Source organism: Furfurilactobacillus siliginis (assembly GCF_001437435.1).
GTDB lineage: Bacteria > Bacillota > Bacilli > Lactobacillales > Lactobacillaceae > Furfurilactobacillus > Furfurilactobacillus siliginis.
In genome coordinates this window covers 113,247-170,917 of record NZ_JQCB01000002.1, presented here as the reverse complement: position 1 = coordinate 170,917, position 57,671 = coordinate 113,247, and the positions used below count along the sequence as shown (strand labels likewise).

Sequence of the window (57,671 nt, the reverse complement as noted above, 5' to 3'; positions counted from 1 at the left end):
GGCGAAATCGCCGCGTTGGCTGGTCAAAGTGGTACCAGTAAGGGTATTGACGCCGGCACCGTCACAGATACCGCCAGCATTGCGGCCGCAGTAGCTAAACGGTTCCATACGATTGTTGTGATGACAGGTCCAACTGATTACGTCAGTGATGGTACGCAGACAATTGCGGTTACCGGTGGCACGTCATTGTTTGCTGCCCATGTTGGTTCTGGTGACATGTTAAGCAGCGTTTTGGCAGCGTATTTGGCTGTTACCGATGATTTCTTTACGGCAGCAGTCACTGGTACCGCTCAATTTGGTGCGATCGGTCAATGGGTAGCCGACGATCAACAGCTAACCAATCAGCAACCAGGAACATTTGCTGTTAAGCTCATGGATGGCTTTGCAACGGCAACCAATAATGATTTAAATTCTTTAGTAAAAGTTGAGGCAATTACAAAATGACAACAGTTGAACAATTTCCCCAAGCACTATCCATTGCCGGTTCTGATTCAGGTGGTGGGGCAGGTATGCAGGCAGATTTAAAAACAATTCAGGAACGTCATGTATTCGCAACCACGGTATTAGTGGCTGTGACCGCGCAAAATACGCTTGGTGTACAAGACTTCATGGCACTGCCGCCCAAATTAATTGATGAGCAGTTTGCTTCCTTAGCTGCTGACTTAAGTATCAAAGCCTGTAAGACGGGCATGTTAGCAGATGTCGAACGCGTTAAAGCAGTGGTTAAGAATCTTAAACAATATGATTTTGGGCCATTAACAGTTGATCCCGTCATGATTGCAAAAGGTGGTGCACCACTGTTAAGCGACGATGCAATTAGTACCGTTCGTGAGGAATTACTACCGTTGGCCACAATTGTGACGCCCAACCTACCAGAAGCGGAAGCCCTAACTGGTATGCACATTACTACCGATGCGCAGATGCAGGAAGCGGCGCAAAAATTACAGGCATTGGGTGCTAAAAATGTCATTGTAAAGGGCGGACATGAAACCAATACTGCTTCCGCCAGCGACTTCGTTTTACTAGAAAACGGTCGGTCGTTTTGGATGACGACTAGTCGTTTCAACACGCAGAACACGCATGGTACCGGCGATACTTTATCAGCTTGCATTACTGCAGAACTTGCTAAAGGTGCCACGATTGAGAACGCCATTCGTACTGGTAAAGCATACGTAGACGCAACCATTAAGCAAGGCATTAAAGTAGGCCACGGTCATGGGCCGCTAAATCACTGGGCTCACGTGGAGGCACAAAATGAAGTTTAATCCACAACAATTAGCCGTTTATTTTGTTGCTGGAACAAAAGATGTTCCGACTGGCGAAACACTACCGACTATTTTGGCAAAGGCAATCACGGCAGGCATCACTGCTTTTCAGTATCGTGAAAAAGGACCCTTGGCTTTAACGGGTGCTAAACGTGAACTGCTTGGCAAACAGCTGCGACAACAGTGTTTGGCCGCCAACATTCCTTTTTTTGTTGATGACGATTTGGCACTGGCGCTAGCACTTGATGCTGATGGAATTCATGTTGGCCAATCTGACCAAGCAATTGAGACTGTTGTTTCATTAGCACCTGATCTCATTATTGGTTATTCTTGCCATACACCAGCACAAATCGACCATGCCAATCAACTAGCAGCAATCGACTATGTTGGCAGTGGGCCAATTTATCCGACTGTTTCCAAGGCGGATGCAGATCCCGCTATTGGTGTTACTGGGTTAGCTTCGCTAGTATCAAGCAGTCGGGTACCGGTGGTCGCTATTGGTGGCATCAGCGTACAAAATGTCGCGGACGTTGCAATGAGTGGTTGTGCAGGTACAGCCGTTATCAGTGCCATTGCGCAGGCAAGTAACATTAACGATGTGGTCAATAAGTTAAATGCACCTTTTAAGTAAAAATAATCGTATGATAAGTGCTGGTCGTTTGCAAAATGGCCGGCGTTTCGTATACTAGACTTATCAAAGAAAGGCGGCAAAATCCATGAAAAACAAACCCAACCGTATCAATCCAGCAATGCCGACAAACATTGCTTGGTGGATGGTCGCCTGTGGCGTTATCTTAGGCATTTTAGTTGGCTGGCTCCTACCAATTGGTTTTGATGGCTCCTTCATCTGGGGTGTCATTGTCATGATTGCAACGGATATAATTTTCTTAGTTATTTTTCGTCGAATTACGATTGCTAAGCAAACGGCCGCTAATGCAAAGCTAGCCGCTGAGCCAGCACCTAAAGATTAATTGTTATTACTAGGGATTCTCCTAGTAGTTACGGGCCCGTAGCTCAGTTGGGAGAGCGCCTGCTTCGCATGTAGGAGGTCGACGGTTCGAATCCGTTCGGGTCCATTTTTAAATATGATCTTCACCTATTGAAAGTCGCTTAGATAATCTGAGGGAGGTTCACAAGATGAAACAGGATGGAAAGTCAGCTAAAGTTGCGTTATTTGGGTTAGGTAGTGGCTTACTGTTAACTGGATTAGCAGTTGTTCCAGCCAATACGCCAGCATTTTGGGTGTTATTCTTTGCCTGCGCAGTCGTTATTGGTGCTTTTCTAGCGGGTCTGTTACAGGATCAGCGACCGTTCGTCCCACCCAAGATGACACCTTGGCAATTTGGCTTATCTTTAAGTGCCAGTTCAATCGTCGCGGTGTGGTTTATCGTGATTGGTAGTCATGCGATGATTACGATGCGGGTTGCAACGTTAAACTTTTGGCTTGCAGCCTTGGGTATCATCGGTTTTATTGTGTTACTGCTGTATGACTTGCGGCAGCTCGTTAGTTTAATCCGCCACCGTCGCGTCTAATAATCCGTTTTGAGAGGTATCGTTATGACTAAACAATGGTTTGCTCGTGAAAAAATCGGCTTGCTTTTGTTCACTGGAATATTTGGTATCCTTTTGATTATTTCCATAATTCTGAGTACAAATACATTGCAGACGGTTGTCCAAGCAACTGGCCTGATTGTCATGCTAGCATTGTTTATCATCAGTGAGCGGATCCCGATTTCACCTAATCAGCTGCCAGCTGGCAAAACAGCTTTAAGGGAACGTGATCGGACGCCTAGCCAGCGAAAAGCCTCACTACTCGGCACATGTGTCTTTACGGTTTATATACTGACAACCAACATTTCCCAGCTGCTAGGCAGATTTGACAGTACACTCAGTTTTTGGCTAGTGTTAATCACAACTCCATTGCTTGGGATTGTCTTAGGCGTCCAATTGGCCTCCTTTATCCGATTAAATCGCCACTAACAAAGTTTTCTAAGTTAATAACTAACTGCTGATTCGGCTTACGCGTGTGTAAAATGGATCAGCAGTTTTTTGCGTTCTTTTGCTGAAGAAAGCCTTCTTTTATGCACATAGACCGATATTCAACGCTGTTATGTGGTAAATTTAATTTAATAAATCTAACGAATGAAGGCCTTGCCATGTTTACACACCAACTTGATGAACATTTAGCATTAAAATTAATCAGTGAAGAAGATGCCGAACCAATTTTAGCCTGTGTGGAACGGGATCGTGCTCAGCTAGCACAATGGTTGCCTTGGGCTACTGATATGCAGACCATCGCTGATGAGGAATCATTCATTACCTATGCACGGCACCAATTTGCAGATGGCACAATGTTGCCACTGACGATCGTTTTAGATGGGATTCCTGTTGGTGCTATCGACCTGCATAACATTGATACAAAGCAACAACGTGCGGAAATCGGCTACTGGTTGAGTTCAGCGGTGCAAGGGCAGGGAATTATGACGCGTGCGGTTGACCGCTTGATGACCATCGGCTTTGACGAATTGAATTTGCACAAATTGATTTTAGAAGTGGATGTCGATAATTCGGCTAGCCAAGCTGTGGCGAAACGACTCCACATGCACCAAGAGGGAACGCTCAGAGATCAGCTGCTCATTAACGGTGAATTTCATAACGCCCATCTCTTTAGTACGTTAGAAACTGAATGGGAAGCGACAAATTAATAAAAAAATTTGTGAATGCTGTTCAAGACACGCTAAATTGGGTACAATAAATTTAAAGAATCTTAATTAATTACACTCGAAAAAAGTATGATGAATGTGAGTGAGGGACGGCCAATGATTGATCCACAACGCAACACAACTGAACATCCAATTGAACAGCCCCAAAATCAGCTGCGTGTGATTGCTAACCGAGCAACAGTTATTGCTCAGGATCAAACGACTTATGTTGGTGGACCTCGCTTAACGAAGACTAGCTTTGTTAAGGCGGTTTATGATGCAACCGGACAGGCAGTCGATCCTGAGCTTGTTAGCGTTGATCTGAGTAATGTTGACTGGAACACACCAGCCGATTACCGGGTCTATTTGCAATACACAAACCCTGGTAAAACAGCAACTGCCACTGCTCATTTACATGTATTTGAGTTGGCTGGTCATGACGTAACGATTCATGCAGGTGAAGAATTACCAACCGCTACAGACTTTGTAACGCGTTTGATTGATCCTGGTCAAACAAACGCGTTACAACAGGTCAACATGACTTTTGATGAAGCGCTTGGCGATCTAGTTGCTGGACAAAGCTATGGCGTGATGTTGACGTACGCCACTAATGGCGTGACTGCAGGGGCACACCAGGTACTTCATGTGCTTGAAAACTTGGTTAGTTTAACAACTGCCAATCAAACGACTTATGTAAACGGTCCACGGACAAATCCCGACCGCTTTATTAAGACGCTTAAAAACGCTGATGGTCAGTCTATTGACGTCGCCAAAGCAGTTGTTGATATGAGCGCCATTGACTGGACACGTGCGGGCAGATACCCGGTTCCCGTTCGTTACACTGACCATGGCAAGAATGTTTCTGAAATTGCCTATGAAAATGTCTTCATGTTGACGGCACATAATCAAATTATCGTTGCCGGTGACGGTGAACCAATTCCAGCGCGTTATGTCGCCTTAGCGCGCGATCAATTTGGTCGCGACCGCACGCGTTGGACCGCAATGAGTTATGACGACCCAACGGCTAATCATACGATTCCCGGTACTTATGATGTCACGTTGACATTTGAAGTAAATGGTTCAGTCGCAACGCTTCACCCAACACTTCAGGTATTACCTGAAATGCTGCGGCCAAGCGGCAGTGCAAGTGACATGACCATTAATGTGCACAGTCAAAGCGGTTGGCAAAGTGATTCAGAGTCCGGTCGCGGTAGTATGCGTCATGGCTTACGTCATTCAACTGGTTCTCGGGTTGCAAACAATGCCGCTAGAACAGAACGTAAACGGACCTGGTGGCAACGGTTATTTGGGTTACACTAGTATCTGCATTCATACTCAAAAAGGAAGCCTTTTAATATGCCATTAATGCGAATTGATTTATTGACTGGTCGCTCTGAAGACGAGTTAACCAAGATTTTGGACATCTCTTATCGCGTCATGTTAGGTGCGTTTAATGCGCCTGAAGGCGATCGTTACCAGTTAGTGACCCAGCATACACCCGCTGAAATGCGTATCCTAGATACTGGCTTAGGCTTTAAGCGCAGCGAAAAAGTGATTGTCTTTAGCTTAACGACCCGTCCACGAACGACTGAACAAAAGCAGGATTTTTATCATGAATTAGTGCATCAGTTGCAAGATCAATTAGGTATTGCGCCGACAGATGTTGTTATTAACTTAACGGTTAATAGTGATGAAGACTGGAGTTTTGGTGAAGGTCGCGCACAGTTTTTAACTGGCGAACTATAAATCTATCAAGAATGAGTGTCGGGCAGAAAAATTTATGTCCCACTTCAAACGTAAAGAAGACCGAGACAAAATCATTTTGTCTCGGTCTTCTTTACGTTCAACTTTGAATGGGAAAACGGGTACTCAAAATCCACTAGCTGCTCACAGTGATCGTTATTTGGCGTCATCAACGACTTTAGATTGCAAGGTGCTTAGTAAGTCTGCATCGGTCTTGGCTTGGTATTTTTGTCCTAATCCATGAATCAACTGATCCATCAACTCACCAAATTGTGTTTGCTGGTCTGCCTTCAAATAATCCCAGCCGCCCAATTCGGTTTGCTGCATTGCCCGTAAACTCTCTCGGCCTGCTGATGTGAGGAAGACGAGCGACACACGTTTATCGGCAGGTGATTTTTCGCGTCGTACATAGCCCTTCAAAACGAGTTTCGTAACAAACTCAGTTATAGATGGGGCACTAATGTTTAGCGCCTGACTCAGTGCACGCTGTGATTGACCATCCGTTTGTCCCAAAGCCAGCAAGATGTTGCCTTGGCCCTGCTGATAGACAAGGGGAGAATCCACTTGTCGGCGTGCCTCTAATTCAAATAAAAGTTGTAACGCGTAGAATTTTTCTGTTAGTTCATGATTGGTAAATTGCTTAGTCATCCAGCGCCTCCGTAAGTGATTCAATAGGTCTAGTGTAGCACATTTTACAATTCATTAGGTACCCTAAATAAAATGGTTGACTTTGTTTAGCAATGGCTTTATGATCGTTTCGTTAGGTACCCTAATTATTATAAATATAGGAGCTAGAGAACGATGAAATTACTATTTGATGATGCAACATTTTCTTTCGAACTGGTCCGTGTTTTAAGCTACGCGCCATTTGGCGGTGCTGATGTAAACGAAGTGCTATCCGCGGCACAACGCATTAAAAGCGGAGATTTCGAAAGTTGGTATAACGAATGGCATCGCTTAGCTGATCACGTGGCGGCACGGGCAGATGCGTTTTCTAAAGCTGGGCAGCCATTGAGTGCCAGCAATACTTACTTTAAGGCTTCAAATTACTACCGCGCGGCTGAATTCTTTTTGCATGGAGACCCAAGCGATGTACGGATTAATGACGCTTCACGTTTGAGCCGGATGACCTTTCAGCAGGCGCTGAAATTGTCAGCAATAACATATGAAAAGTTAGCGATTCCGTATGAAGATACAACTATGCCAGCGTACTTTTACAGTATTGACGAGCAGCCGCGACCAACATTAATCGTGCATGGTGGTTATGATTCTACCGGTGAAGAATTGTTCTTTCAGGTAGCACAATCTGCACTTGCTCATGGGTATAACTGTTTGACCTTCGAAGGTCCTGGTCAAGGTGCGATGATTCGTGAAGAACATCTTGCTTTCCGACCAGATTGGGAAAAGGTCGTTAGTCCCGCTATTGATGTTCTCATCGATAGACCTAATGTTGAGGCTGACAAAATCAGTCTTATGGGGATCAGCTTCGGCGGTTTATTAGCGCCAAGAGCGGCCGCTTTTGATCATCGCTTAGCTGCAGTAATCTGTGATGATGGTGTCTTTTCGTTTCAGTTTGGGCAGGCGTTTGCAGCGCATGGCGGCACCTCAGCAGATTTCAGCCAGGTAGAAGCAAAGCTGACTGAACTCATGCAACAAAGTACCAACGTTCGCTGGGTAGTTGAAAATGGGTTGTTTACGTTTGGCGCTAAAAGCATTAAAGAGTTGTTTGAGAAGACTGATGCTTATACGTTAGCTGGTGTCGCAGACAAGATTACATGCCCTGTGCTGGTCTGTGAAGCAAGTAATGACCAATTCTTCAAGGGACAGCCAGAAATGCTGTATAACGCGCTAACAACGCCACACAAGACACTGATGAAGTTTGACGCCGCAGACGGGACTGAAGAGCACTGTCACTTAGGCGGATTAACATACTTCAACGAACGCGTGTTTAACTGGCTAGATGAAACGTTGATTAAATAGGATCCTAAATGCTAGTAGCCCAAATCGGAAGATATTTTTAAAATACAAAAATGGTTTGAAACAAACATTGCATACGTTTGTTTCAAACCATTTTCTGTCATCAGCTTTTCGGTTTATGAAGGCGACTATTTTAAATCCTGTACAGTTAATTTACCTGCAGCGAAACTGGTAGCTATACACAACAATACGAAAAGACACTTGATCATACAACGTTGGCCCAAAAGCTACTTTTCACTACTTTGTATAATATATATTATGTAAACTAGAATACAAAAATAACAAGTTGATGGTTCAGCGATACACCTCTTCTAACACATGCCTAACGGAATAATTCTAACCGCACGTGTCCTTCATCATCGAGTGCGCGTTGACCATCCTTAAATGTAAAGCCAAACTTTTGATAAAATGGCACCGCAGTTTTAGATGCTGGAATTTCGATTCGTTTCGAACGCTGATAAATCGGATCTATCATTAGTTGCTGCATAATCTGTTGGCCCAGATGTTGATGTTGCAACGCTGGTTGGACAAATACGCATAGTAAAATCGCTTCATGTGACACATTCCAATAGTTTGCAATCGAACCAGTCGCAAGTAGCTGTCCAGTTGCATCAACGGCAACGTATGTATGCGCGTAGCTAGCCATTTGCTGCACGGTTGCTGGTGTATACTGCGCTGCCATTGATTGCATCGTTGCTAAGTCGTAGTCACGTACATTGATATGTAATAGATTATCTGTGATCAATGCCGCAATTGCCGTGGCATCTTGTGGTTTAAATGGACGAATTTCTATGCGCATGACTAACAGCCTCACAATCATTTTGAAGTAGCTTTATTGTAGCCACTGATTCGCTCAATGACAATTATAATTCAACTTTCATTAAAACTAAATTTTTAATGAAAGTTGCGACGATCTTCTTCCTCCAGTACAATTAGAATCATCTAAGACATATGTTGATTGGAGGCCCGTTATGGACAAAGCACATTACGTTTCGCTCAGTGAGGCTGAACTACCTGCTTTACCCTGGTATGTTCAGGAATACTACCAAGCAAAAGCAACCATTCCCCTGTCGCCGGCGACTTTATATCAGTATTTAACGGAATATCGGCGCTTCTTTTCATGGCTAATCAGTGAAGCAATCGTCCCTGCCCCAACGATTGCTGACATCCCCATAGAAGCATTAGCTAACCTGTCCAAGGCGGAAATCGAACTATTCAAGGGACAATTACTATCACGTAGCAAACAAAATGCCAAAAGTAATGGTCAATCCTTATCGCATAGCACGGTTAATCGTGCCCTTACAGCGATAACATCGCTTTTTAACTACCTGACGACGGAAACAGAGAATAATGCTGGTGAACCTTATTTCTACCGGAATGTCATGAAAAAAGTCGCTTTGGTTCGCAATAACCAAACTTACTCTGCACGCGCAGCAGCCATTAAAAGCAAACTAATGCTTGGCGATGAGGATCATGATTACGTGACCTTCATCAATGAGCATTATGCAGATACGCTATCAGACAAAGCCAATCAGTATTTTGAACGCGACCGTTTACGCGACGTTGCAATCAATGCCCTGCTATTAGCAAGTGGTTTACGAGTCTCAGAGGCCGCTAACAGCAACTTGACCGACCTCAATTTAAAAACCGCAACGATTGCTGTGATTCGTAAAGGTGGACGGCGCGATGTCGTGCCAATCGCGGACTGGGCATTGTCTTATCTAAGGGCTTACGTTGATCAACGGACCATCATCTACCATGCACCAACTGCTGAACATGCGTTATTTTTAACCCGTTACCACGGTCGTGCACAACGCATGCAAATAACCTCGATTGAGAAGATGGTTGCAAAATATTCCAGCGCTTTTAAAGTGCGGGTAACACCGCATAAACTACGGCATTCGCTGGCGTCAAAATTATATTTGGCAACTAAAAACGAACAACTAGTTGCAACTCAGCTTGGCCAAAATACGACGACTGCCACTGGTTTATACACACACATTATTGACGAACAGCAGCGACAAGCATTAGATAAAATGTGATAGTCACTATCAAAAAAGTGGGATAAACGTTAGGAAATTGTTGTCTGCACAGCGCTTGCCACTATTTAAATTGAAAAACCACCCAAAAATTTCGCAGTAGACTTACTTTGCAACGAATCCTTTGGGTGGTTTTTCAATTTATAGCACAAATGCACGATACGCTGTTAAGGCTTAATGTACGCAAAGCCGGCTGCTTGTAACTGAATGAGATCCAATACCCCAACCGGGACTATTTGAACCGCTGCAGGCAACTGATCACCGTTGATGTGGTGCTTTTGCATTGCATTATGGCAGGCATGAAATTTAACACTAGGATGCTGCGCAACTGTTTGTTCGCCAATGGCTTGCAAATACCCTTGAATTGCATCCCCGTTAACGACCACGATAACTTGTAATTGTTCCTCAGGTACTGTCGCAACGTAATCGCATAAATTATGGATATTTTGCGATGTGCGTTGCCACTGATCGATTTCATCAATGTGAAAAACTACTTTTCGGCGCATTTTCAGGTCTCCTTCACCAGCTAACTTCATCTACAATTAAGCATACATGATTGCAGTTAGCACAGCCAGCTACAGCTCTCGCATGCTATACTGAAGCCATTAAAGCTGGGTAAAGGACGTGTTCACATGATGATTAAACGACTGCCACAAATACTGATGAGTTTGATCATTTTAACGAGCTGCTACCCACTGTCGACGGTTCAAGCGTCAGCACAAACGACCACCATGTATACGACCGCCAAAAACGGTCTTCATGATCGGCCTAGCCAAGTACAATTAAGCACTCGACAACAGGCTTTAATGAAGCAAGATCACTATGTTCAAGTCATTGATACTGAAAAACAGCAAACATTTAGCGGCGTTGGTGGTGCTTTAACAGATAGCGCTGCACATGTTCTTAAAACTGCCACGCCAGCGCACCGAAACCAAATTTTAGATGCTTATTTTGGAAAAAACGGCGCCCATTACACAAACGTCCGCTTAACGATTGGTTCCAGTGACTTTTCGACCCACAGCTATGATTACGATACGATGCCGTCTGGTAAAACTGACCCGACGCTCAAGCATTTTTCAATGGCTGCCGATAAAGTCAATGTTGCGCCTATTTTGAAACAAATTCGCATGCGCGACGCACAGCTAACCTTTTATGCTGCTCCTTGGGCACCGCCTGCTTGGATGAAAGAAAGTCATAATCGCTTAGGCAACAGCTTTATTACCAATAACGCACTTAAACGAAGTGCCTATAAATCCTACGCCGATTATTTAGTTAAATATCTCAAAACCCAACAAGAAAATGGTATATCAATTCGCTATCTTTCACTACAAAATGAACTACAAGCAAGCTCTCCTTGGGAATCACTGACCTGGACACCAGATGCAGCAGCCGATTTCATTACAAATTATCTTGGCCCGGCACTTACACAGTCACATTTAAAGACACAATTATTGGTATGGGATTACGTGCGCAGCAATCTGACGCAGCCTGTGATGATGGGCTTTAATACCTGGACACAGTTCTTTTATGCACATCCGGATGTTACCAAATACGTACACGGTATCGGTATTCACTGGTACGCGGCTAACCTAGATCCACAAATGATTATAGGTAATATTAAGCAACAACCTGCATGGGATGATAATTTCACCAATCTGGATCGCTTTCATACATTGGAACCACACCAGCATATCTTGGCAACGGAAGCGACTCAAGAACGTGGCGTCTGGCTTAACAGTTGGCGACCAGCAAGTCATTATGCGTATGATATTATTCATGACTTTAATCATCATGTCGAAAGCTATTTGGATTGGAATCTTGTCCTTGATGAACATGGCGGCCCAACGCATGCTGGCATTAATAATCCTTGTAGTGCCCCGATTAATGTTCTGCACGCAGGCCAGCAAAATGAACGGGTTGTTATCAATCCGGCGTACTATGTCCTTAAACGTGTCAGCAGAGAGGCACAGCCTGGGACAGTTAGTGTAAAGACCCACAGCCATCGCGTCAATGTTGATGCCACAGCCATTATGCAGCGAAATAAAGCAGTCACTGTTTTGCTTAACAATCCCGATAACAGACCCGCGACGCTGAAAGTTGTCAATGGACACACAGTCGCTCAAGTCACCCTGTTACCCCACTCATTTAATAGCATTCGCCTGCCAAAAGCAGCTGGGCAACTATCAGCAGTCCGTCAGCCAAAAGCCAATGTTTGGCAACAACGCTGGCAATACTTTAGTCAACATTGGCTAGTACCGCTTATGCCATAATTGGACTATTAACATGAGTGTGAGACAAAACTGCACAGCTACTTCATGACTTTTGGCGCACGTTTCACTATATTGAAGCTTAGAAAACAACAATGGGTCTGGGACATAATTATTTATGTCCACAGACCCATTGCTGTTTTCTGATTTTCAATAGTTGAAACGCGTTCGCAGACCCTGATTACTGTGCATTGCCTGCCGACCGTCCGGTGTCGTTTCACGACGCCTACCGCCCTGCCTGCAACTGCTCGCAATCAAAACGGGGTCTGCTCTCGCTCTGTGATCTAAAGCGTGGGACAAAAGTCAAGCCGCTGTGTAGACTACGAACAACCTACCGGATTGAAGCCCAATCCGTACGGCCGTTCTAGGTCTTGCTCGCTACTTCCCGACTTTTATCCCACTCTCATTCATCAAATGCCGATCACTGGTCGACAGCACCGCGACGATCATGCAATCATCACAATGGAATGCTTTCGCGCTTCACTCTTGTGCATGGCGTGTAACCCACCATGGCGACGCTGTCTACCACTAACAGGCATTTGATTAGCTTCAGCATACCAAGCTACTGACAAAGTCGCCATTTAACTGCCTGTTAGCACAAAGTCTTAACGATTTAAGACCTGATCTTGGATCATCCCACTTGCCTTCATAAATAAATACGTCACCGTTGGGCCGACAAACGTAAACCCGTGCTGCTTCATATCTTTCGCAACCGTCCCAGCAAAAGGCGTCGTCATCTCAACCTCATCCTCGTTTTCATAGGTCTTTGTATGCGGCACCCCATCCACAAATTGCCACATGTAATTTGCAAAGCTGCCGTATTCTTGCTGAACGCTAACGATGGCCCGGGCATTTTTGATCACCGCACGGATTTTCCTCTGATTATGAATCATATCAGGATCTGCCATGATTGCATCAATATTTTCGAGATCCATGGCGGCGACCTTTTTAATATCAAGATTGGCAAAGACCCGACGGTACACTGGTAATTTGCTGGCTGCCACTTGCCAATTCATACCAACTTGAAAGACGCCGACTAACAAAAATTCAAACATCAAACGATCATCGTGTGTTTCATGTCCAAAAGCGCGTGAATATTCCTCTACACCAGCTGAACGTGCCATGTGCACCCGTCTCCTTGTCAGTTATGATTTTGATTATCGTAAGTCGTGGAACGTTTTAAGAAGGCTGCATCCGTTGGATCAGACCCAACCCGGGCACCGGTGTCTAAGCCCGCAATTTTCGTCATTTCTTGGTCTGTTAACGCCTCGTCAAAGACATGTATATTTTCAGCGATTCGGGTTGTGTGCGTCGATTTGGGCAATGCAATCGTTCCCCGCTGAATATGCCAACGCAAAATAACCTGCGCCGCTGTCAGCTGATGGGCAAAAGCAATGTCTGCAATGACAGGATCCGTTAGCACCTGGTTTTTTCCACCGCCCAGTGGGCTCCAAGCTTCGTGGAGAATATTATTAATTGATAGATACTCTCGCAGTTTTGTTTGCTGCAGGTACGGATGTGTTTCCACCTGGTCGATCATTGGCTGAATGGTCGCAGTTTCCATCAAATGTTCAATCTGTTGCGGTTCAAAGTTAGATACGCCGATTGCACGAATCTTGCCGGCACGATACAAATCTTCCATCGCCCGCCAATTTTCTTCATACCCTTCGGCTGGCCAGTGAATGAGATATAAATCAAGATAGTCAAACTTCAACTTGGCTAATGTTGTATTGAATTGATCAATCGTTGCTTGATAACCACGAATGTTGTTCCAAACTTTTGATGTCACAAATAAGTCTTTACGATCCAGCCCACTTTGACGCACACCATCACCAACCGCCGCTTCATTGCCATAAAAGCTTGCGGTGTCGATGTGTCGATAGCCGGTATTAACCGCTGTCTTGATGCTGTCGATCACTGTTTGTGCATCATTGACACGAAAGACACCTAAACCGATTTGGGGGATGTGGACGCCATTGCTTAATGTTTGATAGGGAATCTCTGTCATGAATAAACTCCTTTAATTTCTTCGCTACGTTTATTATTCACCGTTCGGAACGTCGGTTCAAGGATTGATTGCTGACAAAACTAAGCCAGTGCTAACTAGCAGTCACGTGCTATGATGAAAATAAATCATTTTAGAAAGGAACTCTGCGATGAAGCATCCTGTAGATTCAGTTAGCAATCATCAAATTAGCGTTAATGTGCTGGTAGCGATGGAATTGGCACTCGTCGCTGGCGCTATCGAAGCAGATAGTTTTGTCTTCCACGGCAACATCTTTGCGAGTTTACAATCGGGAAATTTAATTATGCTTGGTGTTAACCTTGTCGGTGGTCATTGGCTAGCCGCACTGCACCGAATCGTCCCATTGATGGCCTTTTTCATAACAACCATGCTTGTACGCTGGCGTCAGCATCAGACTGCCGGCCAGGACGTTAATCGATTAATAACACGCCTGTTTCTTGGCGAAGGGTTCCTTTTAGCAATCAGTATGGGCATTAATTCGTTTGGTGATAATTGGCCGGCCAGTTGCTTGTTAGCAAGTGCTGCTGCCATTCAATTACAAACAGTGCGTACTGTTAACGGTCAGCCGTTCAACTCGACCATGATGACCGGTAACGTCCGACTGAGTGCGGTTTTGTTGACCGATGCGCTACTAAATCGGCAATGGGAAAAACTAAGCCAGAGTCGACACCTTGTTCTGATTTGGCTTAGTTTTGGGATTGGTGCGGCCTGCTTTGCACTGTTGGTACCGTTACTGCAGCAATGGTCACTATTACCTGGCGTCATGATTCTCATCGCAGTTATTCCACAAATTATTAAAAGCTAGTCTGACCCGCGCCATCGCAACAAGCCATAAAAATAACCTGAGACAAAAGTGAATTTTTGTCTCAGGTTATTTTTAATGAACGCGTTTAAATAATGTAAACGTGGGTCACAAATCAAGTCGTTGTGCAGACGATAAACTAACTGCCGATGTGAAGCAACCCATGGGCTAGTTCTGAATCTTACTCACAACTTCCCAATTTAGCCCATTATAATAGCTAATCTTCATATGCGCGTTGGTAATCAATAATCCAAGCAAGTGCTAATGCCTTTTCGCCTAAATGCGTGCCAATAACTGGACCAAAGTAGCTCAGCTCAAACGGCATTTCAGGAAATTGCTTAGCTAACTTATCCCGCCATGTTTGTGCGGCAACTGGATCATTACCGTGAATCACGATTCCGCGCAGTGGATAATCAGCCTGCGCCTGTGCTTCCGCAAACAGCGATTCAACACGTGCTAATGCCTTTTTAGTTGAGCGGACCTTTTCAAAGGCCACAATCTCGTGACTATCTGGATCAAAAGTCAGCAGTGGTTTGATTTTTAGCACGGATCCAATAAAGGCACTGGCATTAGATAACCGACCACCGCGAACTAAATTCTGTAAGTCATCAACGACAAAGTACTCGCCAATAGTGGTACGCATTTCGTCCAAGCGGGCAATAATTGCATCAGCATCTTGCCCATTACGCACCATACGAGCAGCTTCTAAGACAAGATAGCCCATTAACTTGACGGTGATTTCTGAATCATACGGAATCACTTTGATGCGATCGGAAACTTCGGCGGCAGCGCCTTGCAGAGAACCGACGAACCCTGAAATCGTAGAAGCGAGATGAATACTAATCACTGTATCATAGCCTTCGTCAGCTAAGTGGTTGTACAAATCAAGCATCTCACCTAAAGGCGGCTGTGACGTGCTGGGAAATGATTTAGACTCACGTAGTAGTTGATAAAATCCTTCGGTGGTAATGTCAACGCCTTCGTTAAAAGTTTTACCATCCACGATAAATGGAATCGGCACAACATGAATCTTGTTTTCTTCAACCTCGGCTTGTGACAGATAAGCAGTACTGTCGGTAACCACGGCAATTTTCATAATATGGTGACCCTCTTTAAATTCAAAGTAATCCGACTGCGCAAATCAATTAGACGCAATCTAAAAAGTATTCGTCAATTTTAACACAGATGAAAACAGGCAACCACCAAACAAAACGTCTGGTAGCTGCCTGGCATTATTTAAAATGCGTTTGAATAATTATTTGTTAGTCCGCGTCAAACTTGTTTCCAGCCGGTTCAGCAAGATTTGTAGCAAGTTCTTTTCTTCATCGGTCCACTTATCGAATACTTGAGCCGTCATCTGCTCATAATCAGCATCAATCTGAGTCAACGCCTGCTGACCGGTAGTGGTCACAGAATAAATCAACTGACGGTGGTCGCGACCAGTGGCCTCTTTATCGATCATTTCTTTTGCACCCAAGCTTTTCAATTGGCGACTCAACGTCGATGTGTCCAATTCCGTAGCCTCTGCTAGTTGTTCTTGCGTGGTGTGCCCTGCGGCAAGATTGCCTATCAGTTGCCATTCAGCAATGGTCAACTGTTGGCGCTTGGTGAGTGCTAAAAGATTGGTCCGATGAATCTTTTCACCATCACGTAATGCTGTCAAACTTGGTTTCATGCGTGCACCTACATTCTTTAAAGTTTTCTTAATCCGTTTTGTATTATACAATACTTAAATTGTCTTGCACAAGTAACTTTATTGACAGTCTTGTTACAAAATTACGGATATCGCCTACCCTATGCTTTGCCTTGTGTTTTCGAGACAGCTATAATGAAGAGCATTGTAAATAATCAAATACTGTTAATTAAATTTATGAAGGAGGTTGCTCATGTCATTTGACGGCGCCTTTACCCACGCAATGGTCAGCGAACTACAAAGCGCTTTAGTTGGCGGTCGCGTTGCTAAAATTTCACAACCCTATCCAAATGAAGTGATGCTGACTGTTCGTAACAACAGTCATAACCAATCACTGCTGTTATCTGCACACCCAACCTATGCGCGTGTGCAAATCACCACCATCCCCTATGCAAACCCAGCAACACCCAGCAATTTTACCATGATGTTACGCAAATACCTGGATGGCGCTATTTTGGTCAAGCTGGAACAAGTTGCCAATGATCGTATCGTACAACTGACCTTTAGTGCCCGCAATGAATTGGGCGATCAAGAAAGCATTGCCCTCATTGTTGAAATGATGGGCCGCCACAGTAATGTCTTTCTTATTGATCGCGGCGATAATCGAATCCTCGATTTAATCAAGCATGTTAATCCAGATCAAAATCGCGTTCGGTCGCTACTACCAGGTGCGACTTATATTGCCCCACCTGCGCAAGATACTGTCAATCCATTTGTTGACCATGAAGCGGTTACTGACCTAGTTGCGACCTATCCTGCTGCACCCGTCTTAGCGAAGGCCTTGCAAGAAACATATCAAGGACTTGCTAGTGACACAGCGCATGCATTGGCCAACGCACTACATGAACCGGGGCAAGTGACAGATTTATTTGATGCTTTCTTCGACCACTTCAACCATCCAATTCCAACTCTAAATCAGTTTGCGTCTAACAAAACAAGCTTTAGCGCCTTCCCAATTATCAACGATGCCATCACAGGTATGCAAAACTTTGAAAGCTTGAGTATTCTGCTGGACTTTTTCTACCAAGATCGTGCTGAACGTGAACGGGTCAACGAACAAGCTGGTAACTTGATTCACATCGTGCGAAACGAATTAAAGAAGAACCGCAGTAAATTTAAAAAGTTACAACAAACCATGGCTGAAACTGAGCATGCCGATGAATTCCGAATCAAAGGTGAATTATTGACGACGTATCTTTATCAGGTAAAACGTGGGATGACCAGCATCTCACTACCAAACTTTTATGATAATGACACGCCAATGACAATTACCCTTTCCAACCAAATTGGACCCTCACAAAATGCGCAGAAGTATTTCAATCGCTACCAAAAGTTAAAGAACGCCGTTGCCTTTGTCACGGAGCAATTGGCAAAGACGCAAGAAGAAATTGACTATCTCAGCAATATTCAAGCACAAATCGAATTAGCTAGTCCTAAGGACATCAACGAAATTCGGTTAGAGCTTCAACAACAAGGCTATATTCGCGTTCATCAGAAACGTGGCGCTAAGAAGCCACGGCTGCAAATCAGTCAACCTGAACAATTTCATTCGACGGATGGCACGTTGATTTCAGTTGGTAAAAATAATTTGCAAAACGATAAATTGACGCTTCATACAGCGAAAAAAACCGATCTGTGGTTCCATGTGAAGAACATTCCTGGATCTCACGTAATTGTGCACAGTGATAACCCAACTGAACAAACCATTGAAGAGGCTGCCAGCCTAGCTGCCTACTTCTCTAAGGCACGTGATTCAGCCAGTGTACCTGTCGATTACGTCAACGTAAAACGTATCCACAAGCCAAACGGTGCAAAGCCTGGCTTTGTTATTTACGAAGGTCAACATACCGCTTACGTGACGCCAACGACAGACTTAGTTAAGCGTCTACAAGGATAGCGTAACAACGACATAGCTGAGATCGCCCTTTATCCTGAGCTTATAAAGTTGGCGCGTCACCACAGCTTCACCAGCGACTAAAGCAAAAGCAAACAACCCCGTTTTAGATTACGACAATACGTAATCTAAAACGGGGTTGTTTATATTCCCAGAAATACGACAAAAATGAACGATCCTAGCGGCGGTTACTGCACTTGTGTGGCAACGCGGTACCCGGGCAATGCACGCTACAGTTTAGCCAGTTCACGCGTCAAATAGTCTTTGAACGTCGTTGGTTCACGATCCAACAGCATCCGTAGAACGTTTGAATTGCCATCAAGCCCCCAGTTAGTATAACTGTTAGCAAGTTGCGTGAACCCAGCACGCAAATACAAATCCTGCATATTCAGTCCGTCTAAAAAGTCTTCGACAGGAATATACTCAGCCCGTGCCTGTTGTCCAGTAAGCGCATTAAACTGGTCAACTAATTCAACTGGTGACATTGGCTGTGTGCCAACTAACTCATAAGTAGCTTTATCATGCTTAGCAGGTTCCTCGATCACCTTTGCAACCACTTCAGCCACGTCTTGCGGGTCAACGTAGGCAATTGGTGACTGAATATCATAAAACATTTTATACTCACCAGTCCGCATGACAGTTTCCACGTCAAAGTTATGCATGTAGTGCATTGGTTGTAGGATCGTATATGGTAATTGTGAGGTCATACCTTCGTAAATCAGATGTTCCTCCACATCACGTTTGGCAACATGTTGCAATAAGGTGGTCAAAATCGGATGTGTGACGGAAATGAAGACAAATTGTTGTAGTTGTTTTTTGGCAGCCAGATCAACTAATGATTTACCAATCAAAGCCTCTTCTGGTGAGAACAATGGTGGAATGTAAACAATCTGATCCGCAGCATCAACGACTTTTTGTTGAAATTTCAGATCGGTTAAGTCACCAACAAAACTTTTTTGAATGCCTGGTAATTTTGTTACCTGTTCATTGATGTCCGTTGCAGCAACCGGTAATCCTTGTGCAACAAGATATGAAACAATTTGACGGCCAGTGTGACCGGCGGCAGACGTTACTAAAATCATGAGTGAACCCTCCTTTTATGCTTTCATTGTAACAAAAATCACAAGTTAAGTGCAAGCGCACTTAACTTGTGTTACAATCTTGGCAAAAGGAGGAATTCATTATGCAACTAGACAATCATCACGTACTCATCACTGGCGGCACTTCAGGTATTGGTTTGGCTTTTGCAAAGCGGTTTATCAAACATGGTAGCGAAGTTCTAGCCGTTGATTATAGTCAAGAAAATATTGATCGTGCAACCGCTGAAGTTCCCGCTTTAAAAACGTACAAGGCTGATTTAAGCAACGCTGAAGCACGCCAACAGTTGGCTGACTGGGTCGCTGATAACTTTAGTGACCTTGACATCATTTTAAATGATGCTGGGATTCAGCACTGGGTTAACTTTAACCACTTAACCCATGACTGGGCCTGGTATCACCAAGAATTGGCGATTAACTTAGAAGCGCAACTACATTTGACATTATTATTCTTACCAATGATTACGGCGGCTCCTAATGGTGCGGTGATTAATGTTTCCTCTGGATTGGTCATCAACCCAGGTGCATGGGTACCGATTTATGCAGCATCTAAAGCTGGTGTACATGCTTTCACAGAAACACTTCGTCTACAATTAGAAGATCTCCCGACCCATGTGTTTGAAATCTTACCACCAGCCGTTGATACTTCTTTGGGCGGCGAAAGTATCCATTCTTACGGGTCAAACTTAGATGAATTTGCCGACGCGGTATTTGACCAACTGTTAAACGATGAGCCTGAAATCACTTTTTCGACATCACAAGAACAACTTCACGCTGACAAAAAAGCCAACCAGCAACAGACCGTCGCTAATTGGCATTTGTTTAAAGATAATCCAACATTTAAAAACGCTTAACATTATAAGGCGGCAACTTGTGTACGCAATACCGCAACTTGCTCATAACCAGGTAATGCCGGTGCTGTCGTTGTCAGCAATTGCTGATTCACTTCGTCAACAACGACCTGTACCTGCTCAGCAATCTTTTCACCCATTGATGTTAAAAACAAACGAGTCGCCCGGCCATCACGCGGGTGGCTTTTTTTGTCGACCAACCCTTGGTCGATCAGGTGGTTAACTGCACGTGTAATGGTGCTTGGATTAACATGCACCACTTCACTAAACTCACGCTGCATAATCCCGGGATTAGCTGCGATTTTCAATAGATAGAAATAGTTTCCAGCTGTTAGATTGAGTCCTTTTAGTCGTTGATTTAAACGTTGATCTAATTCGGCCGCCAACTGTGCAACCTGTTGTGCCATGTCTGGCACAGACGAGCTGTTTTCGATCATGTAGTACCACCTTCCAAACGAATCTGTATACTGCAATTGAACAATTTGTAAAATACATAAAGGTCTAAATCAAACTACCCTTTAATAACGAACTGACGGGGAAACGGCACCTGTAACTTCGCACCTAACTTGAATTGAACCCCTTGTAACGGCAAACTTGGGTGCCACCGTAGATCGAGTCGGCTAGCAACGTCGATCATGGCCACGTCATCGGTAGTCGTTGTTTTAAACGCCCCTTGCTCTAAATGTTGTCGATCTGCCGTCGTTGTTTTATCCAACAGAGCTCGAACTAATAAGCGGACCCAATTAATACCCGTGCCCTTGTTTAATAAAGCTAAGGTTGTAAATGGCAATGCTGTCGTTACCATACGTGAATGACCACTTAAGGCAGAGAAAAGCGTTTGATAATAGCCACTTTGACGCATCGCACCTGGTTCAGCAGCAATACCTGGCACACCTTGTTCAGAGGCTTTAAGTGTTTGCCGATCATGTGCAACAGCAGTCTGGGCAATTTCTTGAGGGTCAGCCACACCAATTTTACTGGTATGGAAAACCACTCGCGTTAAATACTGATCGCCATCCTGTGCAGACTTAGGCGCCTTGTCCTTATTAATGACAATCACATTCTCATGACGCAATCGCAAAGCACCGATTAGCTTAAGTCGGTTACCAGGCACGAAAATCCACTTTGGATGTTCCAATTCGATGATGGCTAAAACATCGGAAATTTCTTGTGGTTCGAGGTATTGCTTATCACCGAGTTGTGGAATGAGGCTAAGCGCATTGGGGTTATTGCTAATGACAACCGTTTTGATACCTTGCTGATGCAGTTCACTAACGACGGTTGTCATCACATATTCACCGGCTGCGCCATCGCCTAGTCGAAATGCACCCGTTGTGACTACCAACGCGACATCACCGCTTTGAGGGGTACTTTCGTTTTCAAGCTCATATGTTGAATAAAATGACGGAACTGCTTCAGAAAATTCGCCGGCCGTTGGTTCTAATGTCTTGAAGGTGGGGATAATGCCAGCAGAATGCGCTTGATTCATGACCGCATCCGCATTAGTTTGCCATAGTTGCGCAATCAGGCCATCACTGAAGCCATAATATTTAGCACGATGTAACCAGTCAACGTCCCCCGGATGTTCAGCCACGCTAACTTCTAGCTCATAAACATTTCGTAACTTATGGAAATAAAATTCGTCCATCTGTGTCAATTCAGCTAGTTCATCAGATTGATAGCCGCGTCTAATTGCTTCCAGCAGCAACATGATCCGGTTATCATGCGGATGAATCAATTGCTGAATCAGATCATTATCAGATAACTTCGCTAACGCATTGAAGGCAAAATCACGATTGTGGTAGTGAGCTGCCCGCAACGCCTTTAGCACTGCCTCCTCAACGGAACGGCCAATTCCAAGCGTTGCACCCACGGACTTTTGGACCGTGGTCAACTGTCGGTCAACGGTAATGCCGCGGCGCTGTACCTCGTCAAAAGAAAAGACCGGCAAACGCACAACCACATGATCTAATACCGGTTCAATCAACGCTGTTCGTTTGGCAAAACCACTTGGGAGCTTAACTTCAGCCAGAGACACACCTAGCATGACATTAGCGGCTACTAACGCAATTGGATAGCCACTGGCCCGTGCCAATAAACTAGAAACGCGGTCGTAATAAGGATCGACCTTCATGACGAAATAATTATCATGAACTGGGTCCAAGGCAAATTGAATGTGCATGAGCCCAACGACTCGTAGTCTTCGAGCCACACGAAAGGCAGCCTGCCGGAGTTTTTGGTACTCACGATCAGTCAATGTTTGAATCGGTGTAATTTCAATTGAGTCCGCTGCATGAATGCCGACTGGATCCATGTCCTCTAACGCACCAAGCAATAATTCCGTACCGCGAGCGTCTCGCAGAACCTCAAAGGAAACCTCCTTCAAACCCACGATGCTTTGATCCACAATCACTTGATTAGTTCGCGAACGTGCAAAAGCTTCAGTTAATGCATCGTCCAATTGATCGGCACTTTCTGCCAGAACACGATCACCTTCGCCACGCGGTGCTACAGATTTAACGATCACAGGGAAACCAATTTCACGGGCTAAATCAAAGGCTGCCGAAGTTGAACTAGCGACTTGTGATTGAATCACGGGTTCATTTAATTCTCGCAATGTTTGATTCATTAAAGCTGGATTATTGATAAGACGAACAGTTGTTAATGGCACGCCTAAAACAGTTATATGCCGATCATCCAGATAATCATGCGCAATCAGTTCTTCAATTGTCCGCATCGCGTCACGGCCACCAACTACCGGAATAATGGTTGTAATGTGCTCACTTTCAATGACCTGACGAACAGTTCCTAGGTCTGTCGGGTCACCCATCACAACGGTCGCACCACAAGGGTTGTCCATGGTAAATGAATACGGATTGTCATTTAAATAGACGGCATCAAGATTGTGTCGATGCAAAACAGATAACGTTTGGTAAGCTGCAGCGTCAAGTTCTGTTTCATGACCAAAATCATTGGCGCTATCGCCTAACACGAGGATGCGTTGGCTTTGGCTTGAATCTGTCTCAGCAGATTGCTTATTTTCATTTGCTGTCATTAACGTTGCTCACCTCGTGTTCCCGTTAATTCGATGAAGTCATCGAAGACTTGCGTTGCTTCCCATGGGCCAGGCGCGGCGTCTGGGAAAAACTGGACTGAAAATGCCGGATAATCACGATGCCGCAAGCCTTGAATCGAGCGATCAATTAAATCAATATGCGTAATTAATAACTGATTACGATCAATGCTATCTCGATCTACGCCAAACTCTTCAGCTTGGGCAGCGTACATAATGCGATTGGTAATGATTTCTCGGATTGGATGGTTCATACCTTGATGTGCTACTGGTAAACGCTCAATGGTCGCATCATTGGCTAATGCAAACAATTCATGTCCTAAACCGATGCCCAACATTGGAATCCGTGTTTCCAACGTTTTTATCATGGTCAAAACGCTTACTGGTAAGTTACGCGGGTCACCAGGGCCACTGGATAACACGATGCCATCTGGATCCAAATTTAAAATTGCGTCTGCACTGGTTAAGTACGGCATCACAGTGACATTGGCCCCACGTACAGCAAGTTCCCTTAAAATGCCACTTTTAAGACCAAAATCAATCACAACAATATTATGACCCATCCCAGGGTTCGCATAAGGCCGTGGTGTCGCAACTTGTGCAACTTGTTGATTGGTCAAGACAGTCGCATTCAATTGATCAAACGCATGCTCATCAGCAACATCGACAATGCTGGCATTCAAAGGACCCACATGCGTTCTCAATTTACGAACAAGTTGCCTTGTATCAATTCCGGAAATACCTGGAATATTATTGAATCGTAAAAATTGATCTAAACTGAGTGTCCGTTGACGGTTGGTGGATACCTCAGCGACTTCGCGAACGACCACACCCTTCGCCGTCGGTAAAATTGCTTCATAACTTTCATGGTTAACACCGACCGCGCCAATCGTCGGTGTGCTAAATACGATTATTTGATTATGGTAAATCGGGTCGGTAATGATTTCCTGGTAACCAGTCACACTGGTGTTAAACACGATGTTCCCACTGGTTGTTGCAGGTGACCCAAATGCCTGTCCCTTATAGGTAGTTCCGTCTGAAAGAATTAAGTAGCGCTCTGTCATCTGCAGTAAACCCTTCTTCCCTCATGCACAAAACACGTTAATAACAGTATGACTACTTAGTTGCCTCGTCAGCTGTGACAATTTCAACACTGTCACGTTGGTCAACTTCCTCGACCGATACGCGAATATGTTCATTTTGAGCAGTTGGAATGTTTTTTCCAACAAAATCAGCCCGAATTGGTAATTCCCGATGCCCGCGGTCAACTAAGACAGCCAAATTGATACTATTAGGCCGTCCAAGGTCCATGATGGCATCCATTGCTGCTCGAATCGTCCGACCGGTATACAAAACATCATCGACTAAAACGACCTTTTTATCAGTGATGGGTGCTGTTAAATTACTGATTGCATCCTTACTAACAGGTATGTTCACACTGACATCATCACGGTATTCACTGACATCTAATTCACCAACTGGAACAACAGTATCTTCTAACTGATGTAGTCTAGTTGCAATTCGATGTGCTAAAAAGACACCACGCGTCTTTACGCCGATTAATACTAAGTTACTAATCCCGCGGTTGCGCTCAATAATTTCGTACGTAATCCGGGTCAATGCGCGTTGCATTGCCATTGCGTCAACAACTTCTTTTGCCATGTATATTTTCCCCTTATTCAGATGTTGTTTAAATTTATGCTGGTGTCATTATACGCCTGTCTCAGCGCGCATCTAGTTGATCAAGCATCTCTGTAAACCAGGTTGGCAGCGGCACCGTAAATGTTAATTGTTCACCGGTCCGGGGATGCTTAAAACCAAGCGTTTTTGCAGTTAGGTACTGACCATTGCCAGGAAGTGTTTTCTTAGGTCCATAAAGTGGATCGCCAGCCAATGGATGACCGATATAGGCCATGTGAACCCGGATTTGGTGCGTTCGACCTGTTTCTAATTCACAACTCACCAATGTATATTTTTGATATCGTTTTAAAACGGTGAAATGAGTGACCGCATGTCGTCCACCAGCAACAATCGCCATCTTTTTACGATCTTTAGGTGATCGTCCCACCGGTGCATCAATGGTACCCTCATCCTCACTGATAATACCGTGAACCAATGCGACATATTGTCGCTGATTCGTTTTCGCTTTCAACTGTGCCGTCAAACTCTGCTGTGCCAGATCATTTTTGGCCACCATCAAAAGGCCAGAGGTGTCTTTATCAATTCTGTGAACGATACCAGGCCGCAAGCTCCCGTTAATTTTAGATAAGGGACTATGATACAACAACGCATTCACCAAAGTATGATTTGGATGCCCAGGTGCAGGATGTACAACCATGCCCTGTGGTTTATTAACGACCAAAACATCGTCGTCTTCATAAACAATATCTAAATCAATTGGCTCTGGAACTAAGGCAATTGGCTCTGGTTTCCGATCAACAAAGCTGACCGTATCATTCAAAACAACCGCATTTTTATTTTTGGCGGTCACGTGATTTAGCTGCGCGCGTCCCTCATCAATGGCAATTTGGGCCTGAGAGCGTGTAATTCCAGCTAAGCTGCTCAATACTTTATCAAACCGACCTGTTTGGGCAGTCGACTCGATAACGAAAGTTTGTTCAACTGGCATATCTGTCAAATCATGTTCAAAATCATCAATTTTATCGTCTATTTGCATCTATGACTAACCCTTTCGCATCCTGGCTGCATGCCGGGGCCCCTTTTTGGTTGATGGCTGATCATCACGATCAAAGATTACCGCAATAATCAACAGCACAACGCCGATTGTCAGGCACCAATCAGCAAAGTTACTGATTGGAAAATTCTTAACAAAATCGAATTGGAACATATCGACGACATACCCCAAACGAATGCGATCAATAAAGTTGCCAATGGTGCCAGCAAGCATGAAACTAATGCCCCACATGTATAAACGTTGGTGCCGTAAACGCCACATTGCATATAGCAATACCACAACTGCAACAGCCGTAATTACATAAAAAACATTCATTTTTCCTGATAGAATTGACCACGCAGCCCCGTCATTACGCAAACTTGTCAATGACAATAAACCAGGAATGAGTTCATGTGTCGCACCTAATGTAATACTCGTGCTCACATAGTACTTAATGCCTTGATCAGCACCAATTAAAAGAATAATAACGATCCAATAATATGCCATATGTCCTCGTGGTTAGCCCACGACTCCTTTATTTAAGCGACTTAAAAAATTCCTGAAATCACACCATCGTCTGTAATGTCCATATCCAGTGCAGCCGGATGTTTAGGTAATCCAGGCATGGTTAGAATGCTGCCGGTTAAGGCAACCATAAAGCCTGCCCCTAACCGAGGTTCAAACGCACGAATGTGAATATCAAAATCCGTTGGCGCACCCAATAACTTAGGTTGATCCGATAATGAATATTGCGTTTTAGCCATGCAAACTGGTAGTTTGTCCCAGCCACGTTTTGCAAAGCGACGTAATTGGGCTTTCGCATGTGGCTCTAGGACAACCCGCCGACCACCGTAGATTGTCTGCACAATCGCGGTCGCCTTAGTAACGATGTCGTCAGTTGGTTCATACAAAGGCGTAAAAGTGCTAGGCGTTTGTGCAGCTCGAACAACCGCATGGGCAAGGTCAGTTGTCCCTGCACCACCATGCGCCCATTCGTCGGCCTCGACAGTTTCAACGTCATACTGCGCACAATAATCCTGTACAAGCTTAATTTCTTCAGGTGTGTCTGAACTAAAGGCATTGACAGCGACCACAACAGGAACTTGGTAACGCTGCATACTTTCGATATGTTTGCCAAGATTGGCCAATCCAGCCTTTAAAGCTGTTAAGTCTGGCGTTGTTAACTCCGCTAAGGCTTGACCACCGTGTAATTTCAGCGCACGTACAGTCGCAACTAATACAATTGCTGCTGGAGACTGTCCCAGCACTGGAACTTTGATATCGAGGAACTTTTCGGCCCCTAAATCGGCACCAAAGCCAGCTTCTGTCACCGCATATTCGCCGAGTTGTAAGGCTGTTCGCGTTGCTAAAACACTGTTACAGCCATGTGCAATATTCGCAAAGGGACCGCCATGGATAATTGCCGGTGTTCCTTCAAGCGTTTGGACCAAGTTAGGCTTAATGGCCTCTTTTAACAGCAAGGCGATGGCGCCACCAACCTTTAAGTCAGCGACAGTGACTGGCTGACGGTCAACATTTTCTGCAACCACCATCCGATTAATCCGTGCTTTTAAATCATGTAAATCAGTTGCCAAACATAAAATGGCCATAAGCTCACTGGCAACGGTGATATCAAAGTGATCTTCGCGTGGTGTACCTGAAGTGGGACCACCCATGCCAATGACAGCATTTCTTAAAGAACGGTCATTAATATCCAAAACACGATGCAAAGAAATCCGCCGTGGATCAATATTGAGTTCGTTACCTTGTTGGATATGATTATCAATTAATGCCGCCAACGTATTGTTAGCAGTTGTTAACGCATGGAAGTCGCCGTTAAAATGCAAATTGATGTCTTCCATGGGCGCGACTTGCGCGTACCCACCACCAGTGGCGCCACCTTTCATACCCATTACTGGACCCAAGGAAGGTTCGCGTAGTACTAGGACAGCACGTTTACCAATTTGACGTAAACCATCGCCTAAACCGACTGTTACCGTCGTCTTGCCTTCACCGGCTGGGGTTGGGTTAATGGACGTCACTAGAATCAGTTTGCCTGCGGTGCGTTTTCCACTTAATGGCAAATCAATCTTAGCTTTATAACGACCATAAGGTTCCACTTCATCTGCAGTTAAGCCTGCAGTTGCTGCAATTTCACTAATTGGACGCAGCTTGCTACGCTGTGCAATTTCAATATCTTTTAACTGAGCCATTAGATTCCTCCCATAATTAACGCTAACAAGCCACGTGGTATACTTCTACTAAGCGTTTACTAACTGTTCAATCGTATTTAAAGCGTGCTTAGACAAACGTAGTGCATAGTGCTTACCCTGCACCTCAAATTGCCATGTATGTCCGGTAAAGGTGTGCTGTTCTAGTTGCTGAATATTAACAACCAGTGATCTGTGGGCCAGCAAACGCCGAATACGAAGATTCTGCCCATCAATGATGATTTGACGTCCAATAAATTGCCACAACAAAAACAGTAAGAATAAACCTGCAATAATGATTGCTGGCCAATTAAATTTAGCCATTTCATACTGAAAAATAACGCCGCCAAAGAAGAAAATGGCAGTCCATGACCACACGATGATTGCGGTCAGCCCACTTGGGCGATAAAAAAAGCGGTGTTTTGTCATTCGTTTGCAGACTTCCTTTCTTCGCTAACTTCTATTTTACCAAATTTAAGGGGAAACATGATTATCAAACTTTATGTAGATGCTGCCAGTAATGCACAGCACCCAACTGCCGATAGCCAAAGCGGCGCCGGCATTCTAATTATTGAAAATGGAACTCAGCATCAAATGAAGCAAATCGTGCCAGCACCAGATAATCACCAAGCTGAATTTTTGGCAGCTATTGCGGGATTTTCCGCCGTGGCTAAAATGACTAACACTGATACAACCGTCATGTTTTTTACCGATAGTCGTCTGGTCGCAGATGCTGTTGGTAAAGGAAGTATGAAGCACTACCCGGAGCTCACGACAGAGCTATTAGCCCTTCAAGACCATTTTCAATTGGTCATTACGCAATGGATCCCTGAGCGTGATAACCATGGTGCACATCAACTGGCTTTACAAGCGCTGCACAGTATTAACTAATGTACTGCGAGGTTGCTTTGGTATATCTTTCTGTAGCCACGGTTTGACCAATCGCCATTTGCGCCAGTAGCTGACCAATCAATGGCCCCGTGGTTAATCCCGACGAGCCTAAGCCACTGGCAACAAGAATCGACTCATGACCGACCAGCGTTCCGAAAAACGGTGCAAAGTCCTGCGTGTAAGCTCTAGTTCCTACGCGAATCCCAGTAATATCCTGCGTTGTCAACGTCTGCGTTACGCGATTAGCCGATGCTAACAGGTCATTTTCAACTTCGACAGAAGGCGTCAAATCAAAGCCCTGGTCATTTTCATGGGTTGCACCCACAATAAGTTGTCCCGGTGTTGTCGGAATAAAATCGCGCTCACCTTCAGGCATCAATACTGGTTGTGGCTGAGTCGTCTGATAAACCGGCGTCTTTAACTCAAGCAGCTGGCCTTTTTGCGGCCGAACTGCCGTGGTTAATCCAAGCGGATTGAGTAATTCCGGGAGCCACGCACCAACCGCTGCAATCACAAGGTCAAATTTTTCTATCTGACCGTTCGCAACGAGATCGCCTTTTTCGTTAAATGAAACGCGGCCAGGTCGAGGTATGACGTTCGCCGCCTGCTGCAACTGCGCACAAAAAAGCTGACCATCGATACGTGCGCCACCCGTTATCAGGATGCCTGGCGCGCTGTGGTGAACAAATGGCAAGAGTGCTTTGATTGAGGCCTCATTTAGACGATAGATTTCCCCCATCGTTGGTGCGCTATCACGTCGCTCGTAAGCAAGCTGCTCAAGCGCGTCCAAGTCGTCACTATCGTCTCTGGTGATAATCGTTCCTGTACGTGCGAAACTTGTCCCTGTTAAATGCGCATCAATGGCTAATTCGTGAAATAAACCAGCCCCGTCACGGGCTAACCGATACCATTGCTGGTTACGTCGTTTTGATAGCCATGGTGAAATGATTCCGGCGGCTGCCTTTGTTGCTTGACCAGTCCCGTCATCAAACATGATGATTTCAACACCAGGCTGCTGATGCAAATAAAATGCGGCAGTGCTGCCGACAATTCCACCACCAATGATTGCAATTTTTGTTGGCATAGTCTTTGTGCCACCCCTTTTCCAATTACATTCAAGCTTAGCATACAGACACTTAAAAGTTGCTTAAAGCATTAAAACAATCTGCACGTGGCACAAAAGTTGGCAGCAATTTAAGTTTTAGATCAAAATAATAATGGACCGTCGTGAGCAAGACCTGGAACGCCCGTACAAGTTGATCTAAAATCCGGTAGGCAGTTCGTAATCTGAACAGCGGCTTGCCTTTTGTCCCACGTTTAATAACAGAGCGAGATCAAGCCTGTTCTGAATCCGAGCAAGAATAAAGACGGTGGTAGTGGCTTTAGCCACGGACAGCGGCTAGATTCTGCACAGCGATTCAAGGCTTGAGACCGCGTTTTCGCTGTTTACTCTCACAAATCAAAAATAGGTTGGCGACAAAAGTGTTTTTTGTCGCCAACCTATTTTTCCTCAATTTTAATACTGATAAACGCGTTCATAAACTGTACGTTGATAAGCCAACCAATATTTTGCAGACAACGGTTCCCCAGTTGCTGCCAAAATAAGGTCGTTTGGTTCCTTACTACCACCAAATTGATGAATGCGTTGTACGCGCCAATCAATCAGTGGTTGAAAGTCACCGTTGGCTAACAAGGTCTCAACATCCAGTTCCTCCTGCATTGCATGGAAAATTTGACCAGCATACAGATGTCCCAGCGCATAGCTTGGGAAGTAGCCCATGTCTCCACCTGCCCAATGAATATCTTGCAAAACACCCTCAACATCATTATCAGGTGTGATGCCAAGATACTGTTGATACTTTTTAGCCCACAACATTGGCAGTTCATCTAAATCAAGATCTTCGTTAAAAATCGCTTTTTCAAGTTCATACCGAATGATAATGTGCAAAGGATATGTGAGTGGATCTGCCTCTGTCCGAATTAAACTTGGTCGTGTGACATTGAAGCCTCGAACAAATGTATCTAAATCGATATCACTGAAGATTTCACCCGTCAATTCTCTGAACCTTGGATAAGTATGCTGCCAAAAAGCGGGATTTCTGCCTAGAAAAACCTCGTTAAATAAGGATTGGCTTTCATGGATTCCCATGGAAGTACCACCTGCTAACGGTGTGTTATCCCATTTAGCGACGACATTTTGCTCATACAATGCGTGGCCCGCCTCGTGAATCGACCCTAACAATGACATTTGAAAGTCATGATCGTCATAACGTGTTGTAATACGGACATCGTTACGATTCATGCCGATAGTAAATGGATGCATGGAAATATCCAAGCTACCCTTCGTGAAGTCAAAGCCAAGTTCCTGAACAATCGCCTCTGACAAATGGTGCTGTGTTGTTTGATCAACATACCGGTGCATAAATTGATCATTTGGCTGCTGCCCAGGTCGAACGATTTCGGCATTGATTCGTTCAATTCCACTTTGTAATTCAGAAAATAACGGATCGAGCTTCGCGACAGTCATCCCAGGCTCAAATTGATCTAAGAGCACGTCATATGCGGTTGCTTCATCAGTCTTCCAATAACTGATAAAACGCTTTTTGGCTGTTACAATTTGCTTTAAATAAGGTAAAAATTCAGCAAACTGCTGATGTTTGCGAGCGCTTAACCACACATTTTGCGCTTGACTTAATAATTTGGTATAGGCAACGAATTCGGCTTCCGGTAATTTAGCTGTACGCTCATAGTTGCGTTTAACGCGACGATAAATTGCCTGCCCATCCACTGTCAACAAGGAACCGTCAGCTTCAAACAAGTTCAATAAAGCCGTCATTTTAGAGCCGGTCTCTAGTTGAAAATGTCGCTGATTAAAATAGCCAACTAGTTCTGCGCGCTGCGTACCTTCCGCACTGGGCATGTAAGTATGCCCGTCCCAATCCAATAACGAAATAGCATTTTCCAATAACGCCATTTCTTTAAGCAGTGCACGAAAATCCTGTTCCGCAGCACTCATCGCAGACTGTGTCATATTACCCTCGCTAGTTATCGTGATGCCATTCAGGCTTGCCCCAATATTGGTACAAATCTGTCCGCAAGGCACCGTTATAGAGTTTCCGTTTCTTTGTTGCGCGCTGACCATAAACAGTCTCAAAGTCTAAATCACTGGTCAAAATATACTTACTCCAAGTCTTTAATGGCTTGAAGGCACGACCCATTCCTTTATAGAGACGTTGAACACTTTCTTCATCACTCAACCGTTCCCCATAAGGTGGGTTGGCAACAATAACCCCATTTAATTTATCTGTTTTAAAGGTCGTTGCATCACCTTCCGTAAAGTGTACGTCCTGGCTCAATCCAGCGGCCTGAGCGTTCTTTTTGGCAATGGCAACCATGTCTGGGTCAATATCACTCCCAGAAATATCAAATTCGCTGTCGTAATCAGCTGCATCATCAGCCTCATCGCGGACGGCATCAATCATATCTTGTGGGAACCATTCCCATTGTTCGCAAACAAAGTGCCGATTCATTCCAGGAGCGATGTTGCGTGCAATCAGAGCAGCTTCAATTGGTAATGTCCCTGAACCACAAACTGGATCCACAAACGGCATGTCCTTAGGATTCCAATGTGTCAACAAGATCAGTGCCGCAGCCATATTTTCCTTCAATGGCGCAGAACCTTTGGCCACCCGATAGCCACGTTTAAACAAAGAATCGCCAGTTGTATCCAATGTCAACATTACTTGATCTTTATTAATTGCAACTTCTAGTGGGAATAACGCGCCGGTTTCAGGCAAACGTGTCCGCCGATGGTAAACATCGCTTAATTGGTCCACAATCGCTTTTTTCACGATGGCTTGGGCATCCGGCACACTGTGCAACTGTGAGTCACGTGAGCGTCCTTCAACCGGAAAGGCTGCATCCATTGGTAACAGCTGGTCCCAGGCAAACGCACGGGTCGCATCAAATAATTCCGTAAAGGTAACGGCTGGAAATTCCTTAATGATAATTTTAATCCGGTCAGCGGTACGCAACCATAAATTGGTTCGAACAATATCCTTAACAGTTCCAGAAAAACGGACCCGACCATTTTCAACCTGTGTCTCATAGCCTAGGTCACGTAATTCACGACCGACTAACGCTTCAATACCGGCGGCACAAGTGGCCATTAACTCAAATGTTTGCATAACTTCTCCTCAGTGCGTATCAGCTCTTGTCCAATACGGTTAATTAGTGACATCTTACCATTTACAACCAAAAAAAGAGACCCCTCACACGTGAGAAGTCTCTGCCTGCTGCAAATTTCTGTAAGCCATGTTTTGTACATCGTAAGCCTCAGGCGCAGCTTACTCCGTGGTAATCATCTATCTCAGGACACAAAGTCCTCCCCCACAATCAGTTCAGTTACCTATGTGAAGCTCCCCTACCGTAGTTTGGGTTTCCCGCTCGAGGGGTTTACCGCGTTCCACCCAGTCCGTTTCCGAACTGGTATCGTCACTGTGGCACTTTTCAGGGATACTCAGGCATAGCCGAAACCGTAGCCGTTTTTTCCCGCCGTTACCTCAAAGAGGTACCTCAGCTTATTTTTTCACTGAGCACGAACACTACAGGCATCACAGCCTGTGCGAGCATGGACTTTCCTGACGCAACATAAGTTACGCCCAATTACCCGAAATTTGCATTGGTTAACAAAGAATTATTCGGTCCAGCCAGATTCAGAACTTGTGTTAAGTTCTTCTGATTGTCCCTGTGGTGCCACACTTTGGTTGCCATTATCTAACTGAGAACCAAACACGTGGCGTTCCAAATTGCTAAGCCGCTTTAAAATGTCCATATTCGTGACACTGTTATTGGCTTGGCTAGTCGTTTCTGGATTGCTGGAAACGGTTTGACGTGCATTTACTTGACGCGTCAAGTCGTCTACTTTACCAGATAACTGTTCATTTTCAGCACGCAGCTGGGAAACTTCGCGGTTAAATGTCTCATAGTCCTTGATTACTAAGTCCAAGAAGCTATCAACATCGGTTGGGTCGTAAGCTGAACCCATCCGTTTTTCCTTGAATTCTTTTTGCAGAATGTCCTGCGTTGAAAAATTGATTTCTTGCATGAAAGTTACACCTCATCTATTTGTCGAAACACGACTTAAAATATTGTAGCGCAAGTTGACGTAAATTAAAACGACTCACGATGATTTTCTTCATATTCGTTGGCACTTTCTTGAAGCCAGTCGAAATCCATCAGCGTTAAACCATAGGGATGGTCGTCCATAAATGCCTTAATGGCAAGGTAATCGTACGTCGGCTTACCCTCATGTTCTAAATCATATACTAAAAGTGCTGCATCCGTATGTGAAAGCATAAAGGCTTGGTAATTTTTTAATTGTTGTGGCGATTGATAAGCATGCTCAGACACGGTCGCTGAAAAATCAACCTGCGTTTTTAACGATGTCAGTAGTGCTTGATTGTTTTCATTCCAGTTACCACCAAATTCTGCAAATGGTAACATCATGGCCACCTGAATTTGCGGATAACTTTTTTTCAAATCGGTGGCGACATCGATCACCCACTGTTCGACACCAAGCTGTCCACCTGTGATGATCCAGTCAACACCATTTTCAATTTGATTTTGTAATGCTTCCTTTAATGCATACTTCAGGATGGTCAACTTAGGATCTTGATTACCAAACACACCCAGTTCATAACTGCGATAGCCACTCACCCATAAACGACTCATGTGTTGTTACCTCCCTGTAATTAATCATAGTCTGCCATAAGTCACGGTAAATCAGCAACTTCTCGTAATATTCAACACATTACATAACAGAAATCATCGATGTTTAGCAATTATTAAAGTATTAAAGCTTCGTTACGACTATGTTACCAACCTGTGCAAACCGCGGTGCTTCGTGTAAATCTGATATAATAAGTTCATTATAAAGGAGCGTGGTTTTTAGTGAACATCCGTTACCCCAACGGTGCAGCGTACCACGGACCAAACCAAGCGGCTAACAAACAACCAGTCACGACCACTAGTTATAGTGATCGTGGTATGTCATTAGAAGCTGAGCTGAACGAAAGTAACCAATATTACTTGGCAAACGATATCGCGGTGATTCATAAGAAACCGACCCCGATTCAAATCGTCAAGGTTGATTACCCTAAAAGGTCTGCTGCAACAATTCGGGAAGCCTACTTCAGGCAACCGTCAACAACTGATTATAATGGGGTCTATCGTGGTCATTACATTGATTTCGATGCTAAGGAAACCAAAAACAAAACATCGTTTCCCCTCAAAAACTTTCATGAGCACCAGATTATTCATCTTCGTGCATGTGTGAAGGCTGGCGGTATTGGCTTTGCCATCATTCGCTTTACAAATGAAAGCAAGACCTTTTTGTTACCTGCAACAACGCTATTCGAATACTGGGACGCTCAGGCACATGATGGTCGTAAATCAATTCCCCGCGATGTCATTGAAGACGCTGGCTTTTTGATTCCATATCATATGAATCCTTTGATTCCCTATCTTAATGCTGTTGATCAATTGATTGCAGCACAGAAGTAACTGTTTAAGGAGAGCAACATGTCTGACAATAATAATAACAACCAGAATTCACGGATTGGTCGCTATCATGACGATGACGGCGAGCTAATGACCACAGGCGGTCCCAGACGACCTTTGTGGCGTACAATTCTCTATTGGGCTTTGGGAATTATCTTCGCGATTATCTTAGCCGGCGGTGGCCTCTTCGCTGTTTATGCGGCCAGTGCTCCCAAGATAACGACGGCACAGCTAACGAGTCAAAATTCAACAGAAATCCTTGATGATAAAGGGAACGTCATTTCCAGTCTTGGATCTCAAAATAGAACCTATGTTAAATCTGACCAAATTCCAAAGGAATTAAAACAATCCGTTGTTTCTATTGAAGACCGGCGTTTTTACAAGCATCACTTTGGTATTGATCCGCTACGGATTGTGAGTGCTGCTGCAGCTAACTTCACAGGTAGTTCACTAGGGTTGCAAGGTGGCTCAACACTGACCCAACAGTTAGTTAAGCTATCCGTGTTTTCTACCGCTGCTTCAGATCGAACGTTGAAGCGTAAATCTCAGGAAGCTGCTCTTGCCTATTACGTTGAAAAACACTATTCAAAAGATCAAATTCTTGAATTCTATATCAACAAGGTTTACATGGGTAATGGTGTCTATGGGATGGGCACGGCATCTAAATATTATTACAACAAACCGCTAAGCAAGCTTAACTACGCACAGTTTGCCGTCTTGGCTGGGATGCCCCAATCACCAACTTACTATGATCCAGTTGCACACCCTAATTATGCAAAGCAACGACGCGATACCGTTTTACGCGCCATGTATGAAAATAAAGTAATCTCAAAAGCTGATATGAACAGTGGGATTGCTTCCCCTGTTAGCACTGGACTCTCAGTCAACCACAGTGTTAACGACACGAGCTCTGATAACAAGGTTGTTGATGCTTATCTACAGCAGACTATCAAAGAAGTTCAGAAAAAAGGCTTTAATCCCTACAAAGACGGGATTCGCATCTACACCAACCTGAACATGGGTGCTCAACAACGGTTGTACGACATTGTTAACTCGGACAAATATGTCAACTTCCCAAGTGAACTGCTACAGGTTGGGGTCACAATGACTGATCCACAAACCGGAGCTGTCACTGCAATGATTGGTGGTCGTAAGCAAAATGTGGCATTTGGTTTAAACCGTGCGACACAAACTGACCGTTCTTCTGGTTCAACAATCAAGCCGTTTATGGACTACGGTCCTGCGATTGAATATAACCAATGGCCAACATTTAAGGCTCTTGAAGATACCAAGTACACGTATCCAGGCACTAACATTGAGTTAAATGACTGGGATGGTAAGTATCAAGGTACATTATCAATGCGTAAAGCACTGGTTGAATCCCGGAATATTCCTGCCATCCGTACCTTACAAGAAGTTGGTATTAATCGTGCAACCCAATTCATGGCACAAAATGGGATGAAGTTTAAAGAACCACTTGTTTACTCAAACGGGATTGGGGTTTACGTTTCAAGTATGCAAGAATCTGCCGCTTTCGGTGCTTTAGCAAACGGTGGAACTTATCACACCCCTCATTTAGTTAAAAAAGTGGTTACGCAAGATGGTGAAACACACAAGTTTGATGTTTCTTCTCACCGGTCAATGAGTCCTGCCACCGCGTACATGCTGACCGACATGCTCAAGGGTGTGCCAACTGATGTTTGGGCCCCTGACGCGCACATTCCTGGCTTACACCAAGCTGGTAAAACCGGTCAATCAGGTTATCCTGATAGTGTCACTACGGTTCCTCACACTGCTGTTATGGATGCTTGGTACACTGGATACACACAACACAGCGCCATTTCTGTCTGGACTGGTTATGATCAGCCAAATGAGCCGGGTCATTACATGACGACCGCACAGCTTTCTATTGCTGAATCAATCTACAAGTACCTTGCTAGTTACATGGCTCAGACGCAGTCAAATGACGATTGGGAAAAGCCAAGTAACGTTGAATCTATTAAGCATAATGGCATCGACGAATTGGTTATCAGCGGTTCTAACTGGCGGAAATATTTAAACGATAAAGATCAAAGTAGCCCTTCTGGCTCATCTTCATCGAGTGTCTCCTTCTCATCATTCTCCAGCCAAAATAGTAGCAGTGCTTCAAGTGCTTCTAGCGAAAGTCAATCAGCTGGACGTCTGTCTGAAACTGGTGCCAGTCAAGGCGCTGGTAATGGTGGAAACACCGGCACACAATCTTCAACAAGTACCCCAGCTGCTAGCAGTTCTTCAGCAGCCCACTAATCTATAAATCAAAAACACCGCTGACAAATTGCTGTCAGCGGTGTTTTTGATTTATAAACTTGAATGAAATTAATCGTCACTTTCAGAAACTTTAAAGAGCGGAATCGCCGGTCCTTGATGAGTAGCAGGCTTGACCACTGTGGCACTAGCCTGCTGATGTCTCCGATCACCAAGTTCACGCTCAACTTGCCCAGCTGACGTCAAATTCTTATGCTGCCAACTGAGTAAGATACGGTCAATATAGCGCAGACTGTACGCTTGGTTTAAGACCGCTTCGCGCAGCGCAATTAAAATCAATTCCGGCTTAAAGTGATCTTCATCAAACCAGCGTGCAATGGTCTGCAATTCTGTCGGACTTAATGGCCGGCCAAATTCAACCTCAATTTTATTGAAAACATCTTCTCGCGCGGATGTGGAACTCGGTGCTGCAATCGTTGGTGTACTTGCCGCTTGCCCGCTGAGTGTATCTGGTAGCGCCGCCAGCCTTTGGTATAACGGCGTAAAATCATAGCGATCTCGCAGTTTACCTTGGCCATCCGTTGTTGATTCAATTACCAGCAATTGTTTCTTAAGCAGCCCATCCAGTAACTGATACACTTCGGTTGTCGTCGTTTTCATGACATCTGCGACGGCTTGTGCATCCGGAAAGTCAATACCACGATCTAATGAACGTTTATACTGCAGAAACACTAGTAACTCATCGTTTGTCATACTAAGTTCACGATACCGTGTTAGTAAAAGATTGTTAACAGTAGTTGAACCGGCTGCTAACAGTGCACTTGCGAAGTCCTTCATGCGATACCCCTTTCCACAAATTAATAAGTAAAGCCGGCGGGTCCCATTGAAAGGGATGCTCGCCGGCTTTTTAAATGCGTTATTTTAAGGATAAATCCGGTTTAGCATCCGTGGGAATGGGATGGTTTCGCGCAGATGATCTTGTAATGTAATCCAAGTCAAGAAGCGTTCCAAACCAAGACCGAAACCAGAATGCGGAACACTACCGTACTTACGTAAGTCGAAGTACCAGTCGTATTCTTTAGGATCTTGACCAGATTCAACAATCTGTTTGTACAGGTAGTCGTAATCCGTATCACGTTCAGAACCACCAATGATTTCACCATAACCTTCAGGTGCCAATAAATCAGCACAGATAACCACATCATCACGTGTTGGGTGGCGTTTCATATAAAAGGCTTTGATAGCTTTGGGATAGTTTAAAACGAAGACAGGCTGGTCAAAATGATTGGCTAAGAAAGTTTCTTCTGGAGAGCCAAAATCGACACCCCAGTCAACATCGAAGTCATTTTCCTTCAGTAACGTAATTGCATCATCATAAGAAATCCGTGGATAAGGCAACTTCGTGTACTTCTTTAAGGTTTCAACATCGCGCCCCAACGTTTCTAATTCACGCGCGCAGTTATCAATAACTGACTGTACTAAGAAGGCAATGTATTGTTCTTGCAGTTCGAGACTTTCTTCTTGATGCATCCAAGCCATTTCCGGTTCGATCATCCAGAATTCAGTTAAATGCCGACGTGTCTTGGACTTTTCAGCACGGAATGATGGTCCAAACGAGAATACGCGACCAAACGCCATTGCACCGGCTTCTTCATACAGCTGTCCGGTTTGTGACAGATAGGCATCATGTCCAAAATAGTCCGTTTCAAATAATTCAGTTGTACCTTCAGCAGCGGAACCTGTCAGTAACGGTGCATCCAACTTGATGAAATCGTTGTCGTTAAAGAATTGGTAAGTCGCACGAATAACTTCATTACGGATCCGCATCAAAGCATGTGGCCGAGACGAGCGCAACCATAAGTGACGGTGATCCAGTAAGAAATCAATCCCGTGTTCCTTAGGCGTGATTGGGTAATCTTCACTTTCACCCACTAATTCAAAGTCATCAATTTCAATTTCGTAGCCAAACTTAGAACGGGCATCCTCGTGGATTGTTCCCGTTACATAAAGACTACTTTCTTGACGTAATTCCTTTGCTTCTGCGAACTTTTCTTCGGTGACGTCAGTTTTACGTAAAACGCCTTGAAAGAACGCCGTCCCGTCCCGTAATTGTAAGAATGCAATTTTTCCGCTTGACCGTTTGTTGCTCAGCCAAACACCGATCCGAACACGTTCATCGACATGTTCAGGTGCATGAATAATACTAATGGTTTCCACTTTCGTATCTCCTCTACCCGTTTATAAATTTTGAATCGCCTGTGCTGTTGAACCATCTTTGTACCGGAGCAACATATAGCATAGATTACCACGCTGGTTCAGGTAAGAAACTTCCCACACTGGTTGTCCATGTCGTAATCCAAGTCCAATATTTGTGACCTTCTGTGGCTTTTGCGTGCGCCACACCTGATCTAAAATAGCCGACTTTGACTTGCCATCCCGCTGTCTTAACGTCGTCACATGCCCAGTTGACTTGGCCACAACGACATACACCGGATGCTTTTTTTTATTATGACCTCTAACTGCATAATAACTTTGTTGACGATTGTAGGTCATAAAGCCATGGGCATCGTTGACCCCCGCCTTTTGCTTTGCAATAGCCACCGTCTGGCTAGCGGCAGTCTTGGCTGGCCGTAGCGCTTCATGTAACACAATGAAGCCACTACCAACCAACAAGGCTACTGCTAAAACGATCCAGAGAATAATTTGTGACCAATTTTTGCGTCGATGTTGCTGCCGTTGCATGTTTGCTCCTATTTATCCTGTTCTATGATAACGAATTTAATTATAGCAAACTTGTTCAGACACACAATGCAAGATCAGCTATCTAAAGAAATTGTTTGTTTGTGTAATGATTTCAGCCGTCGGTTTCGAAATAACAGTCAAGCCCTTTGGTAAGGCTTTCTGCATCGTGCCACCATAACGCTTATTGACGAGTCGGGAGTCTAAAACCACAATCACACCTCGATCGGTTGGCGTCCGAATCAAACGGCCAATGCCTTGACGCAACCGCAGCGTCGCCTTTGGTAAAGCAGAAGCATAAAAAGCATTGTGTCCTGCTGCCTCTAATCGCGCATTCGTCGCGGCCACTAACAGATCTGTTGGTGAATCAAACGGCAACTTCGTGATGATGACAAGCTCCAGGGCATCCTTAGGTAAGTCAATTCCTTCCCAGTAGCTGGCAGCACCTAACAAAATACCATTTGACTCTGTACTAAAGCGTTTTAAATTCTTTTCCCGACTACCTGTTTCACCTTGTGCAAACACGGTTTGATTGTCATTGACCAACCCATGCGTCAACGCCGTGTACACACCACTAACAGCTGCCAGTGAGTTGAACAGGACTAACGTTTGGCGATGCGTTTTCTTGGCTAGCTTGGCAATCGTGTCTGCCCAGTAGCGATACTGGACATCTGGCTTACGTAAATTAGCGACCGGTGCATCTGTCGCCACAAATAGGCGTGCTTGCTGTTCATAATTAAAGCGTTCCGGTAAGCGTTTCGTAACCGTTGTGGCTTTATCCAAATCAAGTTGCGTCATCAAATAGTTCGCTCGTGTTGACGTAAACAAGGTTGCACCGGTAAAGGTAGGTAACTGAAAATGAGCGTAGACATGCTCTTTTAGCCAACCCGTAGCCATTAATAAGCCACCGCTCAATTCTAAGCTCGCCGAGTCACCATATTGATTTTGTCGCAACCAGTACACGTTCGTTGTTTCAGCATCCCCAAGTTCATCAGCAAACTGTGCCAGCTGAGCAAGCTTCGTCTGAACATCGGCAACGGTCTGCGTAAATTCATGCATCAATGCAACATCTGAATTTAGCCATTTGTTCTGTTGCTTCTCAAAGCGCGTTTGCACTTTATGCAAGGCATTCGGTAATAAGTCAGCCTCTGTAATTAAGGCACTAAAAATCGGATTACCTGCCTGCAGCAATTTTTGCAGCTGCTCGTTGTCGACCAGTTGCTCTAAAATACGCTGTCCATGTGAATTGACTTGTGCAGCTAATAAAAATTGCCGGTACAGTCCCTGTTCGAACTGATCTAAATCCGCATCAAGTTTTAGTAAGACACTGGCTAACTGTTGTAACGCCGCTGTTGCCGTCCCATCTTCACTAAACATTTCAGTCAAATGATGCTCATGTTGATTAAAAATGGTCGCTTGCGCGTGATGAAGTGCACTCGCCAGTTCATGAAATTTAACCGTATTACGATGATCAGACGTGGCCACTGTTGGTAAATGCTGGGCTTCATCAACGAGTAAATAAGGTCGACCTAGCAAAGTATCCAACTGTGCTGCATGTTGGGTCAGGTAGGCATGATTGACCACCACCATATTTGCTTGACGAATTCGTTGATCCATACGTCGTAGATAATCGTCCTCGTAGAAGGGATCTTTGGGATTCAACGATTGCAGTCCACGGTGACAAATTTCCTCAAACAGCTGTGCTCGATATGAATTTAAATGTAATTCATCTAAATCACCGGTTTGTGTTTGCAACAACCAAACTAAAATACGTGCCTTTAAAAATTGGCTTTGTTGAGAATGCTCCGGCACGGTTAATGTTGCCGCGAAACGACTTAAATCCAGGTAATGTTGGCTACCTTTCACAGCCACTGCGTTGATTGCGAATGGCACCATGGCTCGCAACTTCGGCAGCGTATCAGTCATGAACTGTTCTTGTAATAAGGTCGTTTGTGTTGAAATTACTGTCGCCTTGCCTGTTTGTGACAAAAATGCAAACGGCACCGCATACCCTAATGTTTTACCAATCCCGGTAGGGGCTTCAATAATCAGATTCTTAGTATCTTCATGGCTATAATTATTGAAAATGTGATTCATCATTTTCGCCTGCGAATCACGCCATTCCACTTGGTCACCCCAAGCTTTGAGCTTAGCCGCTTTAGATTTTGGATAAGCCCGCGGCTGGCCTAAATCGATTGCTTGCGGTGGCGTTGCTTCATGTAAGACGAGCCGTGAACGGACATACTGCCCTGCAGGCAACTGCGCCGGTTGTTTACGTGCTGCTGCTAAAGCGACATCGAATACTTTGGTCGTGTCCGCCGGCAACGACAAATTCAAATTAACCAGTTGGCGTAGCGTATTGATTGGCAAAGTTGCCACCTGATCCAGCAGCTTTAATAACAAGACGGCTGTCGCATCAGCATCTGAGTCCGCCGTATGCGGCTGATCATGTTCAATTTGAAAATGGGCACTCAAATCACGCAACCGAAAACTCGTTAACGTTGGAAACAAAATCTGCGTTAACGTCACTGTATCGATAGCTTCAATTTGTAGTGGTGGATATCCGACCCGACTAAATTCAGCATTTAAAAAAGGAAAATCAAAGTTAACGTTATGGGCGACAAATACGGTCCCTTGCAACATGGCGTATAGTGCACCAGCCACATCATCAAAGTACGGTGCTTTGGCCACTTCTCGGTTAGTGATACTCGTTAAATGCGTAATGTTAGCCGGGATCTGTCGACCCGGATTGATTTTTGTACTGTAGTGGTTGATGACCTTGCCGTGTTTAACAAACGCACAGCCAATTTGAATGACGCGGTCACCATCCTTAACACTCGTACCGGTCGTTTCAATGTCGACGACGGCATACGTTGTGTCTTTGTTCATCTACTACTCGACACCTTTCGTTCACCAGCGATACAGATAATTTTCTAAACCTGCTGTACTGGTTAAAAGTCTTGTTTAAGTCTACTCCGTTTATCTTACCAAACAAAGGCGCGCCGTGCTGATAATTGCGGATTTGTCTGTGGTATTATTATGATAATAAACATTTATAAGGAGTTAACCATTATGCGGGTTGGAACAGGACACGCCCACGGAAAAATCATTCTAATTGGCGAGCACAGTGTCGTTCACGGTCAACCAGCAATTGCCATTCCGCTGCGACATTTACCAGTAACTGTAACGCTTCAAGAAACCACTAATGCGCAACAATTCGTCAGTGATGTGTTTACTGGCACCATGGCAGAGTTACCCGGGTTGTTTGATGGTATTCGTGTCTTAGTGGACCGTTTACTACGCCGCTTTAATGAACCTGAATGTCCGTTTACGTTAACAGTGGTCAGCAAAATTCCCGAAGAACGTGGTATGGGGTCTTCTGCTGCGGTTGCAACGGCCATTGTGCGTGCTTTCTATGACTTTTTTGACACACAACTTGATCAACAAACACTACTAGCGACGGTTAACATTGAAGAAATGATTACGCATGGCACCCCATCTGGAATTGATGCTGCAACTGTCAGTGCCGACCAACCGGTGTGGTTTGTTAAAGGCGCACCACTCACCCACTTTGCCATGCACACACATGCATGGCTGGTCGTTGGCGATACCGGTGTTACTGGTCAAACTGGCATGGCGGTCAACTCAGTCAAAGAACTATTGACTGATCCTGATCAACCCGGCGTTGGCGAACACTTGATCAACCACCTGGGCGCCCTGACTAAAGCTGCTGCTGATGCGCTGCAACATGACCAACGCAAGCAACTAGGACTCATTTTAAATCAAGCTCAGTCCGATTTAGCAACGCTCGGGGTGAATCACCCAGTATTGCAACGTCTAATCGATGCTGCTAATCAAACAGGTGCGTTAGGTGCAAAATTAACTGGTGGCGGTTTGGGCGGTTGTATGTTTGCCGTCGCTAATGATGAACAAACAGCTAAACAAATTGCAACCAGCTTAAAGCAACACGGTGCCGTTGCCACCTGGCTTGAGCCACTCACAGCGCTATAACCTTAATGATAATGAAGGAATAAACCATGTCGATCTTACAAACTGCAGTGACTGCTAAAGCGCATACCAACATTGCCTTGGTAAAATACTGGGGCAAAGCAGATCAATCACTGATTATCCCGACCAACGATTCCATTTCGCTAACCTTAGACCATTTTTACACGACCACGACCGTGCGCTTTGATGCGCACCTTACAGCAGATGAAATTACGCTAGACGGATTGACACTGCCTACTGATGGTCAACAACGAATGCGTCACTTTATGGATATGATTCGTCATGAAGCAAAGATAACGACCTTTGCCCACATTGAAACAGCTAACCATGTCCCCACCGCTGCCGGATTAGCCTCTTCTGCATCTGGCTTTGCAGCGTTAGCAGGTGCTGCTGCCAAGGCTGCCGGGTTATCAACTGACCGTCAGTATTTATCACGTTTGGCGCGGCGTGGATCTGGATCGGCGTCGCGTTCGCTTTTTGGTGGCTTTGTTCACTGGCACGCTGGTCATGATGATGCGAGTTCATTTGCTGAACCACTCACTGAAAAAGTCACGTGGCCGATACGGATGATCGCCATCGTGACCTCCCGTGCTGAAAAAAAGATTGGCAGTACGAACGGCATGCAAGCATCCCAAAGTTCCCCTTACTTTGCCGACTGGGTCAAAACCGCTAACGCAGACATTTCACCGATGACTGCAGCACTGTTTAAGGAAGATATAAAATCAGTTGGTGAAATTGCTGAGCACAATGCCATGAGCATGCATGCCACCACCCTTAGTGCTGAGCCACCATTCACCTATTTTAATAGTGGTAGCTTACAGGCAATGCAAGCCGTTCAAGATTTGCGTTTGACTGGCGTGAACTGCTATTATACGATGGATGCTGGTCCAAACGTGAAGGTGCTGTGTGAAGCAGCTGATGTCCCCGCTATTTTAGCGCGGCTACAACCGTTATTTGGATCGTACAACTTGGTCGTGGCCAAACCAGGACCAGGATTAACCTATCTTTAAAAAAATGAACTTACGGAAATGTTTGCGGACGAAACCGGACGCACACATTTTTTGTCTTGAAAGGACATGATTAATTGATTAGCGTGAAAGCGCCTGGCAAACTTTATATTGCCGGCGAGTATGCCGTTGTTGAGGCAGGCTTCCCTGCAATTATTGTTGCTCTCAATCAGTTTGTAACGGTCACCGTTGCTGAAAGTGAAAACTTTGGCACCATTGACTCTGAACAATATAAAGAAACATCCGTTAACTGGCGCCGTGCAGGGGATGAATTGGTTTTTGATAACCGGGATAATCCTTTCCACTACCTCTTGTCTGCCATTCGCCTGACAGAAACCTATGCGCGTGCTTGTGGCCGTGAACTTAAGTTTTATCATCTTTCTGTCGATTCTGAATTAGACAGTCGCGATGGTAAAAAGTTTGGGCTCGGTTCTTCTGCAGCAGTGACTGTCGGGACAGTTAAGGCACTGTGCAAATTTTACAACCTACCGATCACTAAAGATATTCTCTTTAAAATGGCAGCAATTGCGCATTTAGATGTGCAAGGCAACGGTTCTTTAGGCGATATTGCTGCCTCTGTTTATGGTGGTTGGATTGCCTATCATTCATTTGATCATCAATGGTTGGCAAGCAAACGGGCAGAAGTCAGCCTCGTCGACTTATTAAATATGGATTGGCCGGGTCTATCTGTGGAATTGTTAACACCCCCTGCTGATTTACGCCTTTTAATTGGTTGGACAGGATCACCTGCGTCCACGTCACACCTAGTTGATAAAGTTACCTGGGCAAAAGACAAGGAAAAGCAAGAATATCGTGCCTTTCTAGATGCCAGTCGTGCCTGCTTGGATCGAATGATTGCTGGTTTTCGAACTGGCGCCATTAACGTGATTCAACGTGAATTGCGGGTCAATCGTAAATTACTACAACATTTAAGTTCATTTAGTCACGTATCTATCGAAACAGTTGCGTTAAATTCACTTTGCGCCATTGCAGAAGATCATGGCGGCGCAGCCAAAACTTCCGGTGCTGGTGGTGGTGATTGTGGAATTGTCCTCATTGATCGCCATGAAGCTGTTGATACGTTACTGCAGGATTGGGAATCTGAGGGTATTACGACCCTCCCACTCAGCGTTCATAACGTGATGGACTTAGTTTAGCTGACAGAATTATACTTATTGGAGGCACAGCATGGCAAAGAGCACGGAATCAGCCCACGCACATCGTAAAGATGAACATCTTGCCTTAGCACAAACCACTTATGAAGCAGCTTCAGCAAGTGATTTCGACCAGGTACAAATTATTCATCAAGGGTTACCAGAACTAGCCGCTACTGACGTCAATATTTCCACTAACTTCGGGGCGCTTTCCATGGCGACCCCTTTTTACGTTGAGGCCATGACCGGTGGCTCATCGCGTACTGGCAGCCTTAATCAACAACTCGCCGAGGTTGCAGCTACAACCGGTCTGGCCATGGCAGTTGGCTCACAAAGTATCGCGCTACGAGAACCTGCCAGTGTCGCCAGCTTCACTGCTGTTCGTAAAGCAAATAAGACTGGTCTTATCTTTGCAAATCTAGGGGCCGGTCATTCACTAGCTGATGCACAGCGTGTCGTGGATATGATGGAAGCTGATGCACTAGAACTGCACATTAACACAGCTCAGGAAATTGTCATGCCAGAAGGCGATACTGACTTTTATTGGTTAAAGAACATTGAAACCATTGTCGCCCACTTATCGGTTCCAGTAATCGTTAAGGAAGTTGGCTTTGGCATGAGTCAGGAAACAGCCGACAAACTGCAGTCCGTTGGCGTCGACTACATTAATGTCAGTGGATGTGGTGGTACGAATTTTGCCCGGATTGAAAACGAACGCCGTCATTTACAAGAACGCAGCTACTTAACTGGCTGGGGGCAAAGCACTGTTCAATCCCTGCTAGAGGTTCAAAAGAGCCCACTGCACATCTTTGCCTCAGGTGGTGTCCGCAATCCACTAGACGTCTTTAAAGCGCTTATACTAGGTGCTGATGCGGTTGGCGTGGCCGGTTACTTCTTGCACGTGTTGATGACAGATGGTCAACAGGCACTGCAAGACGAAATTATTACCTGGCAAACTGCCTTGCGTGACTTGTACCTACTGACTGGTACTAAAGACCAACATTCATTGCACGATGTTGCGCGCGTTTTATCCCCTGCCTTACTGGCTTATCAAACACAACGTGGGCTTTAAAACCAGACTTCATGCAATCAGTTCATAATCTAAAAAGCACGTTTGGGACATCTTCCCAAACGTGCTTTTTGATTTACGAACTGAAATAGTAAGAAACGTGGGACAAAAGTCAAGTCGCCGTGCAAAGGACGAACCACCGAACAGCCGTTCTAACCCTTGCGCACGACTTCCAGACTTGTGTCCCGTGCTCGCTTATTGTTTGCTCAGAAACTATGCTTGAAACCGTAATCCTTTTGGAAAACCATTCTTCAATGTCTGTCCAACAACCTTCCCAAATCCAACACCATTACCGTTGATTGTAGCTAACGTCCATCCGGCTTCGGCTGGTTCGGTTAAATTAACCACATCACCATGGACGTAACGCGCCCATTGCGCATCAGTCAGTGCAACTGTTCGTCCATACTGATCAGGACGAATTGCTAACGCCAGTGCAAAGGCCGGTTCAAACCGATTTTTCTTGAAGGTTCCTAAATGAAGTCCCGGACGAATAATGTGCAATCGTCCAAATACAGGACTATCAGATGGCAACCGATACAACTGGTCTCCGAAAACGACTAATTGCCGATCATCTGTTGGCAAGTTCAGGTGCTGTTGTTCCGCAAATGCATGCCAGAGCTTCAAGGCAGCCGGTTCAGGATGAACAAAGTTTGCGCGTGGTGCCTTTTTGGTCTTTGTTTCGTCAGTTTCAGCATGCCGCACGAGCTTAGCTAGGAAATGCCCCTCGCCTTTGGTCATGTGATGCGGAAATAATCGTCCTGCCTTTGCTAAGCTTGGTTCACCGTTGGCCCATTGTGGACGAGCGGGTTCTAAACCGTCTAATTCAGGCAATGTGACTAATTCAAATTCTGGATAGGTTGCTAATAACCAAGCCATCATCTGTTCGTCTTCTTCTGGTGCAAAGGTACAGGTCGAATAAATCAGTTGCCCACCTGGACGAACTAACTTAACGGCTTCAGTCAGAATTTCTCGTTGCCGTGTTGCACACTCAGCTGGGTAAGCAGGTGTCCAGTAATCCGCGGCAGCGGGATCCTTTCGAAACATGCCCTCACCTGAACACGGTGCATCAACCACAACCTTGTCAAAAAAAGCAGGAATCTGCTTGGCGATATGCGCGGGTGTTTCATTTAACACAACCGCATTTTCCACACCGAAGCGTTCAATGTTTTCGGCAAGGATGGCTGCGCGCTTGGCAAAGATTTCATTTGTCACTAGCAAGCCTTGTTGCTGCAATCCGGCCGCAATCTGGGTCGATTTGCCACCAGGTGCTGCACACAGATCTAAGATTCGCTCGCCAGGTTGAGCATCCACGATGGCGCCAACATACATCGCAGATGGTTCCTGACCATACACAACCCCAGTTACGTGATCACTGGAGTGACCGTTCACTTTTCCAAAGTAGCCATTTGGGATCGCCGTTGGTTCTGTTAACGGCGTTACATGTGGGATAGCATTTGCCTTCAGTGGATTTATCCGAAAACCATGATGCACAGGTTGATCAAAACTTGCCAAAAAGGCATCCGCTTCCGTCTGACCCATTAACGTTCGGTACTTTTCTGTGTAACCCGCAGGTAACTGCATAATAAACTCCCTTTAAAGATAATTAGTAACATTTTACAACGAATGATGGTGCGCGTCATCACTTAGCAAACCACTTGCAGATTAAATTTGAATACGGTAAATTATAACGAATGGTGCTGACCGCATTTTGCGTCAGCCTTTTGCTTGCAGAGAGGAGTTTTCACATGCAACGTAAACTAATCGCTATCGATTTAGATGGCACCACCCTTAATCGACAATCACAAATTTCTGACCGGACCAAACAGGTGTTACAACAAGCAGTTGCCGCCGGCCATATTGTCAGTATTGTGACCGGTCGACCTTACCGAATTTCAAAACAATATTATGATCAGCTGGGACTGAAAAGTGCCATGATTAACTTTAACGGCTCACTCGGCCATCTACCCCACCAAGAATGGGCAAAGGAATATCAATACACGATCGACCGTGATGTTGCCTTAGATCTATTGGCACATCAGCAAGCCTTAGGTATCGAAACAATTGCAGCCGAAAATAAAAATCACGTCTGGGCAAATCATGGTAGTGATGGCACAATTGACTTTTTCCCAACGGTTGTCGCACATGATCAACTCTTAAACAGTGACAACCTCACCAGCGACCCAACTGCACTGACGGTCTACTTTGATGAAAGTCATCGTGACCAATTAATTGGGGATCTGACGAAACGTTACGGCGATCACCTTGATATGAACGTTTGGGGTGGCAGCTGGCCAGTCCTAGAACTCGCCCATAAAGGAATCGAAAAAGCGACTGGCGTAGACTTTCTCGCCAAAACCTATCAGATTGACCGCAGTGACATTATTGCCTTTGGCGATGAAGGTAATGACCGTGCCATGATTGATTACGCCGGCTGGGGAGTCGTGATGCAAAACGGGATCGACAGTTTAAAGCAAATGGGACAGGATGTCACCGCTTTAGATAACGATCACAATGGACTTGCTGAGTATTTAAGTGACTATCTGGAACTGCCACAGGCCTTGGCAAAAGCTGAATGATTGCGTTTTCATGATAAAAGCGGGATGATAAAGCTGTAATTAGCATAAGGAGGCGATATCATGACAGAAGAACATGTTCTGTTTAACCCTGGCGATGCCATCACCAACGCGCATGACTATAACGCCGTTTATCAAAGCGCGCAGATTTACAAACAAAAACATCCCCACACCCTTTTCATCGTGTCTGAAACAGACGGCAAGCCATATGTTTTGTTTGATCAGGCTAGCAAACGCCGGGATGATCCGGACACAACCAAGTATCGCGTCATTAAAAAAATGTAATTTAAAAGAGTTTGGGACAAAAATCAGGAAGTCGTGAGCACGACCTATAACCGCCGTGCGAGATGGGTTTCAACCCGGTAGGTTGTTCGTCCTTTGCACAGCGGCTTGACTTTTGACTCTCGTTTTCACTGTTTAAGCTCTTAAATCAAAAAAAGTTTGGGACATGACGACTGTCCCAAACTTTTTTTGTGCTGCTTTTTAATCATCAGTTGGTCGTTTACGTAGTGCTTGTAACAGATAGACCGCCACAATTACCAACACAGACCCGATCACTTCCACCAAACTAATCTGTAGATGGAAGAAAATAATACTCAAAATAAAGGTTACGACTGGCTGAACCGCGTCCACGATACTAATTGCAGACGACGGTGCAAAGTTCAAACTGTATAGTAACGTTGAAAATGCCAACACAGTACCAATTAAAATAACACTTAAAATTGCAATAACCAGCCGCCCGTTAATCGGTGGTGTATCCACCCAAATTGGGTGCCACAGGTTAAACAGGACACCACTGATCAGCATTCCCCAGCCAAGCACCACGATAGGCGAATGTTTTTCAACGATGGGCCGTGGTAACACGACGTAACATGCGGCCGTCACCCCTGATAATGCACCCCAGATCAATGATGCAACTGGCACTGATAATGTATGAATATTGCCCCGCGTAATGGCCAAAAATACCCCTACCAAGGCCACGCCAAAAGCAATCAAATCAGAGCGTAACGGAATCTGCTTTTTGAAGACTAACGCCCCTAATACAATGAACAAAGGACTTAAGTATTGTAGAATCGTTGCAACCGCTGCGTTCCCCGTTTTGATACTCATATAAAACGTGAATAGATTGGCCATCAAGCCCAATAATGAATAAGCTACTAGCCAACCGACCAACCGCCATGATTTGAATAAATCAAAGATATGCGTGCCTTCACGAAAGAGACCAATTACTAATAAGATAATCCCTGCACCAAGGGTTCTAACTGACAAGAACCAGGTAGCTGGAATGTTTTGTGTTTGTGAAATGTACTGCAGAATGGTACCCGAAATCCCCCACATGGTCGACGCAAAAGCCGCCCAAAAGATTCCCTTTGAATAATTGGTCTGTGAATTCATATGTCTTCCCCTATGCCTTAATCCTGCTCAAATGCCTGGGCTGCCTTAATCGCAACCTGCCAACCGTGGTATAACTTATGTCGCCGTTCATCAGTAATTTGTGGTGTAAATGAATCGCCACTTTCATAGAGCTTACGCAGTTCATCTTGATCTTGCCAAAAGCCAATGGCTAAGCCAGCTAGAAAGGCTGCACCAAGCGCTGTCGTTTCACTGATTTTAGCACGCCGGATGGTGGCGTTTAGAATGTCCGCCTGAAATTGCATCAAGTAATCATTCCGTGCAGCCCCACCGTCAACGTGCAATGCGTCGATAGGTAGCCCAGTATCAGCAGCCATGGTATCAACAACATCTTTGGTTTGGTAGGCAATTGCCTGTAAGGTTGCGCGCACAAACTGTGCCTTGGTGGTCCCACGTGTTAGCCCGAATACCGCGCCGCGTAAAGACTGGTCCCAGTATGGTGCACCTAAACCGGTAAACGCCGGAACGACGTAAACATTGTCATCTTCATCAGCAGCCCGCGCTAAAGCTTCTGATTCACTCGCATCATTGACCAGTTCCATCCCATCGCGTAGCCATTGAATCGCTGAACCCGCAACGAAAATAGATCCTTCCAACGCATAGGTAACCTTACCACCAATACCGTACGCAATCGTGGTCAACAAGCCTTGATTTGATAAGGTTGGTTTATCCCCGATGTTCATTACGATAAAAGCACCAGTACCATACGTATTTTTAACGTTACCAGCATCAAAAGCAGTTTGACCCACTAAAGCGGCCTGCTGGTCCCCTGCAATCCCACAGATTGGCACAGAAACCCCTGACATCGTGTAGTTAGCTGTATAGCCATAGATCTCTGAGGAAGGCCGTACTTCTGGCAAAATGTTGGCTGGAATGTCAAAGGCTGATAGCAGTTCTTGATCCCACTGCAGGTCATTAATGTTAAACAACATTGTCCGACTCGCATTCGTGTAATCAGTCGCATGCACTTTTCCACCAGTCAACTTCCACAATAACCACGTATCAATGGTACCAAACAGCAAATCACCATTTTCGGCCTGTTCACGACAACCAGGTACGTTATCCAATAGCCACTTTATTTTTGATGCAGAAAAATAAGAATCAACGACTAAGCCTGTCTTTTGCCGAATCATGTCCGTTAAACCTGCAGCCTTCCATTCATCAGCAATGGCCGCAGTTTGCTTCGACTGCCACACAATGGCCCGATGGACTGGCTGGCCGGTCTTCTTATTCCACATCACCGTTGTTTCACGTTGATTCGTGATTCCGATTCCACGTACCTTATAAGGTGCTACGTGTGCTTGAATCAAGGCATCGGCCATCACTGACTGAACACTATTCCAAATCTCTTCAGCATCATGTTCAACCCAACCTGGTGATGGGAAATGTTGGGTAAATTCCTTTTGCGCTTTACCGACAACCTGACCGACATGATTGAAAAGCATGGCTCGACTACTGGTGGTTCCTTGGTCGATGGCCATGATGTATTGTTCATCACTCATTGAACTAACTCCATTCATTGGGACTAACATTATTTAAGTCCACAGCACTAATCTAATTTTAGCAAATTTTGACTGTTCCGTTAGGATTGTTTCGAATTTTGCCGTAATTTTTCTTGTGCAGCCTCGTCAAAGAAGTTCCCGGCGACATCGGCCGTTGAGACAAAGTTAATAAAGCTCCCAGGATCAGTCCGTTCCACAGAATTTTTCAAGTCGTACAGTTCATAACGTGAAATCACAATCATCAAAGTGGTATTGGCTTTATTAGAAAACGCCCCCCGTGATGGAATCTCAGTAATTCCACGGAATAAATGGCGCTGCAGATCAGCAATCACTGCCTCCGGTTCATTTGTCACCACTAAGGCAGTCATTTTTTGATGGCGGGTGTGAATTGTATCAACCATTCGTGATGTCGCATAAATCGTGATGATCGTGTACAGCGCATTCTCCCAACCGATAAAAAATCCAGCAATCGCAATGATTCCAGAATTCAATAACATCGTTAACGTTCCGATGCTACGGCCAGTTGTTTTTTGTAACACCATGGCGATGATATCCATGCCACCGGTCGAGAAGCCAAAGCGAAATGGAAAACCAATGCCGATTCCCGTTAGAATGCCACCAAACAAGGCGTTTAATAATGCGTTATGAGAGACACTCACTTCAGGAATCACAATGGCTAATAGTGATGTCACAATAGCGTTTGCAAAACTCCACGCAGTAAAGCGGGGTCCAATTTTGCGCCAGCCCATAATACCAATTGGTAAGTTGAACGCGAGGATGAACCATCCAGTTGAAATATTGATGTGACTGATGTTAAGACCCCAGTGTAATAATTGGGCGATCCCATTCAGACCACCTGCAAAAATATTACTTGGAATCAAAAACATGTTTAAGGCCACTGCACAACACAGTGCTGAAAAACATAAAATACCGGTTTTAATAAGTGCATCTTGTTCGCGAATCCGCGTCATGGTGCCGACCTCCGAGTTTCTCTAATGTTGATAATTAAACCACAGTTTGCCCCTGCTTGACCACTAAGTTTATGGCAAGCAAACTGCGTAAAACGCATAAATAATTGTTCGTTTATAAACATCGGTTAGAAATTGGCATGAACCTGCTTAGAATCGATGATAAAAAGCGCCAGCGGCATGGTTTTCTGCTACACTTTATCTAATTGTAAATTTATTCATTTAATGAAAGTGAGAACGCATATGCAATTAAATGATCAACGCCGTCCGTCTGCGTGCACCAGTATTTTAATCGGTAAAAAAGCTTCGCTAGACGGATCAATCATGATTGGTCGCAATGAAGATAGTAAGGCCTCATGGCCAAAACACTTTGTCGTGCATCCACATGAAGATTTCAAAGAAGATCAGCAGTACGTGTCAAAGGACAATGGCTTCAGCACTGCGTTGCCTAAGGTACGGCAACGCTACACAGCAACTCCAGAGTGGACGACCAAGTATGGATTGTTCGAAGAAGATGGCATTAACGAACATAACGTGGCCATGTCGGCGACCGAAAGTGCTTATTCGAATGACACCGTGCTGGCCGCCGATCCTTTTGTACCAGATGGAATTCAAGAAGAAGCCATGGTAACGGTTGTTTTACCTTACGTCACCACTGCTCGCGAAGGTGTTGCACGCCTTGGACAACTACTTGAAGAACATGGCACAACTGAATCAAACGGGATTTTGTTTGCTGACGAACAAGAAGCTTGGTACATGGAAACAGCTGCTGGCCATCAGTGGGTCGCACAGCGTATTCCAGACGATAGCTATGCCGTCGTCGCCAATCAACTTGCCATTCAAACGATTGATTTCGATGATCCAGATAATTTCATGTTCACAGCCAATCTGGAAAACTTTGTTCGTGACCATCAGTTGAATCCTGATCCAGATGGCTTCAACTTCCGCCATATTTTTGGCACACGTGGTGAGTCCGACGAAACTTACAACACACCGCGGGTTTGGATTGGTCAAAAACTATTTAATCCAGAAATCGAACAATCACCAATCGATGAAGAACTTCCCTTTATTCGTCAGGCTAGCCGGCTTCTGTCTGTGAATGATGCTGAAGATTTCCTCAGTAATCACTATGAAGGCACACCCTATGACCCAACTGGCAATGACACTGTCAATCGTCATCGATTCCGTCCCATCAGTTTGGCCAAAACACAAGAATCACACATTTTACAGTTACGTCCACAGATGCCTAAAGCACTCGTCGGTGTTCAGTGGTTAGCAATGGGGGTTGCTGCACAAAGTAACTACGTACCTTTCTACACAGCTATCACAGATACCCCAACTGCTTATAAACGCGGGCAAGCAACCTATACCCCCACCAGTGCATACTGGATCTACAAGTTGGCAAGCACTTTGTGGGACGCACACTACCGGCACTTTGCTAAAGATTATCAACAAACACGAACTAACCTGCGTGCGCAATTAGGTGCATTACTTGCTGCCAGTGATGTTGCTGCACAAAAGCTATCGACAACTGATCAAATCGCCTTTCTCACCACCGCAAACGCTAAGGCTGCTAAGACGGCACTCACCGCCTATCAAACGTTAACCAGTCAGTTAGTCACACATAGCACTGACTTTTCACCTTTAAACTTTACCACCGACGATAATTTATAATTCGTGAACACGGGCAATGTAACATTGTTCACTAACAAAAGAGGAAGTAACGCATGGAACAGAAAAAGAAACTCTCATTGGGCGCACTTGTTTTAATGATTTTTACCACTATTTTTGGATTCGGGAACACTCCGACAGCCTTTGCACAAATGGGCTATGGTGCCATCTTCTGGTACTTAGTTGGCGCTGTCTTATTCTTTCTTCCCAGTGGCCTTATGTTTGCTGAATATGGCGCCTCACTGAAAGAATCCAAGGGTGGTATTTATTCTTGGTTAGACGCTTCAATCAGTGAACGTTGGTCCTTTATTGCAACGTTTATCTGGCTATCTTCATGGATTATCTGGCAAGTAATGATTGCCCAAAAAGTGTGGATCACCCTGGCAACAATTATCAGTGGTCACGACACCACCGGTAGCTGGCATCTATTCGGCTTAAATTCAACGTTGACCATCGCACTATTAGCCATTTTATGGATTATCGGCATTACCTGGGCGGCTTCACGGGGGATGGAATTCATCGCACGGGTCGCTTCGACTGGTGGGATTGCTGTCATGGCGTTAAATGTTATTTTGGTGCTTGCCAGCCTAATTATTTTGATTGCAAACCACTTTACCTTGGCACAACCAATCAACCATTTATCAGACTTTGCCACCTCGCCAAGTCCACAATTCCAGACACCAATTGCCATGATCAGTTTCGTGATTTATGCCATTTTTGCCTACGGTGGACTCGAATCCATCGGTGGTGTGACTGATTCATTAGATCAACCAGAAAAAACATTTCCACGAGGAATCTTGATTGGAACCTTAGTCATCGGGGTCGGATACTCGCTCACGATTTTTCTTTGGGGAATCTCAACTAACTGGGCCATGGTCATCGCGCATGGTAGCGTTAACCTTGGGAACATTACGTATGTATTGATGGAAAACTTAGGTAACGTGCTTGGTCTTTCATTAGGTTTATCGGTTCCTGCAGCGCATGTGCTCGGTGAAATTTTCTCTCGTTTCGCCGGAATCAGCATGTTCTTGGCCTACTTAGGTTCATTCTTTGTACTCATATACTCACCACTTAAATCATTTATCTTAGGTTCACCAAAAGAACTATGGCCTAAGAAAATGACCAAGTTAAATAAGCACAACATGCCTGAATTTGCGATGTGGATGCAAGCAGCTGCTGTCTGTCTCTTCATTGCCGGCATTTCACTTGCCGCTGTCTTGACGCACAAGGATGCTAAGTTCTTCTACAATGTCCTAACATCAATGAGTAACGTTTCAACAACACTGCCCTACTTATTCCTAGTGGGGGCCTTTCCTTACTTCAAACGTGAACAACGTGAACGGCCTTTCGTTGCCTATCACTCAAAACGGTGGATGTTATTCGTTGTCACAATCGTCATGATCACCTTAAGTGTCGGTATTGGCTTCACAATTCTGCAACCATTCTTGGATAAAGATTGGGTTACCGCAATTGCAACTGTTGCCGGTCCACTAGTCTTTGGTAGCATCGCATGGATTTTCTATGCCAATCGCGAACAAAACGTGGATTAAAAGTCAAG

56 protein-coding genes, 1 tRNA gene and 1 other RNA gene (1 of these 58 only partly in view) are annotated in these 57,671 nt (G+C 44.9%); 27 read left to right on the top strand and 31 right to left on the bottom strand.

From position 1 onward, the window contains the following. The 10 genes from thiM to IV55_RS02210 form a co-directional block, all read left to right on the top strand. Positions 1–444: the 3' portion of a hydroxyethylthiazole kinase gene (gene thiM / locus IV55_RS02255; RefSeq protein WP_057808927.1), read on the top strand. The gene continues 372 nt to the left of window position 1, outside the view; the window shows 444 of its 816 coding nt (coding positions 373–816); its start codon lies off the left edge, out of view; it ends in the stop codon at positions 442–444. Next, the gene (gene thiD / locus IV55_RS02250) at positions 441–1,265 is read left to right on the top strand and encodes a bifunctional hydroxymethylpyrimidine kinase/phosphomethylpyrimidine kinase (RefSeq protein ID WP_057808926.1); all 825 of its coding nucleotides are present in this window, start codon (positions 441–443) and stop codon (positions 1,263–1,265) included. Before thiM ends, thiD begins: the two co-directional genes overlap by 4 nt. Continuing rightward, entirely contained in the window at positions 1,255–1,896 is a 642-nt protein-coding gene (thiE, locus tag IV55_RS02245) for a thiamine phosphate synthase (RefSeq protein ID WP_057808925.1), read from the top strand. The genes thiD and thiE overlap by 11 nt, the downstream gene beginning before the upstream one ends. Before the next feature lie 85 nt (positions 1,897–1,981). Further along, a complete protein-coding gene (locus tag IV55_RS02240) occupies positions 1,982–2,236 on the top strand; it encodes a hypothetical protein (protein ID WP_057808924.1) in 255 nt (84 codons plus the stop codon). 32 nt (positions 2,237–2,268) lie between these two features. Beyond that, positions 2,269–2,341: transfer RNA gene (locus tag IV55_RS02235), tRNA-Ala, on the top strand. A 61-nt stretch (positions 2,342–2,402) separates the two neighbouring features. Further along, positions 2,403–2,798: a hypothetical protein gene (locus IV55_RS02230; protein ID WP_057808923.1), complete on the top strand. Its 396-nt coding sequence runs from the start codon at positions 2,403–2,405 to the stop codon at positions 2,796–2,798. 24 nt (positions 2,799–2,822) lie between these two features. Continuing rightward, positions 2,823–3,245 (top strand): hypothetical protein, encoded by a 423-nt coding sequence (locus IV55_RS02225; protein ID WP_057808922.1) that lies wholly within the window; start codon positions 2,823–2,825, stop codon positions 3,243–3,245. 176 nt (positions 3,246–3,421) lie between these two features. After that, on the top strand, positions 3,422–3,970 hold the full coding sequence (locus IV55_RS02220) for a GNAT family N-acetyltransferase (RefSeq protein WP_057808920.1): 549 nt from the start codon (positions 3,422–3,424) through the stop codon (positions 3,968–3,970). A gap of 114 nt (positions 3,971–4,084) precedes the next feature. Continuing rightward, entirely contained in the window at positions 4,085–5,287 is a 1,203-nt protein-coding gene (locus IV55_RS02215; protein WP_057808917.1) for a hypothetical protein, read from the top strand. A 36-nt stretch (positions 5,288–5,323) separates the two neighbouring features. Next, positions 5,324–5,713, top strand: coding sequence for a tautomerase family protein (locus tag IV55_RS02210; RefSeq protein ID WP_057808915.1), 390 nt, complete (start codon positions 5,324–5,326; stop codon positions 5,711–5,713). A 153-nt stretch (positions 5,714–5,866) separates the two neighbouring features. Here IV55_RS02210 and IV55_RS02205 read toward each other — a convergent pair whose 3' ends face one another. After that, positions 5,867–6,358, bottom strand: a complete 492-nt coding sequence (locus IV55_RS02205; protein WP_057808913.1) for a MarR family winged helix-turn-helix transcriptional regulator — start codon at positions 6,356–6,358, stop codon at positions 5,867–5,869. Positions 6,359–6,511: 153 nt separating this feature from the next. Between IV55_RS02205 and IV55_RS02200 the strand changes: the two genes are divergently transcribed. Beyond that, the gene (locus IV55_RS02200; protein WP_057808911.1) at positions 6,512–7,690 is read left to right on the top strand and encodes an alpha/beta hydrolase family protein; all 1,179 of its coding nucleotides are present in this window, start codon (positions 6,512–6,514) and stop codon (positions 7,688–7,690) included. A 319-nt stretch (positions 7,691–8,009) separates the two neighbouring features. Here IV55_RS02200 and IV55_RS02195 read toward each other — a convergent pair whose 3' ends face one another. After that, entirely contained in the window at positions 8,010–8,486 is a 477-nt protein-coding gene (locus IV55_RS02195) for a GNAT family N-acetyltransferase (protein ID WP_057808909.1), read from the bottom strand. 172 nt (positions 8,487–8,658) lie between these two features. Between IV55_RS02195 and xerS the strand changes: the two genes are divergently transcribed. Further along, positions 8,659–9,729: a tyrosine recombinase XerS gene (gene xerS / locus IV55_RS02190; RefSeq protein WP_057808907.1), complete on the top strand. Its 1,071-nt coding sequence runs from the start codon at positions 8,659–8,661 to the stop codon at positions 9,727–9,729. A gap of 164 nt (positions 9,730–9,893) precedes the next feature. On the opposite strand, the gene IV55_RS02185 is transcribed toward xerS, so the two are convergent. Beyond that, positions 9,894–10,232, bottom strand: a complete 339-nt coding sequence (locus IV55_RS02185; RefSeq protein WP_057808905.1) for a DsrE family protein — start codon at positions 10,230–10,232, stop codon at positions 9,894–9,896. A 126-nt stretch (positions 10,233–10,358) separates the two neighbouring features. Between IV55_RS02185 and IV55_RS02180 the strand changes: the two genes are divergently transcribed. After that, positions 10,359–11,996 carry a glycoside hydrolase family 30 protein gene (locus IV55_RS02180; RefSeq protein WP_057808903.1) on the top strand — a complete coding sequence of 546 codons (1,638 nt, stop codon included), beginning with the start codon at positions 10,359–10,361 and terminating at the stop codon, positions 11,994–11,996. A 443-nt stretch (positions 11,997–12,439) separates the two neighbouring features. On the opposite strand, the gene IV55_RS10620 is transcribed toward IV55_RS02180, so the two are convergent. From IV55_RS10620 to IV55_RS02170, 3 genes are read right to left on the bottom strand one after another with little or no spacing between them, the layout of a single operon-like run. After that, a complete protein-coding gene (locus IV55_RS10620) occupies positions 12,440–12,574 on the bottom strand; it encodes a hypothetical protein (protein ID WP_272946580.1) in 135 nt (44 codons plus the stop codon). 24 nt (positions 12,575–12,598) lie between these two features. Next, positions 12,599–13,117, bottom strand: a complete 519-nt coding sequence (locus IV55_RS02175; RefSeq protein WP_057808901.1) for a DNA-3-methyladenine glycosylase I — start codon at positions 13,115–13,117, stop codon at positions 12,599–12,601. 17 nt (positions 13,118–13,134) lie between these two features. Then, positions 13,135–14,001 (bottom strand): aldo/keto reductase, encoded by an 867-nt coding sequence (locus tag IV55_RS02170; RefSeq protein ID WP_057808899.1) that lies wholly within the window; start codon positions 13,999–14,001, stop codon positions 13,135–13,137. Positions 14,002–14,149: 148 nt separating this feature from the next. On the opposite strand from IV55_RS02170, the gene IV55_RS02165 reads away from it, so the two are divergent. Next, positions 14,150–14,824, top strand: a complete 675-nt coding sequence (locus IV55_RS02165; protein WP_057808897.1) for a YoaK family protein — start codon at positions 14,150–14,152, stop codon at positions 14,822–14,824. A gap of 214 nt (positions 14,825–15,038) precedes the next feature. Here IV55_RS02165 and IV55_RS02160 read toward each other — a convergent pair whose 3' ends face one another. After that, positions 15,039–15,917, bottom strand: a complete 879-nt coding sequence (locus tag IV55_RS02160) for a DegV family protein (protein ID WP_057808895.1) — start codon at positions 15,915–15,917, stop codon at positions 15,039–15,041. A 159-nt stretch (positions 15,918–16,076) separates the two neighbouring features. After that, positions 16,077–16,496 (bottom strand): MarR family winged helix-turn-helix transcriptional regulator, encoded by a 420-nt coding sequence (locus tag IV55_RS02155; RefSeq protein ID WP_057808894.1) that lies wholly within the window; start codon positions 16,494–16,496, stop codon positions 16,077–16,079. Between the two features lie 211 nt (positions 16,497–16,707). Here IV55_RS02155 and IV55_RS02150 point away from each other — a divergent pair, with 211 nt between their 5' ends. Beyond that, positions 16,708–18,411, top strand: coding sequence for an NFACT RNA binding domain-containing protein (locus IV55_RS02150; protein ID WP_057808891.1), 1,704 nt, complete (start codon positions 16,708–16,710; stop codon positions 18,409–18,411). 227 nt (positions 18,412–18,638) lie between these two features. Here the strand turns inward: IV55_RS02150 and IV55_RS02145 are convergent, their stop codons facing one another. Continuing rightward, entirely contained in the window at positions 18,639–19,490 is an 852-nt protein-coding gene (locus IV55_RS02145) for an SDR family oxidoreductase (RefSeq protein WP_057808889.1), read from the bottom strand. A 101-nt stretch (positions 19,491–19,591) separates the two neighbouring features. Between IV55_RS02145 and IV55_RS02140 the strand changes: the two genes are divergently transcribed. Beyond that, entirely contained in the window at positions 19,592–20,359 is a 768-nt protein-coding gene (locus IV55_RS02140) for an SDR family oxidoreductase (protein ID WP_057808887.1), read from the top strand. Between the two features lie 2 nt (positions 20,360–20,361). Here IV55_RS02140 and IV55_RS02135 read toward each other — a convergent pair whose 3' ends face one another. The 8 genes from IV55_RS02135 to IV55_RS02100 form a co-directional block, all read right to left on the bottom strand. Then, entirely contained in the window at positions 20,362–20,793 is a 432-nt protein-coding gene (locus IV55_RS02135) for a MarR family winged helix-turn-helix transcriptional regulator (RefSeq protein WP_057808885.1), read from the bottom strand. A gap of 74 nt (positions 20,794–20,867) precedes the next feature. Then, positions 20,868–23,411, bottom strand: coding sequence for an ATP-binding protein (locus tag IV55_RS02130; RefSeq protein WP_057808883.1), 2,544 nt, complete (start codon positions 23,409–23,411; stop codon positions 20,868–20,870). Next, complete coding sequence (locus IV55_RS02125) at positions 23,411–24,493, bottom strand: carbamoyl phosphate synthase small subunit (RefSeq protein WP_057808881.1); 1,083 nt, start codon at positions 24,491–24,493, stop codon at positions 23,411–23,413. Before IV55_RS02125 ends, IV55_RS02130 begins: the two co-directional genes overlap by 1 nt. 52 nt (positions 24,494–24,545) lie before the next feature. Then, positions 24,546–25,091 (bottom strand): bifunctional pyr operon transcriptional regulator/uracil phosphoribosyltransferase PyrR, encoded by a 546-nt coding sequence (pyrR, locus tag IV55_RS02120; RefSeq protein ID WP_057808879.1) that lies wholly within the window; start codon positions 25,089–25,091, stop codon positions 24,546–24,548. Between the two features lie 61 nt (positions 25,092–25,152). Beyond that, entirely contained in the window at positions 25,153–26,106 is a 954-nt protein-coding gene (locus tag IV55_RS02115; protein ID WP_371858860.1) for an RluA family pseudouridine synthase, read from the bottom strand. Between the two features lie 6 nt (positions 26,107–26,112). Continuing rightward, entirely contained in the window at positions 26,113–26,610 is a 498-nt protein-coding gene (gene lspA, locus IV55_RS02110) for a signal peptidase II (RefSeq protein ID WP_057808877.1), read from the bottom strand. Between the two features lie 41 nt (positions 26,611–26,651). Continuing rightward, positions 26,652–28,316 carry a formate--tetrahydrofolate ligase gene (locus IV55_RS02105; protein ID WP_057808875.1) on the bottom strand — a complete coding sequence of 555 codons (1,665 nt, stop codon included), beginning with the start codon at positions 28,314–28,316 and terminating at the stop codon, positions 26,652–26,654. A 48-nt stretch (positions 28,317–28,364) separates the two neighbouring features. Beyond that, a complete protein-coding gene (locus IV55_RS02100) occupies positions 28,365–28,742 on the bottom strand; it encodes an EbsA family protein (protein WP_057808873.1) in 378 nt (125 codons plus the stop codon). Between the two features lie 57 nt (positions 28,743–28,799). Between IV55_RS02100 and IV55_RS02095 the strand changes: the two genes are divergently transcribed. Continuing rightward, entirely contained in the window at positions 28,800–29,204 is a 405-nt protein-coding gene (locus tag IV55_RS02095) for a ribonuclease HI family protein (RefSeq protein ID WP_057808871.1), read from the top strand. Here the strand turns inward: IV55_RS02095 and IV55_RS02090 are convergent. The 6 genes from IV55_RS02090 to IV55_RS02070 all read right to left on the bottom strand — a co-directional run bounded on the left by IV55_RS02090 (position 29,197) and on the right by IV55_RS02070 (position 34,937). After that, positions 29,197–30,288, bottom strand: a complete 1,092-nt coding sequence (locus IV55_RS02090) for an NAD(P)/FAD-dependent oxidoreductase (RefSeq protein WP_057808869.1) — start codon at positions 30,286–30,288, stop codon at positions 29,197–29,199. The genes IV55_RS02095 and IV55_RS02090 overlap by 8 nt on opposite strands. Positions 30,289–30,720: 432 nt before the next feature. Further along, a complete protein-coding gene (locus IV55_RS02085) occupies positions 30,721–32,235 on the bottom strand; it encodes a carboxypeptidase M32 (RefSeq protein ID WP_057808867.1) in 1,515 nt (504 codons plus the stop codon). 10 nt (positions 32,236–32,245) lie between these two features. After that, complete coding sequence (locus tag IV55_RS02080; RefSeq protein ID WP_057808865.1) at positions 32,246–33,391, bottom strand: THUMP domain-containing class I SAM-dependent RNA methyltransferase; 1,146 nt, start codon at positions 33,389–33,391, stop codon at positions 32,246–32,248. 116 nt (positions 33,392–33,507) lie between these two features. Then, positions 33,508–33,881, bottom strand: an RNA gene (gene rnpB / locus IV55_RS10140) — RNase P RNA component class B. A gap of 19 nt (positions 33,882–33,900) precedes the next feature. Next, a complete protein-coding gene (gene gpsB, locus IV55_RS02075; RefSeq protein WP_057808862.1) occupies positions 33,901–34,311 on the bottom strand; it encodes a cell division regulator GpsB in 411 nt (136 codons plus the stop codon). Positions 34,312–34,376: 65 nt separating this feature from the next. After that, positions 34,377–34,937 (bottom strand): SLOG family protein, encoded by a 561-nt coding sequence (locus IV55_RS02070; RefSeq protein WP_057808860.1) that lies wholly within the window; start codon positions 34,935–34,937, stop codon positions 34,377–34,379. A gap of 219 nt (positions 34,938–35,156) precedes the next feature. Between IV55_RS02070 and recU the strand changes: the two genes are divergently transcribed. Both recU and IV55_RS02060 read left to right on the top strand, forming a co-directional pair. Then, positions 35,157–35,768, top strand: a complete 612-nt coding sequence (gene recU / locus IV55_RS02065) for a Holliday junction resolvase RecU (RefSeq protein ID WP_057808857.1) — start codon at positions 35,157–35,159, stop codon at positions 35,766–35,768. An 18-nt stretch (positions 35,769–35,786) separates the two neighbouring features. Beyond that, on the top strand, positions 35,787–38,051 hold the full coding sequence (locus tag IV55_RS02060; protein WP_057808856.1) for a transglycosylase domain-containing protein: 2,265 nt from the start codon (positions 35,787–35,789) through the stop codon (positions 38,049–38,051). 69 nt (positions 38,052–38,120) lie between these two features. Here the strand turns inward: IV55_RS02060 and IV55_RS02055 are convergent, their stop codons facing one another. The 4 genes from IV55_RS02055 to IV55_RS02040 all read right to left on the bottom strand — a co-directional run bounded on the left by IV55_RS02055 (position 38,121) and on the right by IV55_RS02040 (position 43,637). Further along, positions 38,121–38,846: a DnaD domain-containing protein gene (locus tag IV55_RS02055; RefSeq protein WP_057808854.1), complete on the bottom strand. Its 726-nt coding sequence runs from the start codon at positions 38,844–38,846 to the stop codon at positions 38,121–38,123. A gap of 84 nt (positions 38,847–38,930) precedes the next feature. Beyond that, positions 38,931–40,226, bottom strand: coding sequence for an asparagine--tRNA ligase (gene asnS, locus IV55_RS02050; protein ID WP_057808852.1), 1,296 nt, complete (start codon positions 40,224–40,226; stop codon positions 38,931–38,933). Between the two features lie 21 nt (positions 40,227–40,247). After that, positions 40,248–40,751: a cell wall elongation regulator TseB-like domain-containing protein gene (locus IV55_RS02045; RefSeq protein WP_057808850.1), complete on the bottom strand. Its 504-nt coding sequence runs from the start codon at positions 40,749–40,751 to the stop codon at positions 40,248–40,250. Positions 40,752–40,829: 78 nt separating this feature from the next. Further along, complete coding sequence (locus IV55_RS02040; RefSeq protein ID WP_057808848.1) at positions 40,830–43,637, bottom strand: helicase C-terminal domain-containing protein; 2,808 nt, start codon at positions 43,635–43,637, stop codon at positions 40,830–40,832. 183 nt (positions 43,638–43,820) lie between these two features. Between IV55_RS02040 and mvk the strand changes: the two genes are divergently transcribed. From mvk to fni, 4 genes are all read left to right on the top strand, one after another. Further along, positions 43,821–44,759: a mevalonate kinase gene (gene mvk / locus IV55_RS02035; protein ID WP_057808846.1), complete on the top strand. Its 939-nt coding sequence runs from the start codon at positions 43,821–43,823 to the stop codon at positions 44,757–44,759. Between the two features lie 26 nt (positions 44,760–44,785). Then, the gene (gene mvaD / locus IV55_RS02030) at positions 44,786–45,766 is read left to right on the top strand and encodes a diphosphomevalonate decarboxylase (protein WP_057808844.1); all 981 of its coding nucleotides are present in this window, start codon (positions 44,786–44,788) and stop codon (positions 45,764–45,766) included. Positions 45,767–45,840: 74 nt separating this feature from the next. Continuing rightward, positions 45,841–46,920: a phosphomevalonate kinase gene (locus IV55_RS02025; protein WP_057808842.1), complete on the top strand. Its 1,080-nt coding sequence runs from the start codon at positions 45,841–45,843 to the stop codon at positions 46,918–46,920. A gap of 31 nt (positions 46,921–46,951) precedes the next feature. Then, the gene (gene fni, locus IV55_RS02020) at positions 46,952–47,989 is read left to right on the top strand and encodes a type 2 isopentenyl-diphosphate Delta-isomerase (RefSeq protein WP_057808840.1); all 1,038 of its coding nucleotides are present in this window, start codon (positions 46,952–46,954) and stop codon (positions 47,987–47,989) included. A gap of 210 nt (positions 47,990–48,199) precedes the next feature. Here the strand turns inward: fni and IV55_RS02015 are convergent, their stop codons facing one another. After that, positions 48,200–49,567, bottom strand: coding sequence for an RsmB/NOP family class I SAM-dependent RNA methyltransferase (locus IV55_RS02015; protein ID WP_057808838.1), 1,368 nt, complete (start codon positions 49,565–49,567; stop codon positions 48,200–48,202). A 164-nt stretch (positions 49,568–49,731) separates the two neighbouring features. On the opposite strand from IV55_RS02015, the gene IV55_RS02010 reads away from it, so the two are divergent. Together IV55_RS02010 and IV55_RS02005 are read left to right on the top strand one after the other, a co-directional pair. Next, a complete protein-coding gene (locus tag IV55_RS02010; protein WP_057808836.1) occupies positions 49,732–50,562 on the top strand; it encodes a Cof-type HAD-IIB family hydrolase in 831 nt (276 codons plus the stop codon). A gap of 60 nt (positions 50,563–50,622) precedes the next feature. Continuing rightward, the gene (locus IV55_RS02005; protein ID WP_057808834.1) at positions 50,623–50,844 is read left to right on the top strand and encodes a hypothetical protein; all 222 of its coding nucleotides are present in this window, start codon (positions 50,623–50,625) and stop codon (positions 50,842–50,844) included. A 198-nt stretch (positions 50,845–51,042) separates the two neighbouring features. Here IV55_RS02005 and IV55_RS02000 read toward each other — a convergent pair whose 3' ends face one another. The 3 genes from IV55_RS02000 to IV55_RS01990 all read right to left on the bottom strand — a co-directional run bounded on the left by IV55_RS02000 (position 51,043) and on the right by IV55_RS01990 (position 54,445). Continuing rightward, a complete protein-coding gene (locus IV55_RS02000; protein WP_057808832.1) occupies positions 51,043–51,954 on the bottom strand; it encodes a DMT family transporter in 912 nt (303 codons plus the stop codon). Positions 51,955–51,971: 17 nt separating this feature from the next. After that, positions 51,972–53,474, bottom strand: a complete 1,503-nt coding sequence (glpK, locus tag IV55_RS01995; protein WP_057808830.1) for a glycerol kinase GlpK — start codon at positions 53,472–53,474, stop codon at positions 51,972–51,974. Between the two features lie 80 nt (positions 53,475–53,554). Further along, on the bottom strand, positions 53,555–54,445 hold the full coding sequence (locus IV55_RS01990) for a YitT family protein (RefSeq protein ID WP_057808828.1): 891 nt from the start codon (positions 54,443–54,445) through the stop codon (positions 53,555–53,557). 240 nt (positions 54,446–54,685) lie between these two features. On the opposite strand from IV55_RS01990, the gene IV55_RS01985 reads away from it, so the two are divergent. Both IV55_RS01985 and yjeM read left to right on the top strand, forming a co-directional pair. After that, complete coding sequence (locus IV55_RS01985) at positions 54,686–56,116, top strand: C69 family dipeptidase (protein WP_057808826.1); 1,431 nt, start codon at positions 54,686–54,688, stop codon at positions 56,114–56,116. A 53-nt stretch (positions 56,117–56,169) separates the two neighbouring features. Then, positions 56,170–57,663 (top strand): glutamate/gamma-aminobutyrate family transporter YjeM, encoded by a 1,494-nt coding sequence (yjeM, locus tag IV55_RS01980; protein WP_057808825.1) that lies wholly within the window; start codon positions 56,170–56,172, stop codon positions 57,661–57,663. The last annotated feature ends 8 nt before the right edge of the window (positions 57,664–57,671 follow it).

Excerpts from the sequence above, each read along its gene's own strand:
- thiD (WP_057808926.1), top strand. The coding sequence starts at position 441 with ATGACAACAGTTGAACAATTTCCCCAAGCACTATCCATTGCCGGTTCT.
- thiE (WP_057808925.1), top strand. The coding sequence starts at position 1,255 with ATGAAGTTTAATCCACAACAATTAGCCGTTTATTTTGTTGCTGGAACA.
- IV55_RS02240 (WP_057808924.1), top strand. The coding sequence starts at position 1,982 with ATGAAAAACAAACCCAACCGTATCAATCCAGCAATGCCGACAAACATT.
- IV55_RS02230 (WP_057808923.1), top strand. The coding sequence starts at position 2,403 with ATGAAACAGGATGGAAAGTCAGCTAAAGTTGCGTTATTTGGGTTAGGT.
- IV55_RS02225 (WP_057808922.1), top strand. The coding sequence starts at position 2,823 with ATGACTAAACAATGGTTTGCTCGTGAAAAAATCGGCTTGCTTTTGTTC.
- IV55_RS02220 (WP_057808920.1), top strand. The coding sequence starts at position 3,422 with ATGTTTACACACCAACTTGATGAACATTTAGCATTAAAATTAATCAGT.
- IV55_RS02215 (WP_057808917.1), top strand. The coding sequence starts at position 4,085 with ATGATTGATCCACAACGCAACACAACTGAACATCCAATTGAACAGCCC.
- IV55_RS02210 (WP_057808915.1), top strand. The coding sequence starts at position 5,324 with ATGCCATTAATGCGAATTGATTTATTGACTGGTCGCTCTGAAGACGAG.
- IV55_RS02205 (WP_057808913.1), bottom strand. The coding sequence starts at position 6,358 with ATGACTAAGCAATTTACCAATCATGAACTAACAGAAAAATTCTACGCG.
- IV55_RS02200 (WP_057808911.1), top strand. The coding sequence starts at position 6,512 with ATGAAATTACTATTTGATGATGCAACATTTTCTTTCGAACTGGTCCGT.
- IV55_RS02195 (WP_057808909.1), bottom strand. The coding sequence starts at position 8,486 with ATGCGCATAGAAATTCGTCCATTTAAACCACAAGATGCCACGGCAATT.
- xerS (WP_057808907.1), top strand. The coding sequence starts at position 8,659 with ATGGACAAAGCACATTACGTTTCGCTCAGTGAGGCTGAACTACCTGCT.
- IV55_RS02185 (WP_057808905.1), bottom strand. The coding sequence starts at position 10,232 with ATGCGCCGAAAAGTAGTTTTTCACATTGATGAAATCGATCAGTGGCAA.
- IV55_RS02180 (WP_057808903.1), top strand. The coding sequence starts at position 10,359 with ATGATGATTAAACGACTGCCACAAATACTGATGAGTTTGATCATTTTA.
- IV55_RS10620 (WP_272946580.1), bottom strand. The coding sequence starts at position 12,574 with ATGGCGACTTTGTCAGTAGCTTGGTATGCTGAAGCTAATCAAATGCCT.
- IV55_RS02175 (WP_057808901.1), bottom strand. The coding sequence starts at position 13,117 with ATGGCACGTTCAGCTGGTGTAGAGGAATATTCACGCGCTTTTGGACAT.
- IV55_RS02170 (WP_057808899.1), bottom strand. The coding sequence starts at position 14,001 with ATGACAGAGATTCCCTATCAAACATTAAGCAATGGCGTCCACATCCCC.
- IV55_RS02165 (WP_057808897.1), top strand. The coding sequence starts at position 14,150 with ATGAAGCATCCTGTAGATTCAGTTAGCAATCATCAAATTAGCGTTAAT.
- IV55_RS02160 (WP_057808895.1), bottom strand. The coding sequence starts at position 15,917 with ATGAAAATTGCCGTGGTTACCGACAGTACTGCTTATCTGTCACAAGCC.
- IV55_RS02155 (WP_057808894.1), bottom strand. The coding sequence starts at position 16,496 with ATGAAACCAAGTTTGACAGCATTACGTGATGGTGAAAAGATTCATCGG.
- IV55_RS02150 (WP_057808891.1), top strand. The coding sequence starts at position 16,708 with ATGTCATTTGACGGCGCCTTTACCCACGCAATGGTCAGCGAACTACAA.
- IV55_RS02145 (WP_057808889.1), bottom strand. The coding sequence starts at position 19,490 with ATGATTTTAGTAACGTCTGCCGCCGGTCACACTGGCCGTCAAATTGTT.
- IV55_RS02140 (WP_057808887.1), top strand. The coding sequence starts at position 19,592 with ATGCAACTAGACAATCATCACGTACTCATCACTGGCGGCACTTCAGGT.
- IV55_RS02135 (WP_057808885.1), bottom strand. The coding sequence starts at position 20,793 with ATGATCGAAAACAGCTCGTCTGTGCCAGACATGGCACAACAGGTTGCA.
- IV55_RS02130 (WP_057808883.1), bottom strand. The coding sequence starts at position 23,411 with ATGACAGCAAATGAAAATAAGCAATCTGCTGAGACAGATTCAAGCCAA.
- IV55_RS02125 (WP_057808881.1), bottom strand. The coding sequence starts at position 24,493 with ATGACAGAGCGCTACTTAATTCTTTCAGACGGAACTACCTATAAGGGA.
- pyrR (WP_057808879.1), bottom strand. The coding sequence starts at position 25,091 with ATGGCAAAAGAAGTTGTTGACGCAATGGCAATGCAACGCGCATTGACC.
- IV55_RS02115 (WP_371858860.1), bottom strand. The coding sequence starts at position 26,106 with ATGCAAATAGACGATAAAATTGATGATTTTGAACATGATTTGACAGAT.
- lspA (WP_057808877.1), bottom strand. The coding sequence starts at position 26,610 with ATGGCATATTATTGGATCGTTATTATTCTTTTAATTGGTGCTGATCAA.
- IV55_RS02105 (WP_057808875.1), bottom strand. The coding sequence starts at position 28,316 with ATGGCTCAGTTAAAAGATATTGAAATTGCACAGCGTAGCAAGCTGCGT.
- IV55_RS02100 (WP_057808873.1), bottom strand. The coding sequence starts at position 28,742 with ATGACAAAACACCGCTTTTTTTATCGCCCAAGTGGGCTGACCGCAATC.
- IV55_RS02095 (WP_057808871.1), top strand. The coding sequence starts at position 28,800 with ATGATTATCAAACTTTATGTAGATGCTGCCAGTAATGCACAGCACCCA.
- IV55_RS02090 (WP_057808869.1), bottom strand. The coding sequence starts at position 30,288 with ATGCCAACAAAAATTGCAATCATTGGTGGTGGAATTGTCGGCAGCACT.
- IV55_RS02085 (WP_057808867.1), bottom strand. The coding sequence starts at position 32,235 with ATGACACAGTCTGCGATGAGTGCTGCGGAACAGGATTTTCGTGCACTG.
- IV55_RS02080 (WP_057808865.1), bottom strand. The coding sequence starts at position 33,391 with ATGCAAACATTTGAGTTAATGGCCACTTGTGCCGCCGGTATTGAAGCG.
- gpsB (WP_057808862.1), bottom strand. The coding sequence starts at position 34,311 with ATGCAAGAAATCAATTTTTCAACGCAGGACATTCTGCAAAAAGAATTC.
- IV55_RS02070 (WP_057808860.1), bottom strand. The coding sequence starts at position 34,937 with ATGAGTCGTTTATGGGTGAGTGGCTATCGCAGTTATGAACTGGGTGTG.
- IV55_RS02060 (WP_057808856.1), top strand. The coding sequence starts at position 35,787 with ATGTCTGACAATAATAATAACAACCAGAATTCACGGATTGGTCGCTAT.
- IV55_RS02055 (WP_057808854.1), bottom strand. The coding sequence starts at position 38,846 with ATGAAGGACTTCGCAAGTGCACTGTTAGCAGCCGGTTCAACTACTGTT.
- IV55_RS02045 (WP_057808850.1), bottom strand. The coding sequence starts at position 40,751 with ATGCAACGGCAGCAACATCGACGCAAAAATTGGTCACAAATTATTCTC.
- IV55_RS02040 (WP_057808848.1), bottom strand. The coding sequence starts at position 43,637 with ATGAACAAAGACACAACGTATGCCGTCGTCGACATTGAAACGACCGGT.
- mvk (WP_057808846.1), top strand. The coding sequence starts at position 43,821 with ATGCGGGTTGGAACAGGACACGCCCACGGAAAAATCATTCTAATTGGC.
- mvaD (WP_057808844.1), top strand. The coding sequence starts at position 44,786 with ATGTCGATCTTACAAACTGCAGTGACTGCTAAAGCGCATACCAACATT.
- fni (WP_057808840.1), top strand. The coding sequence starts at position 46,952 with ATGGCAAAGAGCACGGAATCAGCCCACGCACATCGTAAAGATGAACAT.
- IV55_RS02015 (WP_057808838.1), bottom strand. The coding sequence starts at position 49,567 with ATGCAGTTACCTGCGGGTTACACAGAAAAGTACCGAACGTTAATGGGT.
- IV55_RS02010 (WP_057808836.1), top strand. The coding sequence starts at position 49,732 with ATGCAACGTAAACTAATCGCTATCGATTTAGATGGCACCACCCTTAAT.
- IV55_RS02005 (WP_057808834.1), top strand. The coding sequence starts at position 50,623 with ATGACAGAAGAACATGTTCTGTTTAACCCTGGCGATGCCATCACCAAC.
- IV55_RS02000 (WP_057808832.1), bottom strand. The coding sequence starts at position 51,954 with ATGAATTCACAGACCAATTATTCAAAGGGAATCTTTTGGGCGGCTTTT.
- glpK (WP_057808830.1), bottom strand. The coding sequence starts at position 53,474 with ATGAGTGATGAACAATACATCATGGCCATCGACCAAGGAACCACCAGT.
- IV55_RS01990 (WP_057808828.1), bottom strand. The coding sequence starts at position 54,445 with ATGACGCGGATTCGCGAACAAGATGCACTTATTAAAACCGGTATTTTA.
- IV55_RS01985 (WP_057808826.1), top strand. The coding sequence starts at position 54,686 with ATGCAATTAAATGATCAACGCCGTCCGTCTGCGTGCACCAGTATTTTA.
- yjeM (WP_057808825.1), top strand. The coding sequence starts at position 56,170 with ATGGAACAGAAAAAGAAACTCTCATTGGGCGCACTTGTTTTAATGATT.